This is a genomic window from Delftia sp. WSY_12, from assembly GCF_043104645.1.
Classification (GTDB): Bacteria; Pseudomonadota; Gammaproteobacteria; order Burkholderiales; family Burkholderiaceae_C; genus Comamonas; species Comamonas tsuruhatensis.
Genome location: NZ_JBICKW010000028.1, coordinates 1 through 54292, shown reverse-complemented (window position 1 = coordinate 54292; position 54292 = coordinate 1). Strand labels below are relative to the sequence as shown.

54 protein-coding genes, 2 tRNA genes and 1 pseudogene (1 of these 57 cut by a window edge) are annotated in these 54292 nt (G+C 68.1%); 31 read left to right on the top strand and 26 right to left on the bottom strand.

Annotated features, from left to right (window positions below; genetic code table 11):
* Both ACF8LI_RS17730 and ACF8LI_RS17725 read left to right on the top strand, forming a co-directional pair.
* Positions 1–87 carry the 3' end of a MarR family winged helix-turn-helix transcriptional regulator gene (locus ACF8LI_RS17730; protein WP_071954544.1) on the top strand. Its footprint begins 387 nt before the window's first position, so 87 of the gene's 474 nt are visible here — the last part of the coding sequence; the start codon falls outside the window, past its left edge; the stop codon is at positions 85–87.
* 35 nt (positions 88–122) lie between these two features.
* Positions 123–1406 (top strand): MFS transporter, encoded by a 1284-nt coding sequence (locus ACF8LI_RS17725; protein WP_392413612.1) that lies wholly within the window; start codon positions 123–125, stop codon positions 1404–1406.
* 30 nt (positions 1407–1436) lie between these two features.
* On the opposite strand, the gene ACF8LI_RS17720 is transcribed toward ACF8LI_RS17725, so the two are convergent.
* The gene (locus tag ACF8LI_RS17720) at positions 1437–2096 is read right to left on the bottom strand and encodes a Smr/MutS family protein (RefSeq protein WP_013803859.1); all 660 of its coding nucleotides are present in this window, start codon (positions 2094–2096) and stop codon (positions 1437–1439) included.
* 62 nt (positions 2097–2158) lie between these two features.
* Complete coding sequence (gene radC, locus ACF8LI_RS17715; protein ID WP_016454292.1) at positions 2159–2839, bottom strand: DNA repair protein RadC; 681 nt, start codon at positions 2837–2839, stop codon at positions 2159–2161.
* Positions 2840–2936: 97 nt separating this feature from the next.
* Here radC and ACF8LI_RS17710 point away from each other — a divergent pair, with 97 nt between their 5' ends.
* The gene (locus tag ACF8LI_RS17710; protein WP_016450099.1) at positions 2937–3407 is read left to right on the top strand and encodes a peptidylprolyl isomerase; all 471 of its coding nucleotides are present in this window, start codon (positions 2937–2939) and stop codon (positions 3405–3407) included.
* A gap of 1 nt (position 3408) precedes the next feature.
* On the top strand, positions 3409–4407 hold the full coding sequence (ispH, locus tag ACF8LI_RS17705) for a 4-hydroxy-3-methylbut-2-enyl diphosphate reductase (RefSeq protein ID WP_392413611.1): 999 nt from the start codon (positions 3409–3411) through the stop codon (positions 4405–4407).
* A 76-nt stretch (positions 4408–4483) separates the two neighbouring features.
* Here the strand turns inward: ispH and ACF8LI_RS17700 are convergent, their stop codons facing one another.
* Positions 4484–5182 carry a CBS domain-containing protein gene (locus ACF8LI_RS17700; RefSeq protein WP_096915443.1) on the bottom strand — a complete coding sequence of 233 codons (699 nt, stop codon included), beginning with the start codon at positions 5180–5182 and terminating at the stop codon, positions 4484–4486.
* A gap of 137 nt (positions 5183–5319) precedes the next feature.
* Here ACF8LI_RS17700 and serS point away from each other — a divergent pair, with 137 nt between their 5' ends.
* Together serS and ACF8LI_RS17690 are read left to right on the top strand one after the other, a co-directional pair.
* The gene (serS, locus tag ACF8LI_RS17695) at positions 5320–6636 is read left to right on the top strand and encodes a serine--tRNA ligase (protein WP_016450096.1); all 1317 of its coding nucleotides are present in this window, start codon (positions 5320–5322) and stop codon (positions 6634–6636) included.
* Positions 6637–6669: 33 nt separating this feature from the next.
* A tRNA-Ser gene (locus tag ACF8LI_RS17690) sits at positions 6670–6759 on the top strand.
* A gap of 118 nt (positions 6760–6877) precedes the next feature.
* Here ACF8LI_RS17690 and ACF8LI_RS17685 read toward each other — a convergent pair.
* From ACF8LI_RS17685 to ACF8LI_RS17670, 4 genes are all read right to left on the bottom strand, one after another.
* Entirely contained in the window at positions 6878–7159 is a 282-nt protein-coding gene (locus ACF8LI_RS17685; protein WP_016450095.1) for an H-NS family nucleoid-associated regulatory protein, read from the bottom strand.
* 140 nt (positions 7160–7299) lie between these two features.
* Positions 7300–7659 carry a hypothetical protein gene (locus ACF8LI_RS17680; protein WP_016450094.1) on the bottom strand — a complete coding sequence of 120 codons (360 nt, stop codon included), beginning with the start codon at positions 7657–7659 and terminating at the stop codon, positions 7300–7302.
* A gap of 152 nt (positions 7660–7811) precedes the next feature.
* Complete coding sequence (locus ACF8LI_RS17675; protein ID WP_016450093.1) at positions 7812–8162, bottom strand: four-helix bundle copper-binding protein; 351 nt, start codon at positions 8160–8162, stop codon at positions 7812–7814.
* 119 nt (positions 8163–8281) lie between these two features.
* Entirely contained in the window at positions 8282–8638 is a 357-nt protein-coding gene (locus tag ACF8LI_RS17670) for a PRC-barrel domain-containing protein (RefSeq protein WP_016450092.1), read from the bottom strand.
* Positions 8639–9039: 401 nt separating this feature from the next.
* On the opposite strand from ACF8LI_RS17670, the gene ACF8LI_RS17665 reads away from it, so the two are divergent.
* Positions 9040–9420, top strand: a complete 381-nt coding sequence (locus tag ACF8LI_RS17665; RefSeq protein WP_016450091.1) for a hypothetical protein — start codon at positions 9040–9042, stop codon at positions 9418–9420.
* A 99-nt stretch (positions 9421–9519) separates the two neighbouring features.
* Positions 9520–9870, top strand: a complete 351-nt coding sequence (locus ACF8LI_RS17660; RefSeq protein ID WP_017407778.1) for a DUF1304 domain-containing protein — start codon at positions 9520–9522, stop codon at positions 9868–9870.
* Positions 9871–9967: 97 nt separating this feature from the next.
* On the opposite strand, the gene pdxA is transcribed toward ACF8LI_RS17660, so the two are convergent.
* Entirely contained in the window at positions 9968–11701 is a 1734-nt protein-coding gene (gene pdxA / locus ACF8LI_RS17655; protein WP_392413608.1) for a 4-hydroxythreonine-4-phosphate dehydrogenase PdxA, read from the bottom strand.
* A gap of 138 nt (positions 11702–11839) precedes the next feature.
* On the opposite strand from pdxA, the gene ACF8LI_RS17650 reads away from it, so the two are divergent.
* Positions 11840–12772 carry a LysR family transcriptional regulator gene (locus ACF8LI_RS17650; RefSeq protein ID WP_392413606.1) on the top strand — a complete coding sequence of 311 codons (933 nt, stop codon included), beginning with the start codon at positions 11840–11842 and terminating at the stop codon, positions 12770–12772.
* Positions 12773–12779: 7 nt separating this feature from the next.
* Here ACF8LI_RS17650 and ACF8LI_RS17645 read toward each other — a convergent pair whose 3' ends face one another.
* Positions 12780–13700 carry a LysR family transcriptional regulator gene (locus tag ACF8LI_RS17645; RefSeq protein WP_047219220.1) on the bottom strand — a complete coding sequence of 307 codons (921 nt, stop codon included), beginning with the start codon at positions 13698–13700 and terminating at the stop codon, positions 12780–12782.
* A gap of 142 nt (positions 13701–13842) precedes the next feature.
* On the opposite strand from ACF8LI_RS17645, the gene ACF8LI_RS17640 reads away from it, so the two are divergent.
* The 5 genes from ACF8LI_RS17640 (at position 13843) to ACF8LI_RS17620 (ending at position 18255) form a co-directional block, all read left to right on the top strand.
* A complete protein-coding gene (locus tag ACF8LI_RS17640) occupies positions 13843–14049 on the top strand; it encodes a DUF3311 domain-containing protein (protein WP_046240982.1) in 207 nt (68 codons plus the stop codon).
* Between the two features lie 13 nt (positions 14050–14062).
* Positions 14063–15445, top strand: a complete 1383-nt coding sequence (locus ACF8LI_RS17635) for a sodium:solute symporter (RefSeq protein WP_016450085.1) — start codon at positions 14063–14065, stop codon at positions 15443–15445.
* A 14-nt stretch (positions 15446–15459) separates the two neighbouring features.
* Positions 15460–17124 (top strand): amidohydrolase, encoded by a 1665-nt coding sequence (locus ACF8LI_RS17630; protein ID WP_392413603.1) that lies wholly within the window; start codon positions 15460–15462, stop codon positions 17122–17124.
* Positions 17121–18101: a CobW family GTP-binding protein gene (locus ACF8LI_RS17625; protein WP_392413602.1), complete on the top strand. Its 981-nt coding sequence runs from the start codon at positions 17121–17123 to the stop codon at positions 18099–18101. The genes ACF8LI_RS17630 and ACF8LI_RS17625 overlap by 4 nt, the downstream gene beginning before the upstream one ends.
* A gap of 77 nt (positions 18102–18178) precedes the next feature.
* Positions 18179–18255: transfer RNA gene (locus ACF8LI_RS17620), tRNA-Gln, on the top strand.
* Positions 18256–18319: 64 nt separating this feature from the next.
* On the opposite strand, the pseudogene ACF8LI_RS17615 reads toward ACF8LI_RS17620, so the two are convergent.
* Positions 18320–19289 (bottom strand): annotated as a pseudogene (locus tag ACF8LI_RS17615) (NAD-dependent epimerase/dehydratase family protein).
* Positions 19290–19390: 101 nt separating this feature from the next.
* On the opposite strand from ACF8LI_RS17615, the gene ACF8LI_RS17610 reads away from it, so the two are divergent.
* Complete coding sequence (locus tag ACF8LI_RS17610; protein WP_016450081.1) at positions 19391–20284, top strand: LysR family transcriptional regulator; 894 nt, start codon at positions 19391–19393, stop codon at positions 20282–20284.
* Between the two features lie 27 nt (positions 20285–20311).
* Here ACF8LI_RS17610 and ACF8LI_RS17605 read toward each other — a convergent pair whose 3' ends face one another.
* From ACF8LI_RS17605 to xsc, 4 genes are all read right to left on the bottom strand, one after another.
* A complete protein-coding gene (locus tag ACF8LI_RS17605) occupies positions 20312–20617 on the bottom strand; it encodes a hypothetical protein (RefSeq protein ID WP_016450080.1) in 306 nt (101 codons plus the stop codon).
* A gap of 137 nt (positions 20618–20754) precedes the next feature.
* On the bottom strand, positions 20755–21801 hold the full coding sequence (locus ACF8LI_RS17600; protein WP_016450079.1) for a YeiH family protein: 1047 nt from the start codon (positions 21799–21801) through the stop codon (positions 20755–20757).
* Positions 21798–22772, bottom strand: coding sequence for a bifunctional enoyl-CoA hydratase/phosphate acetyltransferase (locus ACF8LI_RS17595; RefSeq protein ID WP_392413600.1), 975 nt, complete (start codon positions 22770–22772; stop codon positions 21798–21800). Before ACF8LI_RS17595 ends, ACF8LI_RS17600 begins: the two co-directional genes overlap by 4 nt.
* Positions 22773–22984: 212 nt before the next feature.
* Positions 22985–24796 carry a sulfoacetaldehyde acetyltransferase gene (gene xsc, locus ACF8LI_RS17590; protein ID WP_392413598.1) on the bottom strand — a complete coding sequence of 604 codons (1812 nt, stop codon included), beginning with the start codon at positions 24794–24796 and terminating at the stop codon, positions 22985–22987.
* A gap of 131 nt (positions 24797–24927) precedes the next feature.
* Between xsc and ACF8LI_RS17585 the strand changes: the two genes are divergently transcribed.
* From ACF8LI_RS17585 to ACF8LI_RS17575, 3 genes are read left to right on the top strand one after another with little or no spacing between them, the layout of a single operon-like run.
* Positions 24928–25755 carry an IclR family transcriptional regulator gene (locus tag ACF8LI_RS17585; RefSeq protein WP_016450076.1) on the top strand — a complete coding sequence of 276 codons (828 nt, stop codon included), beginning with the start codon at positions 24928–24930 and terminating at the stop codon, positions 25753–25755.
* On the top strand, positions 25748–26725 hold the full coding sequence (locus ACF8LI_RS17580) for an AAA family ATPase (RefSeq protein WP_013803829.1): 978 nt from the start codon (positions 25748–25750) through the stop codon (positions 26723–26725). Before ACF8LI_RS17585 ends, ACF8LI_RS17580 begins: the two co-directional genes overlap by 8 nt.
* The gene (locus ACF8LI_RS17575) at positions 26715–28406 is read left to right on the top strand and encodes a cobalt chelatase (protein WP_392413596.1); all 1692 of its coding nucleotides are present in this window, start codon (positions 26715–26717) and stop codon (positions 28404–28406) included. Before ACF8LI_RS17580 ends, ACF8LI_RS17575 begins: the two co-directional genes overlap by 11 nt.
* Positions 28407–28463: 57 nt before the next feature.
* Here the strand turns inward: ACF8LI_RS17575 and ACF8LI_RS17570 are convergent, their stop codons facing one another.
* On the bottom strand, positions 28464–29228 hold the full coding sequence (locus tag ACF8LI_RS17570) for an alpha/beta fold hydrolase (RefSeq protein ID WP_126312787.1): 765 nt from the start codon (positions 29226–29228) through the stop codon (positions 28464–28466).
* A gap of 108 nt (positions 29229–29336) precedes the next feature.
* Positions 29337–29957, bottom strand: a complete 621-nt coding sequence (locus ACF8LI_RS17565; RefSeq protein WP_026063043.1) for a hypothetical protein — start codon at positions 29955–29957, stop codon at positions 29337–29339.
* Between the two features lie 86 nt (positions 29958–30043).
* On the opposite strand from ACF8LI_RS17565, the gene ACF8LI_RS17560 reads away from it, so the two are divergent.
* The 4 genes from ACF8LI_RS17560 to ACF8LI_RS17545 all read left to right on the top strand — a co-directional run bounded on the left by ACF8LI_RS17560 (position 30044) and on the right by ACF8LI_RS17545 (position 34029).
* Complete coding sequence (locus tag ACF8LI_RS17560) at positions 30044–30781, top strand: helix-turn-helix transcriptional regulator (RefSeq protein ID WP_392413594.1); 738 nt, start codon at positions 30044–30046, stop codon at positions 30779–30781.
* Between the two features lie 25 nt (positions 30782–30806).
* Positions 30807–31175 (top strand): DUF2946 family protein, encoded by a 369-nt coding sequence (locus tag ACF8LI_RS17555; RefSeq protein ID WP_392413593.1) that lies wholly within the window; start codon positions 30807–30809, stop codon positions 31173–31175.
* Between the two features lie 123 nt (positions 31176–31298).
* Positions 31299–31964, top strand: a complete 666-nt coding sequence (locus ACF8LI_RS17550) for an SCO family protein (RefSeq protein ID WP_034367807.1) — start codon at positions 31299–31301, stop codon at positions 31962–31964.
* A gap of 226 nt (positions 31965–32190) precedes the next feature.
* Positions 32191–34029 (top strand): diguanylate cyclase domain-containing protein, encoded by a 1839-nt coding sequence (locus ACF8LI_RS17545; protein WP_047325975.1) that lies wholly within the window; start codon positions 32191–32193, stop codon positions 34027–34029.
* A 181-nt stretch (positions 34030–34210) separates the two neighbouring features.
* Here the strand turns inward: ACF8LI_RS17545 and ACF8LI_RS17540 are convergent, their stop codons facing one another.
* The 4 genes from ACF8LI_RS17540 to ACF8LI_RS17525 all read right to left on the bottom strand — a co-directional run bounded on the left by ACF8LI_RS17540 (position 34211) and on the right by ACF8LI_RS17525 (position 36390).
* Positions 34211–34360, bottom strand: coding sequence for a hypothetical protein (locus tag ACF8LI_RS17540; protein ID WP_392413590.1), 150 nt, complete (start codon positions 34358–34360; stop codon positions 34211–34213).
* A 2-nt stretch (positions 34361–34362) separates the two neighbouring features.
* Complete coding sequence (locus tag ACF8LI_RS17535; protein WP_392413588.1) at positions 34363–34887, bottom strand: hypothetical protein; 525 nt, start codon at positions 34885–34887, stop codon at positions 34363–34365.
* A gap of 248 nt (positions 34888–35135) precedes the next feature.
* Complete coding sequence (locus ACF8LI_RS17530; RefSeq protein ID WP_047468000.1) at positions 35136–35903, bottom strand: hypothetical protein; 768 nt, start codon at positions 35901–35903, stop codon at positions 35136–35138.
* A 22-nt stretch (positions 35904–35925) separates the two neighbouring features.
* Complete coding sequence (locus ACF8LI_RS17525) at positions 35926–36390, bottom strand: low molecular weight protein-tyrosine-phosphatase (protein WP_209803437.1); 465 nt, start codon at positions 36388–36390, stop codon at positions 35926–35928.
* A gap of 73 nt (positions 36391–36463) precedes the next feature.
* Between ACF8LI_RS17525 and ACF8LI_RS17520 the strand changes: the two genes are divergently transcribed.
* A complete protein-coding gene (locus ACF8LI_RS17520; protein ID WP_016450067.1) occupies positions 36464–36724 on the top strand; it encodes a hypothetical protein in 261 nt (86 codons plus the stop codon).
* Between the two features lie 307 nt (positions 36725–37031).
* Positions 37032–37781 carry a hypothetical protein gene (locus ACF8LI_RS17515; protein ID WP_392413584.1) on the top strand — a complete coding sequence of 250 codons (750 nt, stop codon included), beginning with the start codon at positions 37032–37034 and terminating at the stop codon, positions 37779–37781.
* Between the two features lie 41 nt (positions 37782–37822).
* Here ACF8LI_RS17515 and nirD read toward each other — a convergent pair whose 3' ends face one another.
* From nirD to ACF8LI_RS17500, 3 genes are all read right to left on the bottom strand, one after another.
* The gene (gene nirD, locus ACF8LI_RS17510; RefSeq protein WP_126312795.1) at positions 37823–38164 is read right to left on the bottom strand and encodes a nitrite reductase small subunit NirD; all 342 of its coding nucleotides are present in this window, start codon (positions 38162–38164) and stop codon (positions 37823–37825) included.
* A 32-nt stretch (positions 38165–38196) separates the two neighbouring features.
* A complete protein-coding gene (gene nirB / locus ACF8LI_RS17505) occupies positions 38197–40713 on the bottom strand; it encodes a nitrite reductase large subunit NirB (protein ID WP_392413582.1) in 2517 nt (838 codons plus the stop codon).
* Between the two features lie 241 nt (positions 40714–40954).
* Positions 40955–41962 carry an AraC family transcriptional regulator gene (locus tag ACF8LI_RS17500; protein ID WP_063327000.1) on the bottom strand — a complete coding sequence of 336 codons (1008 nt, stop codon included), beginning with the start codon at positions 41960–41962 and terminating at the stop codon, positions 40955–40957.
* Positions 41963–42124: 162 nt separating this feature from the next.
* On the opposite strand from ACF8LI_RS17500, the gene ACF8LI_RS17495 reads away from it, so the two are divergent.
* From ACF8LI_RS17495 to ACF8LI_RS17475, 5 genes are read left to right on the top strand one after another with little or no spacing between them, the layout of a single operon-like run.
* Complete coding sequence (locus tag ACF8LI_RS17495; RefSeq protein WP_392413580.1) at positions 42125–42973, top strand: TauD/TfdA dioxygenase family protein; 849 nt, start codon at positions 42125–42127, stop codon at positions 42971–42973.
* 29 nt (positions 42974–43002) lie between these two features.
* Positions 43003–44061, top strand: coding sequence for a 3-keto-5-aminohexanoate cleavage protein (locus ACF8LI_RS17490; protein WP_034390966.1), 1059 nt, complete (start codon positions 43003–43005; stop codon positions 44059–44061).
* 14 nt (positions 44062–44075) lie between these two features.
* Positions 44076–45044, top strand: a complete 969-nt coding sequence (locus ACF8LI_RS17485; RefSeq protein WP_013803809.1) for a tripartite tricarboxylate transporter substrate binding protein — start codon at positions 44076–44078, stop codon at positions 45042–45044.
* A gap of 39 nt (positions 45045–45083) precedes the next feature.
* Entirely contained in the window at positions 45084–46055 is a 972-nt protein-coding gene (locus ACF8LI_RS17480; RefSeq protein WP_392413577.1) for a quinone oxidoreductase family protein, read from the top strand.
* Positions 46056–46067: 12 nt separating this feature from the next.
* Positions 46068–47150, top strand: a complete 1083-nt coding sequence (locus ACF8LI_RS17475; protein ID WP_392413575.1) for an AraC family transcriptional regulator — start codon at positions 46068–46070, stop codon at positions 47148–47150.
* A 4-nt stretch (positions 47151–47154) separates the two neighbouring features.
* Here the strand turns inward: ACF8LI_RS17475 and ACF8LI_RS17470 are convergent, their stop codons facing one another.
* From ACF8LI_RS17470 to ACF8LI_RS17460, 3 genes are read right to left on the bottom strand one after another with little or no spacing between them, the layout of a single operon-like run.
* Positions 47155–48213 (bottom strand): 3-keto-5-aminohexanoate cleavage protein, encoded by a 1059-nt coding sequence (locus ACF8LI_RS17470; protein WP_192367044.1) that lies wholly within the window; start codon positions 48211–48213, stop codon positions 47155–47157.
* A gap of 57 nt (positions 48214–48270) precedes the next feature.
* On the bottom strand, positions 48271–49116 hold the full coding sequence (locus ACF8LI_RS17465; protein ID WP_099734467.1) for a TauD/TfdA family dioxygenase: 846 nt from the start codon (positions 49114–49116) through the stop codon (positions 48271–48273).
* Between the two features lie 20 nt (positions 49117–49136).
* Entirely contained in the window at positions 49137–50105 is a 969-nt protein-coding gene (locus ACF8LI_RS17460) for a Bug family tripartite tricarboxylate transporter substrate binding protein (protein ID WP_392413573.1), read from the bottom strand.
* A gap of 246 nt (positions 50106–50351) precedes the next feature.
* Here ACF8LI_RS17460 and ACF8LI_RS17455 point away from each other — a divergent pair, with 246 nt between their 5' ends.
* Together ACF8LI_RS17455 and ACF8LI_RS17450 are read left to right on the top strand one after the other, a co-directional pair.
* Positions 50352–51572: a porin gene (locus tag ACF8LI_RS17455; RefSeq protein WP_392413571.1), complete on the top strand. Its 1221-nt coding sequence runs from the start codon at positions 50352–50354 to the stop codon at positions 51570–51572.
* Between the two features lie 62 nt (positions 51573–51634).
* Positions 51635–54169 carry an ABC transporter permease gene (locus ACF8LI_RS17450; protein ID WP_088166315.1) on the top strand — a complete coding sequence of 845 codons (2535 nt, stop codon included), beginning with the start codon at positions 51635–51637 and terminating at the stop codon, positions 54167–54169.
* The last annotated feature ends 123 nt before the right edge of the window (positions 54170–54292 follow it).

Genomic DNA, 54292 nt, shown 5'->3' with positions numbered 1-54292 from the left:
CGCGTGGCGGCCCTGCATGCGCTGATCGACGAATGCCTGGTGCTGCTCGATGGCGATGGCAACGCTGCAGACGGCCCGCAGGCGTAGGCCCTACCGAATTCCCAACCCCCGAAGAGACTCCCATGCTCTCCAACTCCACGGCGCGCTGGCTGCAGCGGCGCGGCATCCACTACGGCTGGCTGGTCGCAGCCATCACTTTCCTCACCATGCTGACCATGTCGGCGGCGCTGGGCCTGCCGGGCGCCATGCTGCAGCCGCTGTCGCGCGAGTTCGGCTGGAGTACGGAGCAGATTTCGAGCAGCCTGGCGCTGCGCTTTGCGCTGTTCGGCCTGCTGGGGCCGTTTGCGGCGGTGATGATGGAGCGCTTCGGCCTGCGTGCGGTGATGTGCATGGGCCTGGCCCTGGTGGGCGGCGCCATGGCGATGGTGACGCAGGCCACGCAGCTGTGGCATCTGTTTTTGCTGTGGAGCCTGCTGCTGGGCATGGGCACGGGCCTGACGGCGCTGGTGCTGGGCGCCGTGGTGGCCAACCGCTGGTTTGCGGCGCGGCGGGGCCTGGTCATCGGCGTGCTCACGGCCAGTGCGGCCACGGGGCAGCTGGCCTTCCTGCCGCTGGCCGCCTGGATGATCGAGCACTGGGGCTGGCGCTCGGCCACGGTGCCGGTGTTCGTGGCCAGCGCCTTGATTGCCGTGCTGGCTTTGCTGTTCGTGCGGGACCGGCCTTCGGACCTGGGCCTGGTGCCCTTTGGCGGCGATGCCTCGGCCCCGCCGCCGCCGGCCATGGCCATGAACTTCGGCACGCCCTTCAAGGTGCTGGCCGAGGCCGCGCGCAACCGCACCTTCTGGCTGCTGGCGGGCACCTTCTTCATCTGCGGCCTGTCCACCAACGGCCTGGTGCAGACGCACTTCATCTCGCTGTGCGGCGACAACGGCATGGGCGCGGTGCCCGCCGCGTCGGTGCTGGCCATGATGGGGGCCTTCGACTTCGTGGGCACCGTGCTGTCGGGCTGGCTGTCGGACCGCTACGACAACCGCAAGCTGCTGTTCTGGTACTACGGGCTGCGCGGCTTGTCGCTGTTCTGGCTGCCGCATTCGGAGTTCACCTTCTACGGCCTGGGCCTGTTCGCCATGTTCTACGGGCTGGACTGGATCGCCACGGTGCCGCCCACGGTCAAGCTCACGGCCCAGCATTTCGGGCCGCAGAAGGTGGGTCTGGTGTTCGGCTGGATCTTCGCGGCCCACCAGCTGGGCGCGGCCGCCGCTGCCTGGGGCGCAGGCCTGACGCGCACCCTGCTGCTGACCTATACGCCCGCGCTGTATGCGGCCGGCCTGGCCTGCCTGGTGGCGGCGGTGATGGCGCTGGTGATAGGTCGGGCGCGCAAGGCGACGGCGGTGGCCGCGGCCTGAGCCCCATCACCGCTCACGCCATCCACGCCCTCAGTACAGCTGGCGCTTGCCCGGCTGCAGCAGGACGACCAGGGCGCCCGCGCCACCTTCGGCCGGGCGGGCCTGCACAAAGGCCAGCACTTCCTTTTTCTGCACCAGCCAGCGCAGCACGCGGCCCTTGAGCACGGGGGTCTTGCCCGGCGAGCCCAGGCCCTTGCCGTGCACCACGCGCACGCAGCGTATGCCGGTGCGGTGGGACAGGCGGATGAACTGGCCCAGCGCCTCGCGCGCCTCGTCCACGCGCAGGCCGTGCAGGTCCAGCTGGCGCTGGATGCTCCACTGCCCGGCGCGCAGCTTGTGGGTCACGTCCAGGCCGATGCCGGGGCGCCGGAAGCTGAGCTGGTCGTCGGTGTCCAGCAGGGTGCTGACGTCGAACTCGTCGCTCATGGCCTCCTGCAGCACGCGCTGCTCGTCCAGCTCCAGCTGCAGGGGCAGCGGCTCGGGGGGCTCGGGGGCATGGAGGTGGCGGGCGTGCGCGGACTTGAGCGCATGCACCGGGCCCACGGTGTTTTCGAACAGCTTTTGCTCGGCCAGGAGGCGGCGCGCCGCCTCGGCGCGCTGCTGCTGGAGCAGGGCCTCTTGGGCGGCGGCTTCGGCCAGTGCGCGGCGCACTGGCGCGAGGTCCTGCAGGCTGGTGGCTTTCAAAGTCATGGTGACGCCGGTTGTACCGCAATTTCGGCACCCCGGCGGCCATGGCGGGCCCAGCCGGGGTCCTACAGCATCCCCTGGCCCGCCATGGACAGCGCGGCGCCCGGCGCGACAATCACATGGTCCAGCACTTGGATGTCCATCAGGCCCAGGGCAGCCTGCAGGCTCTGCGTGACGGCCCTGTCCGCAGCGCTGGCCTGGACATGGCCGCTGGGGTGGTTGTGGGCCAGGATGACGGCACCCGCGTGGTGGTGCAGGGCGCGCAGCACCACTTCCCGGGGGTAGACGCTGGTGCGCGTGAGCGTGCCGCGGAACATCTCCTCCAGCGCGATCAGCCGGTGCTGGCTGTCCAAGAACAGCACGGCGAACACCTCGTGCTGGCGTGCCGCCAGGTGCAGCTGCAGGTAGCGCGCCACGGCCTCGGGCGAGGCCAGGGCAGGGCGCTCGCGCAGTTGCTCGGCCGTGGCGCGGCGCGCCAGTTCGAGCACGGCCAGGAGTTGTGCGCACTTGGAAGGCCCCAGCCCCTTGATGGCCTTCAGGTCGGCGTGCCCGGCCTGCAGCAGCCCGGACAGGCCGGGCCGGCCGGGCAGCTGCAGCAGTTCCTGGGCCAGCTGCAGCACGCCCTTGCCGGCCATGCCGGTGCGCAGCACGATGGCCAGCAGTTCGATGTCGGAAAGCGCCGAGGGGCCGTGTGCCGCGAGCCTTTCGCGCGGCTGGGCCTGGGCGGGCAGGTCTTTGAGAGCCATGGTTCAGCCAGGTGAGGGGCGCCGCAGGGGCACCGTTGCACGGGGCGTGGGGACATGGATGTTTTTCTACAATACGGGCCAGTTTATCGGGACTTCCATGACCTCTAGCGCTTCTTCCCCGGCCCACCCCACGGTCCAGGCCGGCTCGTTCCTCACGCTGCACTACCGCCTGTCCGGGCCTGCAGGCGATGTGATCAACACCTTCAACGACAAGCCCGCCACGCTGTCCCTGGGCGCGGGCGAGCTGTCGCCCGCCGTCGAGCAGCGCCTGCTGGGCCTGGCCGAAGGCACGCGCACCACGTTCGAGATGCCGGCCGGCGAAGCCTTCGGCGAGCGCAACGGCGACATGATGCAGTGGGTGGCGCGCAAGCTGATGAACGAGCTGGGCGACCCGCACGAGCAGTACGCGCCCGGCGATGTGGTGCAGTTCCCCACGCCCGACGGCCTGGGCAGCTACGCGGGTGCCGTGGTGCAGGTGCGCGAGGACGGCGCCGTGCTGTTCGACTTCAACCACCCGCTGGCGGGCCAGCCGGTGACGTTCGAAGTGCAGATCATCGGGGTGCTCTGAGGTGCTGGATTCGACCTCGCCCCAGGAAATCCTGCTGGCCGAGCCCCGGGGCTTCTGTGCCGGCGTGGACCGCGCCATCGAGATCGTGGAGCGTGCGCTGGCCAAGTTCGGCGCGCCCATCTACGTGCGCCACGAGATCGTGCACAACACCTTCGTGGTCAACGATCTCAAGGCCAAGGGAGCGATCTTCATCGAGGAGCTGGACGACGTGCCGCCCGGCGCCACCCTGGTGTTCAGCGCCCACGGCGTGAGCCGGGCGGTGCAGGAAGAGGCGCGGCGGCGCGGTTTCTCCATCTTCGACGCCACCTGTCCGCTGGTGACCAAGGTGCATGTGGAAGTGGCCAAGCTCGCCAAGGAAGGCTACGAGTTCCTGATGATCGGCCACAAGGGGCATCCCGAGGTCGAGGGCACCATGGGCCAGCTGTCCGAGGGCATCCACCTGGTCGAGGACGAGGCCGATGTGGCCCGTGTCGCCCCCCGCCAGACCGAGAAGCTGGCCGTGGTCACGCAGACCACGCTGTCGGTGGACGATGCCGCCGGCATCACGGCGGCCATCCGCGCCCGCTTTCCGCAGGTGCGCGAGCCCAAGCAGCAGGACATCTGCTACGCCACGCAAAACCGCCAGGACGCCGTCAAGGTGCTGGCGCCGCAGGTGGATGTGCTCATCGTCGTGGGCAGCCCTACCAGTTCCAACAGCAACCGGCTGCGCGAGCTGGCCGCGCGCCTGGGAACGCCCGCCTACATGGTGGACAACGCGGGCGAGCTGTGCGAGGAATGGTTTGCCAATGCCGGGCGCGTGGGCCTGACGGCCGGGGCCTCGGCGCCCGAGGTGCTGGTGGACGAGGTCATCCAGCGCCTGCGCCAGCTGGGCGCGCTGTCGGTGCGCAAGATGGATGGCATCGAGGAGACCGTGAAGTTCCCGCTGCCCAAGGGCCTGAAGATCGACGCGGCCACGGGGCTGGAGATCTCCGTGGGCAAGCAGCCCGAGACGGGCGGCTGAACCGCAGGCGCAGCGGGCATTGGCGAAAAAGCAAACGGGCGCCTGGCGCCCGTTTTGCATGGTGGGGCCGAAAGCCTCAGCTCCACAGATCCAGCGGCGGATCGGAGGCCACGGCGCGCAGGATGTCGGTGCGGCTGATGAAGCCGGCCAGCAGGCCCTGCTCATCGGTCACGGGCAGGCCCGGCAGGCCGGTCTCCAGCAGCACGCCGGCCACGCGGCGCAGGTCGGTGGTGGTGGCCACCGTGGGAATGGGGGAGATCATGACCTCGTTCACGGGCCGGCGCGCCAGGGCAATGGCGTCCTTGATCGCACCGGGCTCGGGCAGCAGGTCCAGCGGCGCCATGTCGGCACGCAGCAGCAGCCCGACCACGCGGCCACCGGCATCCAGCACGGGGGCCTGGGCCACGCCATGCTCGGCCAGCACGCGCCAGGCATCGTTGACGCCGGCCTCGGGCGATACCGTCACGGCCTCGTGGCTCATCACGTCGGCCACGGTCTGCAGGGGCTGGCGTGGCTGGCTGGGGCCTTTTTCCGTGGAAAGATAGGCATCGACCGCGCCGCGCAGCCGCGGCGCGGGCTCCGGCGCGCCGGCAGGCTGGCCCGCGAGGTCGGCCAGGATGGCGGGGAACGAGGCGGTGGCGTCGCCCGCCATCACATCGGCCGAGCGTGTGCGCAGGGCCTGCGGGCGTTGTACGCGGCGCACGGGCGCCACCTGGCCCAGCCGCTCGGCGGGACCGCGAAACATCTGTCCGTTGGGACCGAAGACAAAAAACATGGGTGCTCCCGGGTGCGCAAACCGCTGTGGGCGGCATATTGGAAGTATCGGCGCCGGCGCGGGATTTCTGTAGCGGCAAGACCCCCAACGCCCAGGGGCGGGCGCTGCCATGGCGATACCGCCTAAAATTGCCGGCTATGCTCGATATCCTTCTTCTTCGCAAAGACCTTGACTCGGCCGTCGCACGGCTGGAGACCCGCAAAAAGCCCCAGGCCTTCCTGAACGTGGAGGCCTTCCAGTCCCTGGAAGCAGAGCGCAAGTCCCTGCAGACACGGACCGAGGAGCTGCAGTCCAAGCGCAACCAGCTGTCCAAGCAGATCGGCATGCTGATGGGCAAGGGCGAGAAGGACGCTGCCGAGGCCGCCAAGGCCGAAGTCGGCAGCCTCAAGACCGAGCTGGACCAGTCGGCCACGCGCCTGGAGCAGATCCAGGGCGAGCTGCACGCCATGCTGCTGGCCGTGCCCAACCTGCCGCACGAAAGCGTGCCCGTCGGTGCGGACGAAAGCGGCAATGTGGAGGCGCGCCGCTGGGGCACGCCCAAGACCTTTGATTTCGAGGTCAAGGACCATGTGGACGTGGGCCAGCCGCTGGGCCTGGATTTCGACATGGGCGTCAAGCTGTCGGGCTCGCGCTTCACCGTGATGAAGGGCCCCATCGCCCGCCTGCACCGCGCCCTGGCGCAGTTCATGATCGACCTGCAGACCGACTCGCATGGCTACACCGAGTGCTACGTGCCCTACGCCGTCAATGCCGACTCGCTCAAGGGAACGGGCCAGTTGCCCAAGTTCGAGGGCGACCTGTTCGCCGCCAAGAAGGGCGGCCAGGACGGCGAGCCCGTGCCCGACAACGCGGCGCTCTACCTGATTCCCACGGCCGAGGTGCCGCTGACCAACTTCGTGCGCGACGTGGTCGTGGCCGAGGACCAGCTGCCCATCAAGCTCACGGCCCACAGCCCCTGCTTCCGCTCGGAGGCCGGCAGCTATGGCCGCGACACGCGCGGCATGATCCGCCAGCACCAGTTCGACAAGGTCGAGATGGTGCAGATCGTGCATCCGGAAAAGAGCTACGAGGCGCTGGAAGAGATGACCGGCCACGCCGAGGCCGTGCTGCAGAAGCTGGGCCTGCCCTACCGCGTGATGAGCCTGTGCACGGGCGACATGGGCTTTGGCTCGGCCAAGACCTATGACCTGGAAGTCTGGCTGCCTGCGCAGAACACTTACCGCGAGATCAGCTCGGTCTCCAACTGCGAGGCCTTCCAGGCGCGCCGCCTGCAGGCGCGCTTCAAGAATGCCCAGGGCAAGAACGAGCTGGTGCACACCCTCAACGGTTCCGGCCTGGCCGTGGGCCGCACGCTGGTGGCGGTGCTGGAGAACTACCAGAACGCCGACGGCTCGGTGACCATCCCCGAGGCGCTGCGCCCGTACATGGGTGGACAGACTTTGCTGAAGGCCTGAATTTTTAGGCTATAATTTCAGCTTCGACGCTGCGGAGAGGTGGCAGAGTGGTCGATTGTACCTGACTCGAAATCAGGCGTACGTGCGAACGTACCGAGGGTTCGAATCCCTCCCTCTCCGCCAGAAACATGAAACCCAGTGCTATGTGAATAGCACTGGGTTTTTCTGTTTCCGGCATTGCCTGGCGAGAGTCCGGGCGATTGGGGCCGCCATAAAAAATGCCCGCGTTGGCGGGCCATGCTCAGATCTCGAGGGCCTTGCGGTCCTTGCCTTCGATCCAGCGCGGCGGCTTGCCCCGTCCCGTCCAGGTGGCTCCGGTGGCGGGGTCCCGGTATTTCGGCACGCCAATGTTGGCGGACTTGGATTTGCGGGCGCTGAAGATGTCGTCGTGGGTCAATCCGAACTCATGGACGAGTTCTCGGACCTTGGCGATGACTCCGCCTTTCTCCGCCTTCAGCGTTTCGGCAATCCGTGCCTCAAGCTCGCTCTTTTGCTTGAGCAGGGTTTTGTAATCTGCTGTCATATGTTCCTCATGGATAGTGTGCTACACAATGACGCATTTTATGGAGACAGGGTCGATGTCGCATGTGGGACATCGTCGGTGTTTGCACCTAGGTTTTTCAATATTTCGCCATTGTTCGGGATAGAGCGCGAGGCCTTTGTCTACGCCTCGACAAACTCCCGGTGGCTGCTGAAGTGCAGGATTTCGGAATCCTGCGCTCCGCCCTGTCTTTGAATGACGATGGTGCCATTGGCATGCAGATAGATTCGGATGCCCGGCGTGGTCTCCGAATCCCAGTAGCAGGGGCTTTTGTCGAGGTTTTTCCAGCCGTGCTCTGCGCACAGCGTGCGCTGGCGCATGCTGTTGAGCAATTGCCTGCGCGCGCCTGCGCCTTCGCAGATGCGCATCCACAGCAGCAGGAGCATGTCGTGCGCTTCCTGGCGGGATGAGCAGGGAGGCATGTGCTTCAACTGGCCCAGGAGGGTAAGGAACCGCTGTTCTATGCTGATGTTCAGTGCCATGCCCATCTCCTTTGTGCGTGGATATGCATCAAAGTGTAGGCAGCGCCGAAGGCTGCCGATATAGGGCGGATGACGACAGCGCCGGTGGCTTTTTTTCCTGCCGGTTTGCAGGATGGGCGCCTGGCCGGCTGTCGTGACAAAGGCCAGCGGCGTCAATGCGACTGCATGCCCATGAGATTGCAGGACATGGCGCATTGCTGGCAGGCTGCCGCGCAGGTCTGGCAATGGTCGTGGGAATGCTTGCCGCATTCGTCGGCGCAGGCCTGGCAGATCCGGGCGCACAGGCGGCAGATGTCTGAGACATGCGGACTTTGGCGCGCCATTGAGGCCACGGCCAGTTCGCAGACCTGCGCGCATTCAAGATCCTGGGCAATGCAGGCGGCCATCATCTGGACGTCTGTTTCCTTCAGGCAGGCGGCGGCACAGGTATTGCAGGCAATGATGCAGGCTTGGCAGGCATCCATGCAGGCCTTGTAGTCGATGGCCGGTGGGGTGGTATTCATGGGAGTTCTCCTGGAATGAGGGAGTGAAGTCGCGCAGGGCGTTCTTCCTTGGCCAGCTATCCGCACCAAAGAAAACGCCCCGCGAACGGGGCTGTGTCAAAGACCGCAAGGGTCGGGATTTACAGGTAGGGCACGCCGTAGTAATCGTTCACGCGGCGTCCATATTCATCGGTGTAGGCCGGTGCCGTGTCGCGCTCATAGCGGGGCGCGTTGTCCAGCTGCTCGCGCGTGAGCGACACCACGTAGCCGTTCATGTCGGGCTCGTACTTGAGGGATTCCCAGGGCAGCGGATAGCGGTCCGTGCCGATGCCCAGGAAGCCGCCGAATTCCATCACGGCGTAGCGCACCTTGCCGGACAGCTTGTCGATCATCAGCGTGTCTATGCTGCCCAGCTTGTCGCCTGCGGGGTTGTAGACATTGGTGCCGCTGACGGTTTCGGAAGAAATGACGCTCGATACGGTGTTGGGTGTGACCATGAGGCTCTCCATTGAGTGGGTTGGTGCTGGCACGCCGACGCTGTGCATCTGGCGGCTGGGCGATGCGGCATGGGAAAAGGCGCGGGAGGCGGCCCCTTCAAAGCCCGTGCATCGCCTGGCGAAGTCGAAGCCTGTGTGCTTCTGGGTTCCAGCTTAGGACCGCAATGAAGTGCTCCGGGTAGTCGGTGCGCCGCGACCGGCGTAGGAGGGTCCTTGGGCGCCGGAGGCCAGGTCCTACGAGCCCTTGTAGTCAAGGTCTGCGCAGCTGCGGCCCTTTGCTGACGCGGCAGCGCAGCCTGGGCCGGCGTCGGCCTGGCGGGCACAGGCGTACAACGAAAACTGCAAGAGGGATGCAGCGGATGCAGTCCCGCGTCCACGGTCCATCCCCGAAGGAGATTCCCATGAATGCAAGCAACAAGCCATCCATCCCGCCGGTGTCTGCAGATGCGGTGGAGGACGAAGACCTGGCCGAACAGGCACGACCGGGCCACGGCGTACCTTCCCAGGACCCCGAGGCAGCTGCCCAGTACCAGCTGTCGCCGCAGGATGCGCAGCGCGAGTCACGCTCGGTGTTCATCGGCGGCGGCGTACTGGCCGGAGCCGCTGCCGGCGCTGCCGCCGGTGCGGTCATTGCAGGCCCGGTGGGTGTGGTGGTGGGCGGCACGGTAGGCAGCGTGGCCGGTGCGCTGGGCGGTGCGGCCGCAGGTGCCGTGGCGCCGGCAGAGAGTGCGCAAAAGCCAGTGGAAAAGCCCGTGCCACCCGGCAGCAAGTCTTCCGGGTGACACGGGCAGGCCGTTGCAGGCCATGTGTGGCGCGGCGGGCATGGACGGCGGCGGATGCATCCCGTATACAGGGGCCTGTCCACTTTCCTATCCACCCAGATGGCCAACGTTCTCATAGGCATCGTCGCCGCAATCCATGTCTACATTCTCGTGCTGGAGATGTTTCTCTGGGACCGGCCGGCTGGCAGGAAGGCCTTTGGGCTGACGCCGGAATTTGCGCAGCAGACCAGGACGCTGGCCGCCAACCAGGGGCTTTACAACGGCTTTCTCGCCGCAGGGCTGATCTGGGGGCTGGCGCAGGGCGCCGACGGCCTGGCGTTCAAGTACTTTTTTCTCCTGTGCGTGCTGGTGGCAGGCCTGTATGGCGCCGCCACCGCCAGCCGCAAGATCCTCTGGGTGCAGGCCGTGCCGGCCGCCGTTTCGCTGCTGGCCCTGTACCTGGGGCTGTGAGAACGCCCGGGCACCGGTGGGCGAAACCGCTGCAGCTGCTGCTGGACCGTGACCCCGGCGTGCGAGGCGCGGGCCGGCATAGCCGGCATGGCCGGCGTCAGTCCACCAGCGCCTGTATGGCCTGCAATTGCGCCGCCAGCCCAGGCCGCGCGGCCGGAAAAGTCTCCTCGAAGGCGGCAGTGCCTATCGTGAAGCCCGCTGCGCCGCCGGCCAGCACGGCCGCGATGCGTTCACTGCGATCAATGGAGCCGGCCACGACCACGGGTTTGTCCACCGCATCGCAGACGGCCTTGATCAGGGCCGGCACATCGCCGTGGAAGCGGTAGGCCAGCAGGTCCAGGCCATGCACGCCGTCCAGCCCCGCCATGCGGCGGGCGCTGGCCACGATGTCCTGTACCGGGCCTGAAAGCACGCTCGGATGCCCGCTCACCTTGCCGGGAAATGGGTAGTACGCAATGCCGCTGCCGCGCAGCACGGGCAGCACCGCCTCGGGCCGTGTGCCACCCATGAGCACGTCCACCCCGATGTCGACCGCCGCGCGGGCGGAGGCCACTTCGCTGGCCTCGTCGAGGCTGACAACCTCCAGATAGACCCTGGCGCCGCCCGCACGGATGTCCCGGGCCAGGGCATGCAGCTCGGGCAGGGGCAGGCCGATGTCCTTGAAGCCCACATGGCGAACGCCCTGGGCCAGCACCTCGCGCAGCCGCTCGCGCGCATCGGCAATGGTCCTGTCCTGCTGCGTGAGCATGAAGATGAAGTCCGGGCGTTGCATTCGTGCGCTGGCACCGGTACGGGTGGCCTGCACCATGGCTGCCGCCTGGCGCAGCGCACAGGCCAGGCTGGCGTGGTCGGCGCGGCCCGTGCCCGCGATGTCGAAGGCCGTGCCATGGTCCACCGAGGTGCGCACAAAGGGCAGGCCCACGGTGATGTTCACGCCTTGCTCCACACCCAGGTATTTCACGGGAATCAGCCCCTGGTCATGGAACTGGGCGACCACCACGTCGAACTCGCCCCGGCGCGCCCGCATGAAGACCGTGTCGCCGGGCCAGGGGCCGCTGGCGTCGATGCCTTCGGCGCGCGCGGCGGCAATGGCGGGGATGATCACCGAGCGGTCCTCGTCCCCGAACAGACCGTTTTCACCGGCATGCGGATTGAGCCCTGCCACGGCCACCCGGGGCCGGGGGATGCCGAACGCGCGGCAGGCCTGGTGCGCGAGGCGAATGGCGCGCAGCTCGTTGTCCATGGTCACGGAGGCGATGGCCTGCTGCAGCGGCACATGGATGGAGACCAGCAGCACCCGCAGCTCATCATTGGCGAGCATCATGGCGAAGTCGCGTGTGCCGGAACGCTCGGCCAGCATCTCTGTATGGCCCGGATGCGGGCAGCCTGCCGCGCGCAGCGCTTCCTTGTGGATGGGGGCGGTCACCAGGCCCGAGACGTCGCCAGCCAGGGCCAGGTCGATGCCGCGCTGGATATAGGCATGGCAGGCCGCGCCGGCGCGTGCATCGACGCAGCCCCAGGGCAGGTCCGGCGGCAGGTCCTCGCCGGTCTGCAGCACGAAGAGCGTGGCGGGCGGCACCAGGGCAGGGACCTGGGCCGGTGTCTCGATGGCCCGGATCTGCGGATGGACGCCCAGCCCATCGGCCGCCCGCTGCAGCCGGGCGATGTCGCCGATGACGAGAAACGGCGTGCAGGGCCGCGCAGGGTCCATTGCCAGCTTGACGATGATCTCGGGCCCGATGCCCAATGGATCGCCCATGGTGATGGCCAGGGGCGCGCTGGTCGGGGTGCTGGCCGAGGGGTTGGCGGAGTTGGGGCTGGAGTGCTTCATGGTTCTTGCTGAAACCTCAATCGATGGGCTTACTTTGCATGAAGATGCTCCAGTAATAAATCGATATAGACTCATCATTCAATTGAGCAATGTTCAACTGAAAGTCCGCTGTTCCACCTGTCTAGAGCCGCCACTGCCATGCCCGCACCCGTCCACATGCCGCCGCTGTCTGCCCTGCGCGCCTTCGAGGCCACGGTGCGCCATGGCAGTGTCTCCAAGGCCGCGCGCGAGCTGCACCTGACCGATGGCGCCGTGAGCCGTGCCGTGCGCGACATGGAGGAGGCGCTGGGCTTTGCGCTGTTCCAGCGCAGCAACCGCAGCATCATTGCCACGCCCACGGCCCGCGTGCTGGCCGAGGAGGTGGCCCTGGCGCTGGAGCGCCTGCGCGGCGCGCTGGGCCGCGCGCGGCAGGCGGCAGGGCCGGACCGGCCGCTGGTGCTGTCGTGCGAGCCCACGTTTTTGATGCGCTGGCTGATTCCGCGTCTGGGTGGTTTGCAGGAAGCGATCGGCACGCAGCGCGAGCTGCGCCTGGTATCGGCCGGCGGCTCCGTGCCCTTTGCGCGCGAGGGCATTGATCTGGCCATACGCCGCGCGGATTTCGACATGGGCGCCGATGTGGTGGCCGAGCCCTTTCTGCAAGAGCGCGTGGGGCCCGTCTGCAAGCCCGCGCTTGCCAAGGCGCTGGCACGCTCAGGGCCGCTGGGCGGGGTGCTGCTGCATACGCAGTCGCGGCCGGACGCATGGGGGCATTGGAGCGAACTGACCGGCGTGCCGCTGCGGGCCGGTCGCGAGGTGCGCTTCGAGCATTTCTACCTGAGCCTGCAGGCCGCCGTGGCCGGGGCCGGCGTCGCCATCGGCCCGCTGGCACTGGTGGCCGATGACCTGGCCAGCGGCACGCTGTGCGCGCCGCGCGGCTTCGTGGCCGATGGCTCGCACTACGTGCTTATGTCGCCCCGGCCGGTGCAGGACGAGGCCAGCTTCGCCCTGGTGCTGGACTGGCTGCGCGCGCAGACCTTGCCGCTGGGCCTGGCGCATGCACAGGCACATGCACAGGCCCCGGCGGCCGGCTGAGCGTCGATCAACCGGGCTCCTGATCGTGCTCCGACAGCTCGCGCCAGTGCGTGCGTGTGAAGGCGTAGGCCGTGTCCAGCGCCGGTGACAGGGTGCGCGCGGCCATGCGCGCCATGCCGTAGCGGCCGCATCGGCGGGGATCGGCGGGCAGGGGCACTTCGGCCATGGCGCCGCTGGCGCGCTCCTTGCGGGTGATGGACAGCACGCCGAACAGCAAGGTGTCCGTGGCCAGGGTCACGCCGCGCAGCAGGTCCAGGTCGTTGCAGTGCAGGGTGAACAGCTTGTCGGGCTCGGCGCCTTCGCCCCACAGCTCGGCCAGCTGCCGCGCCATGGCCGTGCTCAACGTGGTGGTGGCCAGCGGGTAGCGGCGGATCTCGTCCATGCCGGGGTTTTGCAGCACGGGGTGGCCCGCGCGGCAGACCAGGCCGGCTGGCAGCTCGCCCAGCAGTTCCATCTCCACGTCATCGGCGGCGCGCAGCACGTAGGCGTCGCCGACGATGGCATCGATGGATTCGTTGCGCAGCAGCTGCAGCAATGCGCTGGTGGCACCCATTTCGGCGCGCACCTTCACGCGCGGATGCGCCTGCGCCATGTGGATCAGAAAGGGCTTGAGCAGCAGTGCCGCGGGCGCGGGCGCCACGCCAATGGCGAGCGCGCCTTCCTGGCCGCCGCGCAGCAACTCCAGGTCACGCCGCAACTGGGTTTCCTCCAGCCGCATGCGGCGTGCACGCTCGGCCACGAGCTCGCCAAACACTGTCAGCCGGGCGCGCCGCGCGCCCCGGTCGAACAGCTGCGCCCTGAGTTCATCTTCCAGCGCGCGGATGCTGCGGCTGAGCGCCGGCTGGGTGAGATGCACGGCGCGCGCTGCGTCGGAAAAGGTGCCGTGCTCGACGATGGCCAGCAGGTGCCGCAGCTTCTGTGTATCCATGCGGAGTCCTCATGGTTTGTTGGCAAATTTTTCATTTGAATTATAGGTAGGCGCTTCCTAAGATCGCATCCAGGGACATTGAAATGTTCTATAGAGCGGCCACAACCGCCAACTCTTTCATCGGAGCAAAAGGAGACAAACCATGCTCAAGCTGTTCATCGGCATAGGCATCCCGTACATCGCGGTGATCGGCCTGCTTCCCTGGGTCGCGTCCGTCGATCGCTTCGTGTTGGGCGTGCCCTTCATCTACCTGTGGATCTTCATGTGGTTCGTGCTGACGTCGCTGTGCATGCTCGTGTGCTGGCTGATGTTCGACCGCCACGAAGCCGACGACGCGCAGTCCGCCTGAAGGGAGCACCGCCATGACCACCGCAGTCTTTCTGGGCTTCATCGCGCTGTCCCTGTACCTGGCCATCCGCTCGCGCACGGGCAAGGGTGCGCAAAGCGTGCATGACTTCTTCGTCGCCTCCCGCCAGTTCGGCGCCTACCTGGTGTTCTTCCTGGCCGCCGGCGAGATCTACAGCATCGGCACCATGGTCGGCTTTCCGGGCGGCATCTACGCCAAGGGGCCGACATATGGCGTCTGGTTCCTGGGCTACATCCTGCTGGCCTATCCGCTGGGCTACTTCCTCGGCCCCATGATCTGGAAGGCGGGGCTGCGGCACAACGCCATCACGCTGCCGGACCTGTTCAAGGGCCACTTCGGCAGCCGTGCGCTGGAGCTGATCGTGGCCGGCTCGGCCATCCTGTTCCTGCTGCCCTGGGGCCAGCTGCAGTTCACGGGGCTGGTGGCCGCGCTCAAGGGCCTGGGATGGAATTTCCAGCCGCTGCACCTGCTGCTGATCTCTGCGGGCCTGGCCTTCACCTACATCGCCATCTCGGGGGTGCGCGCCTCGGCCTATATCGCCATCCTCAAGGACATCCTCATGGTGGTGGCCATCATCGCCACGGGCGTGGCCGTGGGCTGGCATGCGGGCGTGGGCGATGTGTTCACCGCCGCCAGCGCCAAGGTCAGCAACCACATGACCGATACGCAGCTGCGCTTTTCCATGAGCACCATGCTGTTCCAGGCGCTGGGCTTCTACATGATGCCGTTCGCGGTTCAGAACTTCTTCACGGCCAAGAGTTCGCACACCATCCGCCGCACGCAGATCGCCATGCCGCTGTACATGCTGATGTACCCGTTCCTGGTGCTGGCCTCGTACTACGCCATCAGCCAGAACCTGCAGCTGGCATCGCCCAACGAGGCCTTCTTCGCGGCTGCCGTGCGACTGCTGCCCGACTGGCTGCTGGGCCTGGTGGCCGCAGGCGCCGCGCTGTCGGGCCTGCTGGTGCTGGCGGGCATCTGCCTGGCCATCGGCCCCATCGTGGCCCGCAACCTGCTGCCCGGCCTGCCCGAGGCCAAGCAAAAGCAGGGCGCCAAGGTGGTGATCGTCATCTACCTGGTGCTGTCCATCGTGATGACGCTGCTCACGCCCAACCTGATGCTGACGCTGATCAACACCACCTACTACGGCGTGACGCAGTTCTTCCCCGGAATGATGGCCATCCTCTTCGGCTGGCGCATCCGGCCCATGGCCGTTGCCCTGGGCATTGCCTGCGGCCAGGCGCTGGCCATTGCGCTGTACATCCAGCAGCCGGATTTCGGCGGCATCAACCTGGGCTTCATCAGCCTGGCGCTGAACCTGCTGGTCACGGCCATCGTCCACTATCTGCCGGGTGCCGCGCGCGTCAAGGCCGCCTGAAAAAGACCACCACCATGAACCACGACGAGAACGCGCGCACGCAGGTCTTTGTGGCGCGCACCATCCTCACCATGAACCCGGCCCAGCCGCAGGCCACCCATGTGGCCGTGCAGGGCGGCCGCATCTTGGCCGTTGGCCAGGAGGCCGACATGGCTGCCTGGCCCGAGGCCGAACGCATCGACCACCTGCACGACAAGGTCCTCATGCCCGGCCTGATCGAGGCGCACAGCCACCTGATGGAAGGCGCCATGTGGGAGGCCGTGTACCTGGGCTACTTCGATCGGCGCGATCCCGAGGGCCGCCTGTGGCCCGGCCTGCGCACGCTGGATGCCGTGCTGGCGCGCCTGGCCGAGGCCGAGCGTGCCCTGCCCGATGCGCAGGCCACGCTGCTGGCCTGGGGCTTCGATCCCATCCTCTTCGGCAGCAGCCGGCTGTCGGTGCGCGAGCTGGACCGTGTCTCCGCCACGCGGCCCATCGTCATCCTGCATGCCAGCGTGCACCTGATGAATGTGAACTCGGCCATGCTGGCGCTGGCCGGCATCGACGAGGACACCGACATCGACGGCATCCACAAAGATGCCGAGGGCCAGCCCACCGGCGAGCTGCAGGAGTTCGCCGCCATGTATCCGGTGCAGAAGGTGATCGGCAGCGCGCTGTCGCTGGCCGCCGCCGAGCAGCGCGAGGCGATCTGGAAGTTCGGCCGCGTGGCCCAGCTCGCGGGCGTGACCACGGCCACCGACCTGGTCAGCGATCTCTCGCCCCAGGGCCTGTCCGCGCTGCGCGAAGTCACGGGCGACGCGGCCTATCCGCTGCGCATCGTCCCGGCCTTCGCGCCGCAGCGCAACCCGGAAGGCGGTGCTGCGCGCGTGCATGCTGCAGCGGCGTCCTCGGCCAGCGACAAGCTGCAGTTCGGCCCCGTCAAGTTCATCGTGGACGGCTCCATCCAGGGCTTCACGGCGCGCCTGCGCGCTCCCGGCTATGCGGGCGGGCAGCCCAACGGCCTGTGGCTGATTCCGCCGTCGCAGCTGCCCGCGCTGTTCGAGCCCTTCCACCTGGCCGGTCTGCAACTGCACATCCACACCAACGGAGACGAGGCCACCGAGGTGGTGCTGGATGTGATCGAGGACCTGCTGGCCAGGCACCCGCGCGCCGACCATCGCCACACCCTGCAGCACTGCCAGCTGGCCAGCAGCGCCCAGCTGCAGCGCGCCGCGCGCCTGGGAATGTGCGTCAACTTCTTCTCCAACCATCTTTATTACTGGGGCGATGCCCACGCCGAGCAGACCGTGGGCATGCAGTGGGCCTCGCGCATGAATGCAGCGGGCACGGCGCGGCGCCTGGGCATGGATTTCGCCATGCATTCCGATGCGCCCATCACCCCCATCCACCCCCTGTTCACCGCCTGGTGCGCCGTGCAACGCGAAACCGCTTCAGGCCGCGTGCTGGGCGAGGCCGAGCGCCTGTCGGTGGACGATGCCCTGCATGCCATCACCATGGGCGCGGCCCGTACCCTGAAACTGGAGCGGCGCGTGGGCAGCATCGAGCCCGGCAAGCTGGCGGACTTCGCCGTGCTGGAGGACGATCCCCGCGCGGTGGCGCCAGCGGCCCTCAAGGACGTGAAGGTCTGGGGCACCGTGCTGGGCGGCCGCATCTTCCCCGCGCCCGGGTCAGCGCCATGAGCACGCCGGCCGCCGCGGCGCAGCGGGTGCCCATTTCCATGGTCGTCGTGGGCGGCTACCTGGGCGCGGGCAAGACCACCTTGCTCAACCGGCTGCTGGAGCGCGCCGATGGCCTGCGCGTGGCCGTGCTGGTCAACGACTTCGGCGAGATCAACATCGACGCCGCCCTGATCCGCACACGCAGCAGCGACGTGCTGCAGCTGGAAAACGGCTGCATCTGCTGCTCCATCGGCGGCCGGCTGGCCGAGGCCCTGGCCGCCGTGGGTGCGCGGCCCGACCGGCCGGACCTGCTGGTCATCGAGGCCAGCGGCGTCTCCGACCCCGTGCGCATCGCCCAGGTCGGCATGCTCGACCCCGCACTGCAGCTCAACGCCATCCTGGTGGCGGTGGATGTCCAGGACGTCGATGAACAACTGTGCGACCCGCTGGTCGGCGACATGGTCCGCCGCCAGATCTCGGGCGCGACGGTGCTGGTGCTGACCAAGGCCGATCTGGCCGGCGCATGTGCCACCGAAAAGGTGGCCGCGCGCGTGGCCGGCATGGCGCCCGGTGCCGTGGTGCTGGCGGCCCGCCATGGCGAGATACCGCTGGCCGTGTTCATTGATGCGGCTGCCTCGCCACGCCGCCCGCAAGGCCTGCTGCAAGCGGGCGGCTCCTGGAAAAGCCAGACCGGGAACATGGCCGGCATGGCCGATGTGGGCAGCTTTTCCTACGCAACGCGCCGCTGCTTTGACCGGCAGCGGTTGCGGCAGGCGCTGCGTACGCTGCCTGTCCCCCTGTTGCGGGCCAAGGGCATCGTGCGGCTGGGCGGGCAGGACAGCGTCCAGGAAGTCCACGTGGTGGGTGGGCGCTTGCGCATTGCCAGCCTGCATGGGGCCAGGGTCTCGGAGTCCGTGTTTGTCTTCATTGGCTGTTTCACGGCGATGGGGCGGGAGGCGATACTCCGCTGTCTTGAGGGAGCCCTGGCCGCGCCATGAAGACAACTTTGGCGGTGTCGAAATTTTTGGAATTTTGGATTTCGGGCCAAAAAAACGTATTAGAATTTAGGTCTTCTAGGGGAGTCGCCAAGTTGGTAAAGGCACCGGATTTTGATTCCGGCATGCGAGGGTTCGAGTCCTTCCTCCCCTGCCAGATAGACAAAAGCCCTGACAGTTTTGCTGTCAGGGCTTTTTTGTTTTCGGGCTGCAGGCCAGGCTCAGGCCGCAGCCAAGTGTGAGTCGGCACTTGCCATGGCGGCGTTGAGCGTTGCGCGTATGCCCTGCGCATAGGGCGTCTTGGCGATGGGGCCCAGCAGGGCGTGCAGGGCGGAGTCCTCCATGATCAGCGGATCGGTCAGCAGGTAGTGCATCTCGGCCAGCTCGCGCATGAAGGGGTTGAACAGGCCGGCCAGGCGCAGCGCGGTCTTGCCTGCAACGCGCAGTTTCAACGGCCTGCCGCTCAGGCGTTCGATCTCGGAGACGATGTCGCGCTGCGTGGTCACACCCGCGCCAGCCAGGTGCCAGACCCTGCCGAATGCCTGCGGCGTGTCGATGAGGCGCGCCACGACGGGGCCCACATCAGGCACATAGACAAACTCGTGCGGACGGTCCAGCGGGCCGATCATGTCGGCCCGGCCGCCACGGGCCGCCGCCTCGAAGGCTCCGTGCAGCAGGCTGTTGTGCACGCCCGGGCCGTAGAAGTCGGGCAGGCGCAGTACGGCGGCCTCGATGCGGCCCTGTGCGTGGGCCTGCAGCAGCAGGTCTTCCTGCGCCTTGCGCATGCGGCCCTTGAAGGTATGCGGGTTGCGTGGATGGTCTTCCTTCACGGCATGGGCCTGCGCCTTTCCATAGGGATAGACGGTGCCGATCAGCACGATGCGGCGCACGCCCGCGGCAATGGCGCCTTCCAGCGTCTTGCGCATCAGCTCGGGATGCAATTGAAACTGCCAGTAGTTCACGCCCACCAGGTAGACCAGCGTGTCCACGCCGTGGGCGGCAGCCTCGACGGAGCCGGTGCTGTCCGGGTTCCAGGGGGACGATCTCGGCCAGCGGGTCGGCGCCGAAGGTCTGGCGCAGGCTGGCTGCGTTGCGGCCGACCACGCGGTAGGTGCGGCCCTGTTGTCTGAGCGCGGCGGCCAGACTCTGGCCGATGGCGCCTGCGGCGCCGAAGAGTGCAATGGATGGCATGGGCTGGGTCCTGTGGTGACAGCCTCAGTGTCAGCAACCCGCTGCAAAAAGAAAATTGCCTAGAATTCTCTGGTGTCCATGCATAAATGAATGGATGAGTGATGTCGGAACCCCACTGGGAGTGGTATCGCAGTTTTTTGCAGGTGCTGGAGTCCGGGTCGCTGTCAGCGGCGGGCCGGGCCATGGGTGTGGCGCAGCCGACCGTGGGCCGCCACATCGACGGGCTGGAGTCGGCGCTGGGCCTGCAACTGTTCACCCGCTCATCCGATGGCTTCGCGCCCACGGAGGCGGCCTACGAGCTTCAGCCCTATGCAGCCAGCATGGCCGCGACGGCGGCCGCGCTGCGCCGCGTGGCGGCCAGCCATGGCTCGGGCGTGCGCGGCACGGTGCGGCTGACGGCCAGCGAGGTGGTGGGCGTGGAGGTGCTGCCGCCTGTGCTTGCGCAATTGCGCGCGGCACACCCTGAACTGGGCATCGAGCTGGTGCTGTCCAACGCGGTGGATGACCTGCTGCGCCGCGAGGCCGACGTGGCCGTGCGCATGTTCCGGCCTCAGCAGGAGGCGCTGGTGGCACGCCATATCGGCGCCATCGAGCTGGGGCTGCATGCCCATGAAAGCTATCTGTCCGCACGCGGCGTGCCGGAATCGCTGGAGGACCTGGCCGGGCATTCGCTCATCGGCTTCGACCATGAAAGCGCCCTGATCCGAAAGATGCAGCAGCAGTTTCCCATGCTCACGCGCGAAGGCATGGCGCTGCGCTCGGACAGCGACCTGGCCCAGCTGGGCGCCATCCGCGCGGGCTTTGGCATTGGCGTGTGCCAGTCGGCATTGGCGGCCCGGGAGCCGGGCCTGGTGCGGGTGCTGCCCCAGGCGTTTTCATGGAAGCTCGATACCTGGGTGGCCATGCACGAGGACCTGCGCAAGAGCGAGCGCTGCGCCGTGGTCTTCAAGGCCGTGGCCCAGGCGCTGACGGCCTATGCCAGAGGCGGTGCCTGACGCCCGGCACCCAGGGGCACTTGTGCTTCAGCCGGCGTGCAGCAGGCAGGAGCGCGCGAGATGGCGCAGCGTGGACTTTCTGCGCTGGGTGGCGACAAAGGACTGGCAGTTGTGGGCGATGTAGGCGGCCATGACCACGGTCAGGCTGGCGATGGCCCACAGCGGAATGGGCAGCAGGGAATCGAGCAGCACCGCGCACACGGCCAGCATCGACAGGCAGGGCAGCAGCCGCAGCAGGGCGGCTTGCCGGGGTTGCTGATTGCGCAGCAGGGTGAGGACTTGGGTGGCGGTCAGCCTGCGGAATCTGCCGGCTTGCTTGCGAAAAACGTTCACGGCGCGGTAGGGCGTTGATGTGGATCAAAAATTTGTGTGCAAATGTATCATCTTGGTGCATGCCCATCAAGCGATGTGTGGCGCCATGACAAAGGCCCGCGCAGGGCGGGCCTCTTGCGGCAATGCCTGTGCAGGCGTCAGCGCATCTCGATCTCGATGGCGATCAGCACGAAGGCCGCCATCCACAGCGTCTCCACCACCAGCAGTGCAAAAGGCCGCCAGCCGGCCTGGGCCAGTTGCTGGAACGAGGTCTTCAGGCCCAGTGCCGCAATGGCCAGCACCAGGCAGTTGCGCGACAGGTCGCTCAACTGGTGCTGCAGGCCCGGCGGCACCCAGCCCAGCGAGTTGATGGCCACCAGCGCCACGAACACCCACAGGAACCAGGGCACCAGGCCCGGCTTCTTGCCGTGGTGCTGCTCGGCCGCCGCCTCGCGCTGGCGCTTGAACAGGGCCGAGACCATGACCACCACCACGGCCAGCATGGACACGCGGAACAGCTTGACGATGGTGGCGTAGTCGCCCGTGGCCTGGTCGATGGTGTAGCCCGCGCCCACCACCTGGGCCACGTCGTGGATGGTGCCGCCGATGAACAGGCCCGCCAGCTCGGGCGGCAGATGCAGGGCGCGCGCCACCAGCGGGTACAGCACCATGGCGGCCGTGGACAGCACGGTGACCGTGACCACCACGGTCAGCGTGAAGCGGTCGCTGTCCTTGTCGCGCGGCAGCACCGACGAGATGGCCAGCGCCGCCGAGGCGCCGCAGATGGCCACCGCGCCGCCCGACAGCACGCCCTGCGGGCGCGTCAGGCCCAGGCGCCGGCCCAGCAGCGTGCCGCACAGCAGCGTGGTGACCACGGCCGCGATGACGATCAGCGCCGTGGTCCAGCCCAGGCCCGCGATCTGCGTGGCCGTGATGCGCGCGCCCAGCAGGCCCACGCCCAGGCGCAGCACGCCGCGCGCACAGAACTCGATGCCCGGCTTGGCGCGCGCGTCCTGGCTCAGGAAGTGGAAGGCCACGCCGAAGAACAGCGCGAACAGCAGCTGCGGCCCGCCATGCAGCGTGGAGACGAAGGTCGCCGCCAGCGCGATCACGCCCGACAGGCCCGTGCCGGGCAGGAGCCTGAGCCACTGCAGCATGCGAGGCACGGGCGCCTGCGCAGCCACCTGTGCTTGGACCTGGCTCATGACTGCTCCTTGCCGCCCGCCGCGCTGGCCAGCACGGCCAGCGCGCAGGACGCAATGCGGCTGGCCACCGAGTCCGAACGGCTGGTCAGCACGATGGGCACGCGCATGCCCAGCACCAGGCCCGCGCATTCGGCGTCGGCCATGTAGACCAGCTGCTTGTAGATCATGTTGCCGGCCTCCAGGCTGGGCACCAGCAGCACGTCGGGCTGGCCGGCCACATCGGAGACGATGCCCTTGTGATGCGCCGAGCGCAGCGAGATGGCGTTGTCGTAGGCCAGCGGCCCGTCGAGGATGGCGCCGCTGATCTGCCCCCGGTCGGCCATCTTGCACAGCGCGGCCGCGTCGATGGTGCCGGGAATGGCGGGGTTGACCGTCTCCACCGCCGAGAGCACGGCCACGCGCGGCCGGGCAATGCCGATGGCACGGGCCAGGTCGATGGCGTTCTGCGCAATATCGCGCTTGTCCATCAGCGTGGGGAAGATGTTGACCACGCAATCGGTCATCAGCAGCGGGCGCTCGAAGCCCGGCAGGTCCATCACGAACACATGGCTGGCGCGGCGGCTGCCGCGCAGGCTGGCCTCGCGCGCCACGGCGGCGCCCAGCAACTCGTCGCTGTGCAGGCTGCCCTTCATCAGCGCGCGGGCCTGGCCGCTGCCGCACAGCGCCGCCGCCTGGGCAGCCGCCGCGCGTGGATCGTCGGCGGTGGAGTGGATGGACGCGCCCGCCAGGTCCAGCCCGGCCGCCTGGGCCGCCGCTCGGATGCGTGCCTCGGGGCCGACCAGCAGCGGCGTGATCAGGCCCGCCTGCGTGGCCTGCATGGCGGCCTGCAGCGAGCCCGCATCACAGGGATAGGCCACGGCCACGGGAATGGGGCCTTGCGCCTTGGCTTGGTCGAGCAAGTGCTGGAGATGGGGACGGGGCGTGGCGGGCGCATCATCGGCGGCCACGGCAAGTGAAAGTGGGGGGACCATGAAAGCTCCTGCGGGAAAGTACAGGGCCCGGCGCGAGCAACGCAGGGAATCTGGGAATCGGCTTTCGAGGGCCTTGCGCTTCACCCAGGCGCATGAAACCGGCGCGGCCCATCCCAGGGACACCGAGGAAGGGCCGCCCCGCACCGAGGGTGTCGTCCCCCTCCCCCGCGCAGCGGGTAGAGAGGGGGAAGGCGCGTCAGCGCCTCAGGGGGTTAGACAAAGTCCTTGTACTTTTCGAGGAAGCGCACGGGCTTGGAGAGCGCATCGCGGCGGAACGGGTCACCCAGTTCGCGCGTGCACATCACCTCGATCACGCAGGTCTTGCCGTGGTTCATCTGCAGGTCGATGGCCTTCTTCAGCGCCGGGCCCACGTCCTCGATCTGGTCGACCACGATGCTCTCGGCGCCCATGGCGCTGGCAATGGCTGCGAAGCTCTCGCTTTCCAGCTCGCCGGCCACGAAGCGGCGGTTGTAGAAGTCCACCTGGTTCTTCTTCTCGGCGCCCCACTGGCGGTTGTGGAAGACCACGGCCGTGACGGGAATGTCATGGCGCACGGCGGTCATGATCTCCACCATGCTCATGCCCCAGGCGCCGTCGCCGGCGTAGGCGATGGCCGGGCGGTCGGGCGCCGCGCACTTGGCACCGATGATGGTGGGCAGGGCATAGCCGCAGTTGCCGAAGCTCATGGGCGCGAAGAAGCTGCGCGGCTCGTCGAAGCGCAGGTAGCTGTTGGCCACGGAGTTGATGTTGCCGATGTCGGTGGAGACCATCACGCGCGGCGGCATGGCCTTTTCCAGCTCGCGCAGCACCTGGCGCGGATGCAGGTACTGGCCGCCCGTGGGCGTGCGCTCGCCCTTGGCCTCTTCGATCATGTCCAGGCTGTAGGGGTCGCGCTCATGCGTCCACTCGTCCAGCTCCTTCTCCCAGGCCGCCTTCTCGGTGGCGATGGTGTCGGCGCGCGCGGCCTTGGTGGCGTCGCAGGCCAGGGTCTGGCCCTGCAGGCGGCGGCCCAGCTCGCGTGCCACGGCCTTGGCGTCGCCGTGGATGCCCACCGAGATCTTCTTGACCAGGCCCAGGTTGGTGTGGTCGGCTTCGACCTGGATGATCTTGGCGTTCTTGGGCCAGTAGTCCATGCCGTGCTGGGGCAGGGTGCCGAAGGGGCCCATGCGCGAGCCCAGCGCGATCACCACGTCGGCCTGGGCGATGAGCTTCATCGCGGCCTTGGAGCCCTGGTAGCCCAGCGGGCCGGCCCACAGCGGGTGCTTGGCGGGGAAGGCGTCATTGCGCAGATAGCCCGTGACCACGGGGGCGCCCAGGCGCTCGGCCAGCTGCCTGCACTCCTCGACCGCATCGCCCATGACCACGCCGCCGCCGGCCAGGATCACGGGGAACTTGGCCGTGGCCAGCAGTTCCGTGGCGGCCCGCAGGCTGTTTTCGCCGCCCGAGCCGCGTTCCACGCGCATGGGCTTGGGGATTTCGCACTGCACTTCGCCATAGAAGTAGTCGCGCGGAATGTTCAGCTGGGTGGGGCCCATCTCGGAGATGGCGCGGTCAAAGCAGCGGGCCGTGAACTCGGCCATGCGCTTGGGGTTGCAGACATGGCCCTGGTACTTGGTGAACTCCTGGAACATGGGCAGCTGGTTGGCTTCCTGGAAGCCCCCCAGGCCCATGCCCATGGTGCCGGTCTCGGGCGTGATCATGACCACGGGGCTGTGGGCCCAGTAGGCGGCAGCAATGGCGGTCACGCAGTTGCTGATGCCGGGGCCGTTCTGGCCGATCACCACGCCGTGGCGGCCCGAGACGCGCGCATAGCCGTCGGCCATGTGGGCCGCGCCCTGCTCGTGCACCACGGGGATCAGGCGGATGCCGGCGGGCGCGAAGATGTCCATGGCATCCATGAAGGCCGAGCCCATGATGCCGAACATCTCCGTGACGCCGTTGGCCACGCAGGTCTCCACAAAGGCTTCGGAAGGGGTCATCTTCTGGACGCCTTCGACCACCGTACGATTGTTGGCTGCAGTCATGTTGTCTCCTTGAAAATGGAACTTTAAGTTCCGAAAAAAGAAATTACGGCGCAAGTCTAGGTGTGATTTCGCCTGGATGTCAAACAAATTTCTTTTTTCGGAACAAATTGACTCGAAAAATTGAAAACCATATGATGGCCAACACCATGAACACCCGAGACCCTGTCCCTGCCCGTATCGATGGCGATACCCCCAACCTGCGGCTGTTCGCGCTGCTGGAGGCCATTGCGCAGAAGAACGAGCCCTTCACGCTGCAGACCATGGTCGAGGAGACAGGCCTGCCCAAGCCCACCATGCACCGCATGCTCCAGCAGCTCGAAGGCGCGGGCATCCTGCAGCGCGAGGGCAATGGCCGGCACTACGGCACGGGCCGGCGCCTGATGCGGCTCGCTGAGAGCGTGCTGCTCAACAACACCACGCACGGCGCACGCCACGCGGTGCTGGCGCAACTGGTGCGCGACATCGGCGAGAGCTGCAACATCACCGCCTTCTCGGGCAGCGAGGTGCTGTACCTGGACCGCGTGGAGACGCCCGCGCCGCTGCGCTTTTATCTGCACCCGGGCTCGCGCGTGCCGGCCCATTGCTCGGCCACGGGCAAGCTGTTCCTGAGCCAGATGGCGCCCGCGCAGCGCAGGCGGCTGCTGTCGGCCGTGCCGCTGGAAGGCTTCACGGCCAACACGCTGACGGCCTTCGACGCGCTGGACGCCGAGCTGGACCAGGTGCGCGCCCAGGGCCATGCCTTCGACAACGAGGAATTCCTTCCCGGCCTGCTGTGTCTGGGCGTACTCGTGCCCTCCATCCAGGGCGGCCCCTCGAACATGGGGCTGGCCGTGCAGGCGCCCATCATGCGTTTCCCGCGCGAGCGGGCGCTGTCCTTTCTTCCCCAACTGCGCGCGGCGGCCGAGGCGATTGCGCGCATCAACGACGAAGTCCCCCCGGGAGCCCCTGACGATGACTGAGCTGACCCTGATGCATCCCACGCGCACGCTTGGCGTGCGCGAGACCTTCGGCCTGGACACCGACATGCAGGTACCGGCCTTTGCCGAACGCAGCGAGCATGTGCCGGCCGTGGACCCGGCCTACCGCTTCAACCCGCAGGCCACGCTGGCCATCCTGGCGGGCTTTGCGCACAACCGGCGCGTGGTCATCCAGGGGCTGCACGGCACGGGCAAGTCCACCCATATCGAGCAGGTGGCGGCGCGGCTGAACTGGCCCTGCGTGCGCGTCAACCTCGACGGCCACATCAGCCGGCTGGACCTGGTGGGCAAGGACGCCATCGTGCTGCAGGAGGGCCGCCAGGTCACGCAGTTCCAGGAAGGCATCCTGCCCTGGGCGCTGCAGCGGCCCGTGGCCCTGGTCTTCGATGAATACGACGCGGGCCGGCCCGACGTGATGTTCGTCATCCAGCGCGTGCTCGAACGCGAGGGCAGCTTCACCCTGCTGGACCAAAAGCGCGTGCTCCAGCCGCATGCGCAGTTCCGCCTCTTCGCCACCATGAACACCTTGGGCCAGGGCAACCTCAGCGGCCTGTACCACGGCACGCAGATGCTCAACCACGCCCAGCTCGACCGCTGGAACCTGGTCACCAGCCTGGACTACCTGGCACCGGCCGAGGAAGCCGCCATCGTGCTGGCGCGCGTGCCGCAGTTGGCCACGCCGCAGGGGCGCGAGCAGGTGGCCGCCATGGTGGCGCTGGCCGCGCTCACGCGCAAGGGCTTTGCGGTGGGCGACCTGTCGCTGCTGATGTCGCCGCGCACCGTCATCACCTGGGCCGAGAACGCGCAGATCTTCCATGACCTGCGGCTGGCCTTCGAGCTGTCCTTCCTCAACAAGTGCGAGCCGGCCGAGCGGGCCATCGTGGCCGAGTACTTCCAGCGCTGCTTCGGCCAGGAACTGGCGCTGCGCGACGAGCCCGCCCATGCCTGCTGAGGCATCCCCCTCGCTGGCGCGCATGGAGGCCTGGGGCGGCGCGCTGCTGCGCGCCATGGCGGGCGATGCCTCGCTGCAATGGAGCGGGCAGACGCTGTACCGGGGCACGGCGCCCGTGGTGCTGGCAGCGGCCCACCAGGCCGATGTGCCGGCCCGATTGGCCGACCAGCGCGGCCTGCTCGACGGCGCCAGCCTGCGCCTGCGCCTGAGCGATGCCGCGCTGCACGCGCGCCACCTGCCCGGCGACCCGGTGGAGCGGCTGGTGTTCGAACTGCTGGAGCAGTTGCGCGTGGAAAGCCTGGCGCCCGAGGAATGGCCCGGCGCGCGCGCCAACCTGCATGCGCGCTTTGTGCACTGGAGCCAGGCCTTTGCCGATTCGGGCCTGACCGAAAGCAGCCTGGGCATCCTGCTGTTCACCGTGGCGCTGACCGCCTGGAGCCGCCTGAGCGGCCATGAGCCGCCCGATGCCCTGGCCGACCTGGCCGAGGCCACGCGCGCCGGCCTGTCGGCGCAACTGGGCGCGCAGTGGGCCCTGCTGCGCCGCCACCGGCAGGACCAGCAGGCCTTCATTGCGCCGGCCCTGGCCATCAGCCGCTGGGTGGGCCAGGCCGTGCGGTCAGCCCAGGAGGAGGCGCCGCGCGGCGCTGGCGGGCCGCGCCGGCGGGGCAGCTTCGCGCTGCCGCTGCACTTTGAATCGCAAAGCCTGGATGCGCCGCCCGTGGCGCTCAGCGGCGACAGCCGCGCCTGGGCCGGCTCGGCCCACAGCTACCGCGTGTTCACGCGCGCCTATGACCGCGAGGCGCAGGCCACCGAGCTGATCCGCGCCGCGCAACTGGCCGAGTTCCGCGAGCAGATGGACGAAGAGTTGGCACGCAGCGGCTTGCACGCAGGCCGGCTGGCCCGCCACCTGCAGCAGCGCCTGGCCGTGCCGCGCCACGACGGCTGGCAGTTCGGCCTGGAGGATGGGCACCTGGATGCAAGCCGGCTGGCGCAACTGGTCAGCGATCCGCAGCAGCGCGCCATCTTCAGGAACGAGCTGCCGCGCTTCGTCAGCGATGCGGCCGTGGCCATCCTGCTGGACTGCTCGGGCTCGATGAAGGCGCATGCGCGCCCGCTGTCCCTGCTGGTGGACCTGCTGGGCCGCGCGCTGTCCATGGCCGGCGTGCCGGTGGACGTGCTGGGCTTTTCCACCCAGGCCTGGAACGGCGGCCGCGCCCGCCGCGACTGGCAGCGCGCGGGCCAGCCCTACATCCCGGGCCGGCTCAACGAGCGGCTGCACATCGTCTTCAAGGATGCCGCCAAACCCTGGCGCCACGCCCGCCACGGCGTTGCCGCGCTGCGCAGGCCCGACCTCTTTCGCGAGGGCGTGGACGGCGAGGCCGTGGAATGGGCCTGCGAGCGGCTGCTGGCGCGGCCCGCGCAGCGCCGCATCCTGCTCGTCATCTCGGACGGCTGCCCCATGGACACGGCCACGCACCAGGCCAACGACGAGCACTACCTGGACCAGCACCTGCGCCAGGTCATCGCCCGGCACGAGCGCGCGGGCGATGTTCAGATCCGCGCGCTGGGCGTGGGCCTGGACCTGGGCGTGTTCTACCGGCGCAGGCTGGCCGTGGACCTGCGCGAGCAGATCGATGAGGCCTTGCTGATGGACGTGGCGGAGTTGATCTGCCGGCCGTGATGCCGGCCTGCTAGCGGCGTCGCTCAGCGACCATTTCGTCCGGGCAGGACGGCAGATCTAGCGGATCTGCGCGACAAAGTCGCTCACCAACTGCGCAAATTCCACCGGCATTTCCACGGCACTCAAATGCGCGGCGGGCAACGACACCAGCTGCGCGCCCGGAATCTGCGCCTGCATGTCTTCGGACAGGGAAGGGGGCGTGGCCTCGTCGCGGCTGCCTGCAATGACCAGCGCGGGGCAGGCGATGCGCCGGTTGCTCTCGCGCAGATCGATGCCGCCCACGGCCGCACAGGCCGCCGCATAGGGCGCGGCCGCCGTGGCCTCCAGCCCGGCGCGCAAGGCTGCCACTCGGGCGGCCTGCCCGGCGCGGAATTCGGGCGTGAACCAGCGCTGCATGGCGCCATCGGCAATCGCGGCCACGCCCTGGGCGCGCACCGTGGCAATGCGCGCTTGCCAGCCTGCGCGCGCGGCCTCGTCGTAGTAGCTGGCCGAATTGGCGATGGTGATGCTGCGCACCAGCGCCGGATGGCGCGCGGCCAGGGCCTGGGCCGTCATGCCGCCCATGGACAGGCCCACGAAGTGCACCGGCCCCTGGCCCAGCGCCTCGATCACGCCAGCGGCGTCGTCTGCCAGGTCGTTCATGTCGAAGGCCTCGCCGATGGCGGGCGAGCGGCCATGGCCCCGGTGGTCGTAGCGCACCACGGTGAAGCGGTCTTGCAGGGCCTGGGCCACGCCGTCCCACATCTGGAGGTCACAACCGAGCGCGTGGCTCAGAACGAGGGCCGGGCCTTGGCCCTGCTGCACAACATGGAGTTTCGACATGGCGGTCACTGCTTGGGGAAAAGGCGATTATGGGATGGCCGGTGCAGGCTGGCGGATACGGATACCACGCATATCCGGCATCCGGCCAAGGCGCGGCGATGGCAGCGCTCAGGCCACCCTGTCCCAGAACTGCAGCTGTGCCGACCCCGGCGCGATCAGTTCCAGATAGTCCTGGCAGGCCGGATCGAACGGCCCCTGGCCCCACTTGCTGCACAGCTGGTGGGCGCGGCCGGCGCTATCGGCCAGCACCACGTCGGCATACAGGCCGGGGTCGTGGGCGCTGCGCATCACGCCATGGGCCGTGAAGCCGGGCTCATTCCGGTACAGGCCATCGGCCATGCGGTGCGCGGCGGCGGCCAAGGCATGGGAATCGGCGCCGGGGCGCAGCCGGAACAACGAGAACTCCATGCCCTGCGGCAGTCCATGTTCCCCGCCGTGGCTGAACACGCTGGCGCCCAGCAAGGGAGGATGCTCCACGCGCATCAGCCCGAAGTAGGCCGCGCAGGCAGCCGACCGGCCGGCCTGCGCCAGGGCGGCACGGGCAGCCTCCTGTGATTGCCAGGTGACGACATCCGCATAGCGCCCCTGGCCCAGCTGGACCAGATGGCGTGACAGGCATCCGCCCTGCACATCCAGGAACTGGTGCTGCATGGCGCTGGCGGCTTGCAGCAGGGTGTTTTCCGTCACACCGGGCAGCAGGCTGAACGCTGCCCATTCGATGACTTGCATGGCATTTCTCCGTGGATTGAACATGCCGCCCATGGTCCCTGCATCGCTGCCATTCAATGGCTGTCAATTGCGCCATGATGCCGGCCATGAAACCGCGCACGCTGCCCGCCCGTCTGTCCCGGCTTGACGCCCTTTCCCAGCGCCTGTCCGATGGCGCCGTGCACGGCGTGGCGGCGCTGTCCGAGGAACTGGGCGTCAGCCAGCGCACGCTGGCGCGCGACCTGTCGTTGCTCAGGCAGCAGGGCTGGGAGCTGGACAGCTCCTCGGGCAGGGGCGGCGGTGTCCGCGTGGTCCATCGCTGGCCCTCCGGCCGCGTGACCCTGCGGGGTGACGACGCACTGGAGCTGCTGATGTCCCTGGCGCTGTCGGAAGCCCTGGGCCTGTCGCTGGCGGGGCGTCATGGCGAACTGCGCCGCCAGTTCGCGCGCTGCTTTGCGCCGGCCGATCGCGCAGATATCGCGCAACTGCGCCAGCGCATCCGCGTGGCCTCGCCGGTGTCCGTCGAAGTCCAGGCTTCGCGGCGCGAGCGTGCGCAGGGCGTGGAGGCGCGCGCCAGCGTCTACCAGGCATTTGCACAGCAATGGATGCTGGCCTTGACCTACCTGGACGGACGCCAGCGCCGCAGCGAGCGCGTGGTGGAGCCGCAATGTCTGCTGCTGGCCTGGCCGTTCTGGTACCTGCTGGCCTGGGACTGCGAGCGCGAGGGCGTGCGCACCTTCCGGCTGGACCGCATCGTGCAGGCGCGTCGCGGCGGACAGCGCTTTCAGGTGCGCGACCCGGCCGGGTTTTGGGCCGCCTGCGACGAGGTCGGCGTGGCCCTGTGACGGCCTGCCCCCATAATCCCCAGCCATGCAAGCCCTGCGCGACTCCGTCCCACTGGCCCGCCTGGTCATGGCGTGGTTCGCGCTGACGCTGGGCCTGGCCATTGCATCGCCCCTGGTGCACCCCCAGGCCATGGAGCTGGTCTGCACGGCTGGCGGCAGCGTCAGGCTGGTCGTGGTCAACGGTGAAGAAGGACAGGCGGTGTCTGCCCAGCATTCGCTGGACTGCCCTCTGTGCCTGGCGGTGACGCCGCCGCCGGCGCATGTCCCTCCCTCCTGGGCGCAACTGCAGCCGATGGGCCGCGCGCTGCAGCCCATCGTCTCTGCCCGCATTGCCTCCCTGGTCGGCGCGCCGCTGCCGCCGCGCGGGCCTCCCTTGTTGCTGTTGATCGCCTGAGCCCTTGGCTGCTTGCAGCGCTGTCCCGCGCTGTCTGGCCGCTGGCCTGTCTCAGAACATTGCCGCACCTGCCGGGCGCAGCCTTGGCGGTGCGGCTTCGCCAAGATTCCACGCAGGGATGCCATGTTCCGTTTCGATTGCCATGCGGCGCCGCAGCGCGCCGCCGATTTTTCTTCGACCCTCCCATCCGTTGCTTCCGTCGCCCTGTCTCGCCGTGCCTGCCTTGGCGGCGGCCTGGCCGCACTGGCGCTGCTGGCCGGCTGCAAGCCCGCCGCCGTACCGTTCAAGGGCATAGACCTGACCGGCGCCCAGTACGGCCGGGACTTCCGCCTGCGCGATGCCGATGGCCGCGAGCGCACGCTGGCCGACTTCAAGGGCCAGGCCCTGATGGTCTTTTTCGGCTTCACCCAATGCCCCGATGTCTGCCCCACGGCGCTGACGCGCGCCCTGGAAATACGCCAGCTGCTGGGACCCGATGGCCAGCGCCTGGCCGTGGCCTTCATCACTATCGACCCCGAGCGCGATACGCCCGAGGTGCTCAAGGCCTATGTGGGCGCCTTCGATCCCGGCTTTGTCGCGCTGCGCGGTGACGAGGCGCAGACGGCCGAGGTCGCCAGGGAATTCAAGGTCTTCTACAAGAAGGTGCCCACGGGTGCGTCCTACACCATGGACCACTCGGCCATCACCTATGTCTTCGATCCCGAGGGCCGGCTGCGCGTGGCGTTCCGCCATGAGCAGGACGCGCAGGACTGCGCGGCCGACCTGCGGCAGATCCTGCAGGCTGCATGACGGCTCTGCACTTTCTCAGGTGGCCGGCGCAACAGGCCTTTGCGCAGCGGCCCCCGCCCTGGCCCAGGCAGCGACCATTCTTGCGGAGGTGAAGGTACGCCAGCGGCGCGAGCGCCGTTGCCATCGGTCAAAACCTTGTCTGGATCGTCCCGTCCTTGTGCTAAAAATGTGCGGCTCCATCCACCCGGACGCTCATCCAGCCAGACGGAAAGGGACACCCGGCGCCATGAAGACGCTTCTTTCTGACAAGGTGCTGCGGCGCCTGGTGCTTGGCAACCTGCTGGTCGCCGGCCTGCTGGGCCTGGCCACCTGGCTGAGCCTGCGCGCCAACCACCAGGCCGACCTGGACCTGGGCGTGGCTGTCACCCAGAACCAGGCCCGCAGCCTGAGCCTGGAGCTGACGGCCGAGATGCGGCTGGTGGACAACGCCCTGGCCACCGTGGCAGGCCGCTACCGCAGCCGGGGCCTGGACGGCGACGATGTGGCGGCCCTCGCCCTCTATGAAATCCTGCAGGAGCAGCGTGCCCTGCTGCCCTTTGTCACCGCGCTGCGCGTGACCGACGCCAAGGGCCAGGTGCTGCTGACGGCCAACGAGGAAGAGCCACCGTTTTCCGTGGCCGACCGCAGCTACTTCGAGCGCGCGCGCCACTCCGACCGCATGGTGATCTCCGATCCGCTGGTCAGCCATTCCTTCAACAAATGGGCCATCGTGATGGCACGCCGGCTGCAGTCCGGGGACGGGGATTTCAAGGGCATCGTCTATGCCGTGGTCTCGGCCACGCATTTCCAGTCGCTGTTTCGTCGCCAGGCCTTCGGGCCCGACAGCGCCATTGCGCTGCGCTCGGACAAGGACCTGCTGGTGGCCCGCTACTCGGCGGCCGATCCGTGGTCGGTGGCCGGCATTGGCGGCTCTGCGGTCTCCAGCGAGTACCACCATGCCCTGGCCGGCAACCGGGACAGCGGCTGGTACATCACGCCCACGGTGATGGACGACGTGGAGCGCATCACGGCCTACCAGCGGCTGGCCGGCTATCCCCTGACCGTCTTCACGGGCCTGGGCACACAAAGCTACCTGGCCGCATGGCGTGCTTCGGCCTGGCGCGCCTGGGCACTCACGGGTCTCAGCATGGCACTGATCGCGCTGGGTTCGGTCAGCCTCTACCTGCTGCAGCAGCGCGAGCGCGTGGCGCGCATCCGGCTTGCCGAGCTGCTGCGCCAGCAGGAACTGTTCATGGACAACGACCTCATCGGCATCGCCCGCCTGCGCGAGCGCCGGCTGCTGTGGACCAACCAGGCCCTGCAGCGCATGCTCAAGCGCCCGGCCGGCGAGCTGCAGGGCACCTCGGCGCGCATCCTCTACCCGGATGAGGAAACCTATGAACGCTCCGGCGAGCTGGCCTATGGCGCACTGCGCTCCAGCGGCAAATGCCATGCCCAGATGCAGCTGAAGACCAGCGATGGCAGCCTGCTCTGGGTCGATGTCAGCGGCGCAGGCCTGGCCGACGGCGAATCGATCTGGGTCTTCGTGGACATAGACGCGCTCAAGCGTGACGAGCAAGCCGCGCAGCACCAGGCGCTGCACGACGTGCTGACCGGACTGGCCAACCGCCGCGCACTGCAGGCCCGGCTGCAGCGCCAACTGGCCCAGGCCTGCGGACCGGGGCAACTGGCCGTCTGCTTCATGGATCTGGACGGCTTCAAGCAGATCAACGATACCGAAGGCCACGATGCCGGCGACGAAGTGCTGCGCATCGTCGCCCGCCGCCTCACCACCCAGGCCCGCGAAACCGACTGCGTGGCCCGCATGGGTGGAGACGAATTCGTGCTGCTGCTGGGCGAACTGGCCTCGGCCAACGACGCCCTTCAGGCCATGCAGCGCTGCCTGGCCTCCATCTGCCAGCCCATCCGCCTGGAAAACGGTGCCACCGTCCAGGTCGGCGCCAGCATCGGTATCGCCCTCAATGCCGCCCGGGAAAACACCACCCAGCTGCTGCAGCGCGCCGACGAGGCCATGTATGCGGCCAAGCGCGCGGGCAAGGGGAGGGTGGTGGTGGCGGGCGGGTAGGGACTTGGGGGCTATGCCGCCGTTGTGATTGCGGCAGTTGTCTGGGCGGAGGAGGCCGTGGGCTCAACAAGGCAAGGCCTTGAATGCCGAACCCAAAGTCATCGCCGGGGCGGTCACCAAAGGCCGGGCGGCAGACCCGGCCTTTTCTTTTCTTGCTTTCGCTTTTCAGCGCTCGGCCTCTTCAATCCATATCCGGATCCTCGTCGCAGCCCGAGCCATTGACGGAGCACATGGAGCCTATCTTGATTTTCCGCATGGGCTGCTTGGCCAGCCTTTCACAGCGCGACATTTGCTCGGCATACATATCGTCCATGTGCGTGCCATCAATCATGATCACCCCATTGCGAATGATGGGCTTTGCCTGACCATCGGCAAGGGCGAAGGCCATTTTTCTGAGATGAAAACTGGCAAGGGCCCAGGGCCCAGGGCCATGGCAATCCTGGTCATTTCAGGATCTGGAACGCGGCTTTTGGCCTGCGTCAGGCTGTCCATCTTTTCCATGAAAGCCCCGTCGTTCTGCGCGATCTGCCCCACCAGCTTGGTCATGCCCGCCTGATTGCGCTTTTTCACAAGATCCGCGATCTGGTCCTCCAGGCGTCTTGCCGCAGCGGCATCACCGAATGCAGCCAGAGAGGCAGATAGTGCATCGTTCTCGGCCGCCGATGCTCCGTTCGGCACACACAGTACAGCGCTCGCAGCCAGCAAGGCGGCCATGATCCGGCGAGTCCGGATTGGGCCTTGCGGTCGCAGGCGTCCTCCCAATGCAATGGTGTTCATGTTCTTTGAAGATGGATTGAAATGAAAAATCTCCATTGCACAGGTGCAGTGGAGAAGAATGGCTTGGGCGGGAATGGCCAAGCCGCCGAACTCTATCTCAATATGCGAATGGATAGCCAGGCATCAGCCAGTCAATTGCTTTGTCGCACCACCAGCTCATGACCCAGATCCAGGCTTGGCGATTCCCCGGCCTCTGCGCGCATCCATTGCAGCAGCATGCGCGCACCTTCGGTGCCCACGCGGCCAAGCGTGCGGGCAAGGGGCGGATTGTGGTGGCGGGTGGGGAGGGCTATGGAGGCCGTGGTGCCGGGGCAAGTGGGGCCGTGGGCTCAACAAGGCAAGACCTCGAATGCCGAGCCAAAAGACGACGCAAGGCCGTTGATGGCCCGTGTGCACACGCGTGCCCGGTTGAATGCGATGTCGCACAGCAGCGCGATGGCAAAGGCCAGATAGGCCATGTAGGCCAGGCCGATGTAGCTGCCAAACACAATGGTGTGCAGCCAGTCCTGTGCGAACAGATACAGCATGGCAGTCACCGCTGAGGCGGTCACCAGCACGATGGCGGGCAGTGCCAGCTGCAGCCCCGCCCGCCTGCGTCGCGCCGTCACGCCGGTCAGGGCCAGAAACACCAGCGCATTGGACGCAGTGAAGATCCTGAACTCCCGCAGCAGGCTGGCCGTGGTCTGGTGGTAGGCCGACTCGATGAATTCCACCAGCCGGGCGCGCATCTGGATCAGCGATGCCAGCTGGGTGGCTTGGCGCTGCTGCATGTAGACGGCATTGCGCTTGCGGCATTCGCAGTCAGCACGGCGCATGTCGGTCATGACCGAGGCCACCTTGTCGGGAATGCCTGCCTCGATCTCGCGCCGCACTGCGGCGATCTCGCTATCTGTCCTGCCAAGCGCTTTCTGGGCCAGGTCCGCCATGCGCGAGCCTGTCAGCGTGTCCAGCTGGGTGCCCAGCCTGTGCTCGATCTCGATGCGGATGATCTCCTTGCCCAGGTTCTCGACCAGCAATGGCGAGGAAAACGAGAGCACGAAGGCCGATCCGAACAGAACCGTGCCCACGATGCCGAAAACCAGGATGAGAGCCCGCATATCGTCGCAGTGCAGTGGCTTGTCAGCGCTTTTGCGGCGCCATGCCCAGCGTGGCCAGCAGCCCCCTGCAGCCGTCCTCCACCAGGTCCAGCACGTCCTCGAAACCCCGGTCGCCGCCGTAGTAGGGGTCGGGCACTTCGCGTGCGGAGTGCTCGGTGCAGAAGTCCGTCAGCCGCTGTACGCGGTGCCATTCGGACTCGGGGCAGATCCTGCGCGCGGCAGATTCGTTGGCGCCATCCATCACCAGCACCTGGTCGAATGCCATGAAGTCCTCGGCCCGCAGTTGCCGCGCGCGCTGCTGCGAGAGGTCATAGCCGCGCCGCGCGGCATGGGCCTGGGAGCGGCGGTCGGGTGCCTCGCCCACGTGGTAGCCGTGCGTGCCTGCAGAGTCCACTTCGATGCGGCCCGCCAGGCCCGCGTCGGCCACCATTTTCTCGAGCACGCCGTGGGCCGTGGGGCTGCGGCAGATGTTCCCTGTGCAGACCATGAGGATTCTTTTCCTCTTGGTGGCTGGCCTGCGGTCAGCTGACTGTTCCCGAATCTGTTCCATAAATCTCCCTGTGGGTAACGGGCTTCACGACATCTGGATGGCCTGCGATGCCCAGGCGCTCGCCGGCATTTTCCACGCCCCGCACCTGATCTTCCGGGCCGCCTATGCTGCGCCCATGGTGGAACTGCTTTGTTTCTGGATGGCCCGGGTGGGTGCGGCCCTGCTGGAGTTGCGGTTGCTGCGCAGCAGCGACGGCGGCTTCAGGGTGATGCTCATCACGGCGGCCATCGTGGTCATCGTGTGCCTGGCGTTGCTGTCCTTTCACGCCTGAGCCCGCAGTCCCGGGTACCGTCGTGCCGGTTGTCAGGGGTCCGCGCCATGGGCAGCTGCCGAACCCAATGCAGCGCCACCTCGCATTCCAGTGCGGATGCTTCGATCACGGCGCAGGCGAGGCATCAAACATGGGCGGCCGCTTTCCCGGCTCGGCACCCCCGAATGTCTCGGGCACGCAAAAGTGAACGACACGCTCCAGACATAAACGCTCGCCAGTCATTAATTGGCTGTGGATTTTTATTGATTAAATCAATCGAGATCCCTGAAATTTCCAGGATATATTTTTGACGTGTCTTCCAGAGACAATGGATTGGAATAGTTGCTTCATTGATTCTGTTTTTATCTTCATTCAGCCACTGAAGGAAAGATTGATGAGAATAAGACCTTTAGTTGCCAGCGTATGCCTTTCCTTCTCAGGCCTTGGATCTGCATGGGCAGATACCCAGTACACCTATGCGGGCGTCAACTACAACAACGCCCATGCGCCTTACACCACCGCCATGAGCATCAGCGGCTCAATGGTCCTGCCTGCGACCCTGCCGGCCAGCCAGACGGACATCGTCATCGGTCCGGGAACGTCCTACCCGATCAGCAGTTGGTCGTTCAGCGACGGCGTGAATACCTATACGCAGGCCAATGCGCAGATCCTGGCTGGTATTTCGATCGGTGATCCGCCGCGCTTCAAGGTTTCTACCGATGGCAGCGGCAATATCACTGCCTGGGACCTGGCGATGGTTTCACCTGCTGCGCCCCATGTCCCAGGCCAGCCGGTGGACGCTTTCAATATCGCCTCAGGCTCGGGGGACATTGCTGGTGACCATTCGGACACCACATGCGTCTTGTTGAATGGCAATGTGTGCAGCCAGGTGCTTGATGGTGGTACAGGATTCACTTTTTCGCCTGCCCAAGGCAGCTGGAGCATGCAACCCTACATTCCCCCGCAGCCCGGCCCGGTGGCGGTGCCGCTGCTGGGGTGGCCTGCGCTGCTGGCGCTGATGGGCGGCGTGGCCGGTCTTGCAGCGTGGCAACGGCGCAGGGATGGTGTGGGAAGCTAGGCACGCAGGACCTTCCTGCGCGGCTGTGCTCCGCACGAATCTCAATGCAGCGCCACCATCAACTGCCCGTTCTCGCTGCGCACCGCATGGGCGCGCACGGAATGCTCGGGCGCTTCCAGGCATTCGCCGGTGGACAGGTCGAAGTGGTGCTTGTAGATGGGCGAGGCGACGACGACGCGCTCGCCCAGGCTGCCGACCAGGCCGCGCGCGAGCACGCTGGCGCCGCAGCGCGGGTCCACGTTGTCTATGGCGTAGAAGCGGTCGTCGCCGATGCGAAAGACCGCCACATGGCGGCCCTGGATGAGGGCGCAGACGCCGGTGTCGGGGACGATGTCCTGGGTGGCGCAAACGGGCAGCCAGTGTTCTTGGGAGGCATGTGCCATGGCGGGTCCTTGTCGCGGGTCTCTAGGGGGTGTCAGGCCGTGGCCTCGCTGCGCTCCTCGGCGCGCGCCGGGCGGATCTGGCCGCGCTCCTGCACGAAGACGATGTGCTCGTCGGGCTGGTCGCTGTTGATGAAGCTGCGAAAGCGCTGGCGCACTTCGGGCGTGGTGATGGCGGTCTTCCACTCGCACTGGTAGGTGTCCACCACATGCTGCATCTGGGCCTCCAGTTCGGCGCCCAGGCCCAGGCTGTCGTTGACCACCACGTCCTTGAGGTAGTCCAGGCCGCCTTCCAGGTTTTCGCGCCAGGTGCTGGTGCGCTGCAGGCGGTCGGCCGTGCGCACGTAGAACATCAGGAAGCGGTCGATGAGCTGCAGCAGCCTGTCCTTGGACAGGTCGGAGGCGATCAGCTCGGCATGGCGCGGCTTCATGCCGCCGTTGCCGCAGACGTAGAGGTTCCAGCCCTTGTCGGTGGCGATCACGCCCACGTCCTTGCCCTGGGCCTCGGCGCATTCGCGCGTGCAGCCCGAGACGCCGAACTTGATCTTGTGCGGGGCGCGCAGGCCCTTGTAGCGGTTTTCCAGCTGCACGGCCAGGCCCACGCTGTCGTCCACGCCGTAGCGGCACCAGGTGGAGCCCACGCAGCTTTTGACGGTGCGCAGCGACTTGCCGTAGGCATGGCCGGACTCGAAGCCGGCCGCGATCAGCTCCTCCCAGATCAGCGGCAGCTGCTCCACGCGCGCGCCGAACAGGTCCACGCGGGCGCCGCCCGTGAGCTTGGTGTACAGGCCGTATTTCTTGGCCACCTGGCCGACGGCGATCAGGCCGTCCGGCGTGACCTCGCCGCCGGGCATGCGCGGCACCACGGAGTAGCTGCCGTCCTTCTGGATATTGCCCAGGTAGTAGTCGTTGCTGTCCTGCAGGCTGGCCAGCTGCGGCTGCAGCACGAACTCGTTCCAGCACGAGGCCAGGATGCTGGCTGCCAGCGGCTTGCAGACATCGCAGCCCAGGCCCTTGCCATGGCGGTGCAGCAGTTCGTCGAAGGTCTTGATGCCGCCCACGCGCACCAGGTGGTACAGCTCCTGGCGCGAGTGCGGGAAATGCTCGCAGACATGGTTGTTGACGGCCATGCCGCGCCGGGCCATCTCGGCCTTCATGACCTGGGTGGCCAGGGGCACGCAGCCGCCGCAGGTGGCGCCGGCCTGGGTGCAGGACTTGAGCTCGGCCATGGTGCAGGCGCCTTCGCCCACGGCCGCGCAGATCTGCGCCTTGGTGACGTTGTTGCACGAGCAGATCTGTGCCGTGTCGGGCAGGGCGTCCACGCCCAGGCCGGGCTTGGCCTTGCCGTCGCTGGAGGGCAGGATGAGGAACTCGGGCTCCTCGGGCAGGGCGATGCTGTTGAGCGTCATCTGCAGCAGCGTGCCGTACTCATCGGCATTGCCCACCAGCACGGCGCCCAGCAGCTGGCGGCCGTCCTCGCTGACCACGATCTTCTTGTAGACCTGCTTGCGCTCGTCGATGAACTGGTAGTTGCGGCTGCGCGGCGTCTTGCCCTGGGCGTCGCCGATGCTGGCCACATCCACGCCCATGAGCTTGAGCTTGGTGCTGAGATCGGCCCCGCCGAAGGCGGCCTCGGCCTCGCCTGCAATGTGGCGGGCCGCCACGCGCGCCATGTCGTAGCCGGGTGCCACCAGGCCGAAGGTCTGCTCGCGCCAGGAGGCGCATTCGCCAATGGCGTAGACGTTGCGGTCGCTGGTGCGGCAATGGTCGTCCACGGCCACGCCGCCGCGCGGGCCTATGGCCAGGGCGCATTGGCGCGCGATCTCGTCGCGCGGGCGGATGCCGGCGGAGAAGACGATCATGTCCGTCTCCAGGTGCGTGCCGTCGGCAAACACCATGCGGTGGCGTGCCGTGGCGCCGTCGGTGATCTCCAGCGTATTGCGGCCCGTGTGCACCTGCACGCCCAGGTCCTCGATCTTGCTGCGCAGCACGCGGCCGCCGCCGTCGTCCACCTGCACGGCCATCAGGCGCGGGGCGAACTCGACCACATGGGTCTCCAGGCCCAGGTCGCGCAGGGCCTTGGCGCATTCCAGGCCCAGCAGGCCGCCGCCCACCACCACGCCGGTTCTGGAGCGCGCGGCCGATGCCTGCATGGCCTCCAGGTCCTCGATGGTGCGGTAGACAAAGCAGTGCGGCCGGTCGCGCCCCGGCACGGGCGGCACGAAGGGCGCCGAGCCTGTGGCCAGCACCAGCTTGTCGTAGGGGATGATTTCGCCATCGGCCGTGGTCACGGTGCGCTCGCGCCGCTCCACGGCTGCCGCCCTGGCCGCCAGGCGCAGCGTGAAGCCGCTGGCCTCGAAGAAGCCGGGCGCCACCAGGCTCAGGTCCTCGGCGCTCTTGCCGGAGAAGAATTCCGACAGGTGAACACGGTCGTAGGCGGCGCGCGGCTCCTCGCACAGCACGGTGACGTTCGCGTCTGCCACGCCCAGGGCATGCAGCTGCTCGAGAAATTTGTGGCCTACCATGCCGTGGCCGATCACAACGATGTTCATCTGGCGTCCTGCGTTGCGCATCCAGTGTTTTGCGGGCCGCAGGCCAGGGCCAGCGGGTCAGGGCAGCCAATGCAAGTGCCGTGCCAGCACTGCGGCGCGGTGCCTGCCCGTGGTGCACGCTGTCTGGTGCGCAGACAGCGTGCACCGCAATGCGCCCGCCGCACCGTGCAGGGGCGGGGTGCGCCGTGGTGGTGCGTCAAGTGCGCCAAGTGCGCCAAGTGCGCCAGGAACGCCGGGTGCGTCAGGCGCGAGGCAGTCCCTGCGCGCGGCTGCGCCAGGCCTCGGGCGCGCAACCGAATTGCGCAGCGAACCAGCGCGTGAAGGCGCTGTGGCTGGCATAGCCGAGCATGGAAGCGATCTGGCCCACGCTGTAGTGGGGGTGGTCCAGGTAGCGCAGGGCCAGTTCGTGGCGCACTTCGGTCAGCAGCTCGCTGAAGCTCAGGCCTTCGCGGTCCAGTTCGCGCTGCAGCGTGCGCAGGCTGCGCCCCATGCCCTGGGCCACGCCTGCGCAGGTGGCGTTGCCCGAGGGCAGCAGCAGGTAGATGACCCGGCGCGCCTGGTGGCCCACGGAGGCGGCACGGTGGGCCGGCATGGCCTCCACCAGCCGCAGCGCATAGCGCGCCAGCGCGGGGTCGGCCAGCGGGTTGGGCTCGTCCAGGTCGGCGGCGCGGCAGGCGATGCCGTTGAACTCGGCGCCGAACGTGATGCGGCAGCGGAACATGCGGCGGTGCTCGGACAGGTCGGCCGGTGGCGCGTGGCTGAAGCTGACGCCCTGCGGCCGCCAGCGCTCGCGCAGCAATGCCTCGCACATGCGCCACAGCACGCCCATGGCCAGTTCCACGGACTGGCGCATGGCGCCGTGCAGGACGAAGTCCTCGCGCAGGATGACGATGCCCCCTGCATCCTCCAGGTGGATCAGCAGCGATTCGTTGACCAGGTGCATGTGCGCGACCAGCGTGTCCAGCGCATGGCGCAGCGTGGGCTGGTGCAGCAGCAGCAGGCTCACGGCGCCGAAGCTCGACAGCTGGCGGTGCCGGGCCATGCGCAGGCCCAGGGACTCGCAGCCCGTGGACTGGGCCGCGTCTTCCAGCAGGCGCGCGACGATGGCCACGTCGATCAGCTGGTCCTGCTCGCGCAGCAGCGCGGGCCGCAGGCCGGCCTGGCGCAGTGCCTTGTCGGGGTCGCCGCCCAGTTCGCGCATGACGTCCGAAAAATGGGTCAAGGCCGCCGCGCGCACCATGGTGACCATGCTTGCCCTCCTGTCAGTCCGTGGCCTGGTGGCACGAAATGCAAAGAGGATGGCATGGCTTGCATAGTCCGCGGAACCGGGTTTTCCTACATTGCAGAGACCGGCCCCACGCCGGGCGGACCGTGCCGCCACGGGCCTTCACAACAATGACAGGAGACAGGCATGCGCATAGAGCCCATGACATGCGCCATCGGCGCCGAATTGCTCGGCGTGCGGCTGGCCGACGCGGTGCGCGACGACGCGCTTTTCTCGGAGATCCGGGCGGCGCTGCTGCGCCACAAGGTGCTGTTCCTGCGCGACCAGGGCCTGGCGCGCGCCGAGCACGTGGCCTTTGCGCGGCGCTTCGGCGAGCTGGAGGACCATCCGGTGGCCGGCAGCGACCCCGAGCATCCGGGCCTGGTGCGCATCTACAGGACGCCCGAGCAGCCCAACGACCGCTACGAGAATTCCTGGCACTGCGACGCCACCTGGCGCGAGGCGCCGCCCATGGGCTGCGTGCTGCACTGCGTGGAATGCCCGCCCGTGGGCGGCGACACCCTGTGGGCCAACATGGCGCTGGCCTACGAACGCCTGCCGGACGCCGTCAAGGCGCTGATCGCGCCGCTGCGCGCGCGCCACAGCATCGAATGCAAGTTCGGTGCGGCCATGCCCATCGAAAGGCGGCTGGCGCTCAAGGCCCAGTACCCCGATGCCGAGCATCCCGTGGTCCGCACCCATCCCGAGACCGGCGAGAAGGTGCTGTTCGTGAACGGCTTCACCACGCATTTCACCAATTTCCATACGCCCGCCAATGTGCGCGTGGGCCAGGACTTCACGCAGGGCGCCTCCGGCCTGCTGCAGTACCTGATCGGCCAGGCTGCCATCCCCGAGTACCAGGTGCGCTGGCGCTGGCGGGCGGGCAGCGTGGCGATCTGGGACAACCGCGCCACCCAGCACTACGCGGCCATGGACTACCCGCCCAGCCACCGGAAGATGGAGCGCGCGGGCATCGTCGGCACGCCGACCTTCTGAACCACGATCACGACACAAGGAGACATGCCATGAATTTTCTCGACGGCCACCTGTTCCCCGAAAACCAGCAGCCCCTGATCATCACGGCCGCGCCCTATGCGCCCTCGTGGCTGCCCTCGGACTTTCCCGGCGAGATCGCCGTGACCATGGACGAGCAGATCCAGAAGGCCGTGGACTGCTACAACGCCGGCGCCACCGTGCTGCACCTGCATGTGCGCGAGCTGGATGGCAAAGGCAGCAAGCGTTTGTCGAAGTTCAACGAGCTGATCGCCGGCGTGCGTGCGCGTGTGCCCGAGATGATCATCCAGGTGGGCGGCTCGATCAGCTTTGCTCCCGAGACGGACGGCGCGGCCGCCAAGTGGCTGTCCGACGACACGCGCCACATGCTGGCCGAGCTGGAGCCCGTGCCCGACCAGGTCACGGTGACCATCAATACCTCGCAGATGAATTTCCTGGAGCAGTTCGATGCGCGCGACATACGCGGCACCTCCATGGAGGACCCGGCCGTCTTCAATGCCTACAGGGAGATGACCGTGCCCGCCCAGCCCGGCTGGGCCGAGGAGCACATCCGGCGCCTGTCGGCCGCCGGCATCCAGAGCGCCTTCCAGTGCTACAACATCAACAGCTTCGAGTCGGTGGAGCGGCTCATGCGCCGGGGCATCTACAAGGGCCCGCTGGTGATGAACTGGGTGGCGATTGGCGGCGGCATGGATGCGCCCAGCATCTACAGCCTGGCCAATTTCGTGCGTGCCGTGCCCGACGGCGCCGTGCTCACCGTGGAAAGCTCGGTGCTCAACGTGCTGCCCGTGAACATGATGGGCATTGCCATGGGCCTGCACGTGCGCTGCGGCACCGAGGACAACCTCTGGAACCAGCGCCGCACGGCCAAGATGGGCACGGTGGCGCAGATCGAGCAGCTGGTGCGCATCGCAGGCGAGTTCGGCCGCCCCATCGCCACGGCGCAGCAGGCGCGGGAGATCTGCCGGATCGGCCAGTTCTACGGCACCGTGGAAGAGACGCTGGCGGCCAACGGCTTCGCGCCCAACCGCAACGGCGCCCAGCAGGGATTTCTGCGCAAGGCCGCCTGAACCGGGAGCCCACGATGCAACGCATGCCCCCCTGGACTGCCATCGCCCTGGCCGCCTCGCTGCTGGCCGGTGGCGCCCACGCCTTCGGCGACAAGCCGGTCCGGCTCATCGTGCCGGCGCCGCCCGGCGGCACCATCGATGTGTTCGCGCGCATCATCAGCGACCAGCTGGCGCAGGAGATACGCCAGCCCGTCATCGTCGAGAACCGGCCCGGTGCCGGTGGCGCCATCGCCGTCAAGCACATGCTGTCCCAGCCGGCCGACGGCAGCACGCTGCTGGTGACGGTGACCAACATCCTCACCGAGGTGCCCCATGTGCTCAAGGTCGGCTTCGACCCCATGAAGGACGTGCGGCCCGTGGCGCAGATGGCGCGCTCGGTGATGCTGTTCATCGCCTCGCCGCAGTTTCCCGCGCGCGACGGGGCCGAGGCCATCGCCTACGTGAAGGCCCACCCGGGCACGCTGTCGTTCGCCTCGTACAGCCAGGGCACGGCCTCGCAGTACGCGGGTGCCATCCTCAACAGAAGGGCCCACCTGGACATGGAGCATGTGGCCTTCCCGGGCTCGGCGCCCGCGCTGGCCCAGGTCATGGGCAACCAGATCCCGCTGATGTTCGACGGATCGGTCACCTCCAAGCCGCTGATCGCTGGCGGCAAGGTCAGGCTGCTGGCCGTGGCCTACAAGAGCCGGCTGCCCGACTACCCGCAGGTGCCCACGCTGGCCGAGCTGGGCTATCCCGAGGTGGATTTCAGCAACTGGAGCGGCGTGTTCGCCTCGGCGCAGACGCCGCGCCCGCTGCTGGAGAAGATCCACGGCGCGCTGGCCCGGGTCAACGCCCGCAAGGCCGTGCGCGAACGCTATGCGGGCACGGGCTTCGAGCCCGTCGAAGGCGATCGCTCGCTGGAGCAGATGTCCACCGACCTGCGCACCGAGTTCGACCGCAATGCCGAGATCGTCCGGAACTTCGACATCCGGCTCAACTGATGCAGGGCGCCCCACCCAGGCGCTACACAAGGAGACTCCATGGCAAAGGCCATACGCTTTCATACCACCGGCGGCCCCGAGGTGCTCAGGCTGGAGCATGCCGAGGCCGGCGCGCCGGGACCCGGCCAGGCGCGCGTGCGCCACAGCTTCGTCGCCGTCAACTTCATCGACATCTATTTCCGCACGGGCCGCTATCCGCTGGCCCTGCCCAACGGCCTGGGCTCGGACGCCGTGGGCGTGGTCGAGGCCGTGGGGGAGGGCGTGACCGAAGTGCGGCCCGGCGACCGCGTGGGCTACCTGATGGGCCCGCAGGGCGCCTACAGCGATGTGCGCGTGATGCCGGCCGAGGTGCTGATCCCGCTGCCCGACGGCATCAGCGACCGCACGGCGGCCACGCTGATGATGAAGGGCATGACGGCGCAGTACCTGTTCCGCCAGGTCCATCCGCTGCAGGGGGGCGAGACCATCCTCTACCACGCGGCGGCCGGCGGCGTGGGGCTGATCGCCTGCCAGTGGGCGCGTGCCCTGGGCGTGACCATGATCGGCACGGTGAGCACCGACGAGAAGGCCGCCGCCGCGCGCGCCAACGGCTGCGCCCACGTCATCGTGACCTCGCGCGAGAACACCGTCGCTCGCGTGATGGAGATCACGGGCGGCAAGGGCGTGCCCGTGGTCTATGACTCGGTGGGCAAGGACACGCTCATGGATTCGCTGGACTGCCTGCAGCCGCGCGGCCGGCTGGTCAGCAACGGCACCTCGTCGGGCTCGGTGGTGGTGGACTCCCAGCTGCTGGCCTCCAAGGGATCGATCTGGATGACGCGGCCCGCGATGGTGCACTACATCCAGCCGCGCGCCCACATGCTGGAGATGGCGCGCGAGCTGTTCGACCATGTGCTGGCCGGGCGAATCGCCAGCGAGCCCCAGCAAAGCTTTGCGCTGGCCGATGCGGCCCAGGCGCACCAGGCGCTGGAGTCGCGCCGCACCACGGGCGCGACGGTGCTGATTCCCTGAAATGGACCTGTCATGCAGACCCCTGCGCTCCATGCCATCGGCACCGCGGCCGCAGGCCGCAGGCCCGTCACCTGCGGCCTTATCCGCAGTGCCAGCCTGCATGGCTACGCCGACCTGGTGAAAAGCCTGGGCCATGATCCCGCCGTCCTTGTGCGCGCGGCGGGACTGTCGGCGCGCCTGCTCGACGACCCGGAAACGCTGATTCCCATCCATGCCGTGCGCGAGCTGCTGGAGGTGGCCGCGCGCACCACGGGAACGCAGGATTTCGCGCTGCGCCTGGCGGCGCGGCGCAGCCTGTCCCACCTGGGCCCCATCAGCCTTGTGCTGCAGCAAGAGCCCACGCCGCGCCAGGCGCTGGACACGCTGTGCCGCTACCTCAAGCTGCTGAGTGCGGGCATGTTCGTACGCATCGAGGACGCGGGCTCCGGGGTGCTGGTGCGCCAGGACCTGGTGCCCATCGCGGGCATGGCCATGCGCCAGTCCATGGAGCTGGCGGTGGGCGTGATGTTTCGCGTGCTGCGCGAGCTGATCGGTGCCCAGTGGCGCCCGCAGCAGGTCAGCTTCGTACACCGCGCACCGGCCGATGCATCGGCCCACCGTGCCTTCTTCGGCGTAACCCCTTTGTTTGACCAGCCTTTCAACGGCATGGTCTGCCGCCTGGCGGATCTGCAACTGCTGCGCGAATGCGGCCAGGCGCAGGGCTCGGGCGTTGCGCGCTTTGCGCGAAGCCATCTGGAGCAGGCGCTGCGCAGCCGGGGCGAAGGCATGCAGGCGGCCTGCAGGGAGCTGATCATTGCACTGCTGCCGGGCGGCCGCTGTACGGCCCAGCAGGTGGCACGCCAGCTGGGAATGGACCGCCGCACGCTGCACCGCCGCCTGCTTGCGGAGGGGCAGACTTTCTTGTCGCTGCTCGACACCATCCGCAGGGAACTGGTGCTGCGCCATCTGCAAGACGGTGGCCAGCCCCTGGGCGAGGTGGCGGGCCTGCTGGGGTTTGCCGCGCCCAGCGGCTTTTGCCACTGGTTCCGGGCCGCTTTCGGCGCCAGCGTCTCGGACTGGCGCAGGCGGGGGCAGGGACGGGTTGGCGAGGCCTAGTGCGTCAGGCGGTCTTGCGCAGAAATCCCTGGTTGCCGCCGTTGCGGTTGGGCGCGAAGCCGTTGGCCGCCAATGTCTCTTCGGCGGTGTCGTAGAACACGCCAATCTTGCTGATGGCGCGCGCCTGTTGCGCCGTGGCGATGGGGCGGCCGAACTCGCGCGCGATGCGCACCAGTTGCTCGATCTGGGAGACCGTGCTGGCCTTGGCGCTGCGCGACTGGTTCCACAGGCAGTCCTCGGTGCCGCAGCGCACGTGCAGGCCCATGGCGATGCCCATCATGTTCACGGGCAGCACGTTGCGCACATTGCTTTCCACGGTGAGCACGGCGCCGTCGGGCACGGCGCGCACGAAGTGGGCCAGGCTGTAGATGCTGGGCGCGTCCATGCCGCCGCCGATCGCCACCCAGTTCATCACCAGCGGGCCCTTGTAGATGCCGCGGCGCATGAGCCGCTCCACGGACTCGAAGCTGTTGATGTTGTAGCACTGGAAGGCGCTCTGGATGCCGGCGGCCGACAGGCGCCGGATGTGCTCCTCGGCCCAGCCGGGCTGGGCGGGCACGGTCATCTCCTTGTAGGCGTCGAAGATGGCGGGCTTCTCGCGCGAGGTGCCCCTGAAGTCCGCGTCCTCGGCCTGCTCCGTCACGTTCATCTGCGAGGTATTGACGGTCACCGTGACCTGGTCGGGCACGGGCTCCAGCTCGGCCAGCATGTGGCGCGTGTCATCGGACAGCCACTTGGCGGCCGCGCCGTCCGTCTCGGGAGCAAAGCTGATCGATCCGCCCACCTGGATGATCATCTCGGGCACGCGCGCACGCACGCCGGCGATCAGCTCGTTGAACTTGGACAGGCGCTTGCTGCCTTTGCCATCCAGCTCGCGCACATGCAGGTGCAGCACGGTGGCGCCGGCGTTGTAGCAGTCCACGGCCTTCTGGATCTGCTCTTGCATGGTCACGGGAATGTCTTCGGGGAAATCGCCGGGCAGCCAGCCCGGCGCATAGGGGGCTGCCGTGATGATCAGGGGCTGCTGGTTTTCGGGGAACAGGTGGCCATCGAGAAAATTCATGGGACGCTCCGGTGGTTGGGGGTGAGGGGGGGGGTGTGAAAGAGTCTGTGCAGGGCCTCAGCGCGGGATGTCGCCGACGATGCCCGCGCGCTCCATGCGGCGGGGCGCCGGGTAGTAGTCGTTGAGCGCGTAGTGCTGGGTGCTGCGGTTGTCCCAGACGGCCACGTCGCCGGGCTTCCAGGACCAGCGCACCTGGTATTCGGGAATCGTGGCGCGGCTGATCAGGTAGTTCATCAGCAGCGCGGCGCCGGGCGCCTTGTCTATGCCGTGGCGCACGTTCTCGGGCGTGCTGTAGTTGACGAAGTGGGTGCTGAAGCCCGCGCCCACGAACAGCAGCTTCTCGCCGGTCTCGGGGTGGGTGCGCACCACGGGATGCTCCACGGGCGGGTGCTCGCTGGCCAGCCGCGCGCGCGCCTCGGGCGCCATCACGGCGCCGAAGGTGTGCTCTATGCCCGCCTTGGCGCGCAGGCCGTCGATGCTGCGCTTGATGCTCTCGGGCAGCTCCTCGTAGGCCTTGACCATGTTGACCCAGATGGTGTCGCCGCCGATCGGCGGGCACTCTATGCAGCGCAGCACCGCGCCCATGGCCGGGTTGGGGCGCCACAGGCCATCGCAGTGCCAGGTGTTTTCGTAGCTGTGCGGATCGTCGCTGCGGTAGATGCGCACCAGGCCAGGGTGCTCGGGATCGCTGCCTGCCACGGGATGGTCCTCCAGTGGGCCGAAGCGGCTGGCAAAGGCCACATGTTCGGCGCGCGTGATGTCTTGGTCCCGGAAGAACAGCACGCGATGGGTCAGCAGCGCGGCGCGGATGTCCGCGAACAGCGCGGCGTCGCGTGCGGCATCGCCGAGATGGACGCCGGAGATTTCGGCGCCGATGGCGGGGGTGATCTGTCGGATCTGCATGGTCGGTGTTTCCCTGGAAGTCAGTTCGCGGTGATCTGGTATTTCTTTACGATGCCGGCGTTGCGCTCGGACATCAGGCGTGTCTCGCGCTGCAGCGCGGCGGTGTCGGTGAGCACCTCGGGCTCCAGCCCCACGTCGGAGAGCTTTTGCTGCACGGCCGGCGCGCTGGCGGCTTTCCCGATGGCGGCGCGCAGGCGTTCCATGGTTTCGGAGGGCAGGCGGGCGGGCGCGATCAGGCCCACCCAGCCGCGAAACTGCAGCTCGGGGTAGCCGAGTTCGGCGGTGGTCGGCACCTGGGGCAGATGGCGCGAACGCCGTGGGCCGGAAAACGCGTAGGCACGCAGCTTGCCGGCCCTGATCAGGGGAACCGAGGTCAGCATGCCGTCGAACATGACGTCCACCTGGCCGCCCAGCAGGGCCTGCACGGCCGGGGGCGAGCCCGCGTAGCCCACGTGCTGCAGGTCCAGGCCCGCCTTGTCGCTGAGGATCAGGCCGGCGTAGTGCGACACGGTGCCGGGGCTGTAGCTGGCAAAGCTGGTCTGGCCTTTGCGTGCCTTGAGCTGCGCGAGCAGCTCCTGCAAGTCCTGGGCGGGCTGGCTGGCCGAGGCCACCAGCACCACGCCCGAGCGGGCCAGCGAGGCCAGGGGCACCAGGTCCTTGAGCGGATCGAAGGGCATCTTGATCACATGGGGGATCTCGGCCAGCAGATTGCTTGCGCCCACCAGCAGCGTCTGCCCATCGGCGGGCGCCTGCAGCAGGGTCTGCATGCCCAGCAGGCCGCCTGCGCCCGGGCGGTTGTCTATCACCACGGCCTGGCCTGTTTCAGACGCGAGCTGCTGGCCCACGACGCGCGCCACGATGTCCATGGTGCCGCCCGGCGGTGCGGGCACGATGAGCCTGAGCGGCTGGCGGCTCCAGGCCGTACCGGCGATGGCGATGGTGATGGCGCAGCCCGCGAGCAGCGTGGCGATGGCGTGGGGCAGTCTCATATCCATGTCTCCTTGTTCCGTGTTCTGGCATCCAGTATCGAAAGCCCGCTTTCCCGGGACTTGCCATTGGGGGACAGGCATTTGCCTTGTTGGGACAAATCCATGGCAACCCTGACCAGGGCAACCCGCGCATGTCGTGAATTGCAAAGCCGTTGGCATGAACTGCCAAGAAGCGGCGCGATGGCTTTCCTAGAGTCGATTCGTGGCGCAGGACCGCGCCAGCCCCACGACGAACAGGAGACCCCCATGCCCCGACTTCACCCCCATCCCTGCGGCCTGCACGCGCTGGGCCTGCTGTGTCTGGCAGGCGCGGCCGCCGCCCAGGCGCCCACCTCGGTCACGCTGTTCGGCGTGATGGACGCCGGCATCAGCCGCTACAGCGTGCGCAGCGATTCCTGGGACGCGGGCCCCGCGCGCTCGGCGCGGCAAAGCACCTGGGCGCTATCGCCCTCGGGCAACCTGGCCAGCCGCATCGGCATACGCGCCAGCGAAGACCTGGGCGGCGGCCTCATGGCCGGCCTGTGGCTGGAGGCGCCGGTGGCCAATGACACGGGCGGCGGCGCGCTCAACTTCGGGCGGCGCGCCACCATCAGCCTGTCCGGGCGCCTGGGCGAGCTGCGCATGGGGCGCGACCACACGCCTTCGTTTCTGAACGACTGGGCCTTCGACCCCTTCACCGTCAACGGCGTGGGCACCAACCTGATCGCCGTGGTCAACAGCAACCTGGCCATCGCCCGCGCGCTGGCCACGGGCGGCCTGCTGGGCGGCGGGCTGTCGGCGGGCACGGACACCTATCTGCGCGCAGGCAACTCCATCGGCTATTTCCTGCCGCCGGGCCTGGGCGGTGTCTATGGGCAGGCCATGTACGCCTTTCCCGAGAACAGCTCGAAGCGGGGGCGCTACGCGGGTGCCCGCATCGGCTGGGCCATGGGGGCGGCCGATGTGGCGCTGGGCTATGGCGAGAACACTCTGGGCACCTCGGGCGCCGGCGCGGAAAAGATCCGCTCGCTGAACCTGGGCGGCTCCTATGACTTCGGCCCGGTCAAGCTGTTTGGCGAATGGTCCGGCGTGCGCAACGAGCGGCGCGACGCCGGCACGCTGGCCGCCATCAACGACCGCTACCTGGGCGTGCTGGCCGGCGTGAACATCCCCGTGGGCCAGGGGGCGCTGCGCGCCTCCTATGCACGTGTGCAGTTCAGGAACGGCCAGGGTCTGGCCGACGGCGATTCCTCGGTGAACAAGCTCGCCCTGGGCTATGTGCACCCGCTGTCCAAACGCACGGCGCTGTACGCCACGGTGTCGCGCATCAGCGTGGGCAACGGGCGCAACAACCCGGGCGTAATGGGTGTGACGCCGCTGGTGGTCAGCAACCCGGCCATCCTGCCCCAGCCCGGCTACCTGACCACGGGCGGCATGCAGCCGGCCGGCGCGGTCGGGCTGGACCTGGGCCTGCGGCTGATGTTCTGAACGGCCGCGCCAATAGCCGTGGCGCCCGGGTGCCCATCTTCGCCTGCGCTAATCTGCGCGGCATGAATGGATCTTCTGCATGGACCCTGGGTTGGCGCACCCTGTGGCGCGACCTGCGCGCGGGCGAGTTGCGCCTGTTGATCGTCGCCGTGATGCTGGCCGTGGCCGCACTCAGCTCGGTGGGCTTTTTTGCCGACCGGCTGCAGGCGGGGCTGCAGCGCGATGCGCGCCAGCTGCTGGGCGGCGACGTGGTCGTGGTCGGCGACAACCCCACGGCGCCGGCCTTTGCCGAGCGCGCACGCGCCGAAGGGCTGCAGGCCCTGGAGACATCCAGCTTCCCGACCATGGCGCGCGCCAGCGATGCGCAAGGCGGCATGAGCCGCCTGGTGGCGCTCAAGAGCGTGCCCGAAGGTTATCCGCTGCGCGGCAGCCTGCGCGTGGCCGATGCCCCCGGCGCGGCCGACCGGGCCACGCGCGAGATACCGGCGCGGGGCGAGGCCTGGGTCGATGCGCCGCTGCTGGAGTCGCTGGGCATAGGCGTGGGGGACATGCTGCTGCTGGGCGACGCCCAACTGCGCGTGGCGCGCATCATCTCCATCGAGCCCGACCGGGGCGCAGGCTTCATGAACTTTGCGCCGCGCGTGATGATCACCTCCGCCGACCTTGCCGCCACAGGCCTGGTGCAGCCGGCCAGCCGCATCACCTACCGCCTGGCCGTGGCCGGCGCGGGTGATGGCTCCGAGCCGGCCGTGCAGCGCTACCGCGTCTGGGCCGAGCAGCAGGCCAAGGCGCCCGGCGTGCATGGCGTGCGCGTGGAGTCGCTGGACAGCGGCCGCCCCGAGATGCGCCAGACGCTGGACCGCGCCGAGAAATTCCTGAGCCTGGTCGCCCTGCTGGCGGCCCTGCTGTCGGCCGTGGCCGTGGCCCTGGCTGCGCGCGGCTTTGCCAACAGCCACCTCGACGCCTCGGCCATGCTGCGCGTGCTGGGCCAGAGCCAGCGGCGCATTGCAGGGGCCTATACGGTGGAGTTCGTGCTGGTCGGCCTGGCCTCCAGCGCCGCGGGCGTGCTGCTGGGCTGGGCCATCCACCATGTGTTCGTGCTGCTGCTGGCCGGGCTGGTGGAAACCGCCTTGCCCGCACCAGGCCTGTGGCCTGCGGCCTTCGGCGTGGGCATGGGGCTGACCCTGCTGCTGGCCTTTGGCCTGCCGCCCGTGCTGCAACTGGCGCGCGTGCCGCCGCTGCGCGTCATGCGCCGCGACCTGGGCGCGCTCAAGCCTGCCTCGGTGGTGGTGCTGGCCGTGGGCGTGGCCGGTTTTGCGGCCTTGCTGCTGGCGGCCAGCCGCGACATCAAGCTGGGCCTGATCGCCGTGGGCGGCTTTGCCGTGGCCGTGCTGCTGTTCGCGGCCCTGGGCTGGCTGGCCGTGCAGGTGCTGCGCCGCCTGGTGCACGAGAGCACGGCGCCGCGCTGGCTGGTTCTGGCCACGCGCCAGATCGCCGCGCGCCCCGCCTATGCCGTGGTGCAGATCAGCAGCCTGGCCGTGGGGCTGCTGGCGCTCATGCTGCTGGTGCTGCTGCGCACCGACCTCATCGGCAGCTGGCGCCAGGCCACTCCGGCCAATGCGCCCAACCGCTTCGTCATCAACGTGCAGCCCGAGCAGGCCGACGGTTTCCGCGCGGCGCTGGACAAGGCTGGCGTCACCTCCTATGACTGGTTCCCCATGATCCGGGGGCGTCTGGTCACCGTCAACGGCAAGCCGGTCAGCCCCGACGACTTCAGCGAAGACCGCGCCAAGCGCCTGGTGGACCGGGAGTTCAACCTCTCCACCACGGCGCAGGCGCCCGCACACAACCTGATCACGGCGGGCACCTGGACGCCTGGCGCCAAGGGCGAGATCAGCGTGGAGGACGGCATTGCCGAGACCCTGGGCCTCAAGCTGGGCGACACGCTGGGCTTCGACGTGGGCGGCGTGCCCAGCGAGGCGCGCATCACCAGCCTGCGCAAGGTGGACTGGGGATCGATGCGGGCCAACTTCTTCGTCATCTATCCCGTGGACCACCTGGACGACGTGGCCGTCAGCTACCTGGCCGCCTACCGCGCGCCCGACGTGGCGGGCTTCGACAACGCCCTGGTGCGCGAGTTTCCCAACATCACCAACGTGGACCTGAGCACCACGCTGGCCCAGGTGCAGCGCGTGCTGGACCAGGTGATACGCGCGGTGGAATTCCTCTTCGGCTTCACCCTGGCCGCCGGCCTGGTCGTGCTCTTCGCCGCCGTCACCGCCACGCGCGAGGAGCGTGCGCGCGAGTACGCCATCATGCGCGCCGTCGGTGCCCAGGCCCGGCTGCTGGCGCAGGTGCAGCGCGCCGAGCTGGCCGGCGTGGGCCTGCTGGCGGGTTTCCTGGCCAGCTGCGCGGCCGGTGCCGTGGGCTGGGCCCTGGCGCGCTGGGTGTTCGAGTTCAACTGGACCGTGCCTTGGTGGGCTCCGCTGGCGGGGGCTGTTGCCGGGGCCTTGCTGGCCTGGATGGCGGGGTGGTGGGCGTTGCGGGAGGTGTTGAGGAGGCCTGTGATGGATACGTTGAGGCAGGTGGCTGAGTAGTTTTGGGCCAGGTCCGGGCCTGGTTTTTGACCCTGCCGGGTGGTTGTTTTTCGAGGCCGGGTTTCGGCCCGGCGGCCGACTCCCTTTCTTATCGCGCGATAAGAAAGGAAGCAAAGAAGCGCG

Excerpts from the sequence above, each read along its gene's own strand:
- ACF8LI_RS17475 (WP_392413575.1), top strand. The coding sequence starts at position 46,068 with ATGCAGACCCCTGCGCTCCATGCCATCGGCACCGCGGCCGCAGGCCGC.
- ACF8LI_RS17670 (WP_016450092.1), bottom strand. The coding sequence starts at position 8,638 with ATGGTCACACCCAACACCGTATCGAGCGTCATTTCTTCCGAAACCGTC.
- ACF8LI_RS17675 (WP_016450093.1), bottom strand. The coding sequence starts at position 8,162 with ATGAATACCACCCCACCGGCCATCGACTACAAGGCCTGCATGGATGCC.
- ACF8LI_RS17725 (WP_392413612.1), top strand. The coding sequence starts at position 123 with ATGCTCTCCAACTCCACGGCGCGCTGGCTGCAGCGGCGCGGCATCCAC.
- ACF8LI_RS17555 (WP_392413593.1), top strand. The coding sequence starts at position 30,807 with ATGCAAGCCCTGCGCGACTCCGTCCCACTGGCCCGCCTGGTCATGGCG.
- ACF8LI_RS17645 (WP_047219220.1), bottom strand. The coding sequence starts at position 13,700 with ATGGATACACAGAAGCTGCGGCACCTGCTGGCCATCGTCGAGCACGGC.
- nirB (WP_392413582.1), bottom strand. The coding sequence starts at position 40,713 with ATGAACATCGTTGTGATCGGCCACGGCATGGTAGGCCACAAATTTCTC.
- ACF8LI_RS17565 (WP_026063043.1), bottom strand. The coding sequence starts at position 29,957 with ATGCAAGTCATCGAATGGGCAGCGTTCAGCCTGCTGCCCGGTGTGACG.
- ACF8LI_RS17515 (WP_392413584.1), top strand. The coding sequence starts at position 37,032 with ATGGATTGGAATAGTTGCTTCATTGATTCTGTTTTTATCTTCATTCAG.
- ACF8LI_RS17600 (WP_016450079.1), bottom strand. The coding sequence starts at position 21,801 with ATGAGCCAGGTCCAAGCACAGGTGGCTGCGCAGGCGCCCGTGCCTCGC.
- ACF8LI_RS17585 (WP_016450076.1), top strand. The coding sequence starts at position 24,928 with ATGATGGCCAACACCATGAACACCCGAGACCCTGTCCCTGCCCGTATC.
- ACF8LI_RS17580 (WP_013803829.1), top strand. The coding sequence starts at position 25,748 with ATGACTGAGCTGACCCTGATGCATCCCACGCGCACGCTTGGCGTGCGC.
- ACF8LI_RS17490 (WP_034390966.1), top strand. The coding sequence starts at position 43,003 with ATGAATTTTCTCGACGGCCACCTGTTCCCCGAAAACCAGCAGCCCCTG.
- ACF8LI_RS17550 (WP_034367807.1), top strand. The coding sequence starts at position 31,299 with ATGTTCCGTTTCGATTGCCATGCGGCGCCGCAGCGCGCCGCCGATTTT.
- ACF8LI_RS17495 (WP_392413580.1), top strand. The coding sequence starts at position 42,125 with ATGCGCATAGAGCCCATGACATGCGCCATCGGCGCCGAATTGCTCGGC.
- ACF8LI_RS17610 (WP_016450081.1), top strand. The coding sequence starts at position 19,391 with ATGTCGGAACCCCACTGGGAGTGGTATCGCAGTTTTTTGCAGGTGCTG.
- ACF8LI_RS17480 (WP_392413577.1), top strand. The coding sequence starts at position 45,084 with ATGGCAAAGGCCATACGCTTTCATACCACCGGCGGCCCCGAGGTGCTC.
- ACF8LI_RS17595 (WP_392413600.1), bottom strand. The coding sequence starts at position 22,772 with ATGGTCCCCCCACTTTCACTTGCCGTGGCCGCCGATGATGCGCCCGCC.
- ACF8LI_RS17625 (WP_392413602.1), top strand. The coding sequence starts at position 17,121 with ATGAGCACGCCGGCCGCCGCGGCGCAGCGGGTGCCCATTTCCATGGTC.
- ACF8LI_RS17560 (WP_392413594.1), top strand. The coding sequence starts at position 30,044 with ATGAAACCGCGCACGCTGCCCGCCCGTCTGTCCCGGCTTGACGCCCTT.
- ACF8LI_RS17650 (WP_392413606.1), top strand. The coding sequence starts at position 11,840 with ATGCCCGCACCCGTCCACATGCCGCCGCTGTCTGCCCTGCGCGCCTTC.
- ACF8LI_RS17470 (WP_192367044.1), bottom strand. The coding sequence starts at position 48,213 with ATGAATTTTCTCGATGGCCACCTGTTCCCCGAAAACCAGCAGCCCCTG.
- ACF8LI_RS17720 (WP_013803859.1), bottom strand. The coding sequence starts at position 2,096 with ATGACTTTGAAAGCCACCAGCCTGCAGGACCTCGCGCCAGTGCGCCGC.
- ACF8LI_RS17640 (WP_046240982.1), top strand. The coding sequence starts at position 13,843 with ATGCTCAAGCTGTTCATCGGCATAGGCATCCCGTACATCGCGGTGATC.
- ACF8LI_RS17575 (WP_392413596.1), top strand. The coding sequence starts at position 26,715 with ATGCCTGCTGAGGCATCCCCCTCGCTGGCGCGCATGGAGGCCTGGGGC.
- ACF8LI_RS17635 (WP_016450085.1), top strand. The coding sequence starts at position 14,063 with ATGACCACCGCAGTCTTTCTGGGCTTCATCGCGCTGTCCCTGTACCTG.
- ACF8LI_RS17450 (WP_088166315.1), top strand. The coding sequence starts at position 51,635 with ATGAATGGATCTTCTGCATGGACCCTGGGTTGGCGCACCCTGTGGCGC.
- ACF8LI_RS17485 (WP_013803809.1), top strand. The coding sequence starts at position 44,076 with ATGCAACGCATGCCCCCCTGGACTGCCATCGCCCTGGCCGCCTCGCTG.
- nirD (WP_126312795.1), bottom strand. The coding sequence starts at position 38,164 with ATGGCACATGCCTCCCAAGAACACTGGCTGCCCGTTTGCGCCACCCAG.
- ACF8LI_RS17455 (WP_392413571.1), top strand. The coding sequence starts at position 50,352 with ATGCCCCGACTTCACCCCCATCCCTGCGGCCTGCACGCGCTGGGCCTG.
- ACF8LI_RS17530 (WP_047468000.1), bottom strand. The coding sequence starts at position 35,903 with ATGCGGGCTCTCATCCTGGTTTTCGGCATCGTGGGCACGGTTCTGTTC.
- ACF8LI_RS17700 (WP_096915443.1), bottom strand. The coding sequence starts at position 5,182 with ATGTTTTTTGTCTTCGGTCCCAACGGACAGATGTTTCGCGGTCCCGCC.
- pdxA (WP_392413608.1), bottom strand. The coding sequence starts at position 11,701 with ATGAAGCACTCCAGCCCCAACTCCGCCAACCCCTCGGCCAGCACCCCG.
- ACF8LI_RS17570 (WP_126312787.1), bottom strand. The coding sequence starts at position 29,228 with ATGTCGAAACTCCATGTTGTGCAGCAGGGCCAAGGCCCGGCCCTCGTT.
- ACF8LI_RS17545 (WP_047325975.1), top strand. The coding sequence starts at position 32,191 with ATGAAGACGCTTCTTTCTGACAAGGTGCTGCGGCGCCTGGTGCTTGGC.
- ACF8LI_RS17465 (WP_099734467.1), bottom strand. The coding sequence starts at position 49,116 with ATGCAGATCCGACAGATCACCCCCGCCATCGGCGCCGAAATCTCCGGC.
- ACF8LI_RS17540 (WP_392413590.1), bottom strand. The coding sequence starts at position 34,360 with ATGATTGATGGCACGCACATGGACGATATGTATGCCGAGCAAATGTCG.
- ACF8LI_RS17500 (WP_063327000.1), bottom strand. The coding sequence starts at position 41,962 with ATGGTCACCATGGTGCGCGCGGCGGCCTTGACCCATTTTTCGGACGTC.
- ACF8LI_RS17665 (WP_016450091.1), top strand. The coding sequence starts at position 9,040 with ATGAATGCAAGCAACAAGCCATCCATCCCGCCGGTGTCTGCAGATGCG.
- ACF8LI_RS17525 (WP_209803437.1), bottom strand. The coding sequence starts at position 36,390 with ATGGTCTGCACAGGGAACATCTGCCGCAGCCCCACGGCCCACGGCGTG.
- serS (WP_016450096.1), top strand. The coding sequence starts at position 5,320 with ATGCTCGATATCCTTCTTCTTCGCAAAGACCTTGACTCGGCCGTCGCA.
- radC (WP_016454292.1), bottom strand. The coding sequence starts at position 2,839 with ATGGCTCTCAAAGACCTGCCCGCCCAGGCCCAGCCGCGCGAAAGGCTC.
- ACF8LI_RS17685 (WP_016450095.1), bottom strand. The coding sequence starts at position 7,159 with ATGACAGCAGATTACAAAACCCTGCTCAAGCAAAAGAGCGAGCTTGAG.
- ACF8LI_RS17680 (WP_016450094.1), bottom strand. The coding sequence starts at position 7,659 with ATGGCACTGAACATCAGCATAGAACAGCGGTTCCTTACCCTCCTGGGC.
- ACF8LI_RS17660 (WP_017407778.1), top strand. The coding sequence starts at position 9,520 with ATGGCCAACGTTCTCATAGGCATCGTCGCCGCAATCCATGTCTACATT.
- ACF8LI_RS17460 (WP_392413573.1), bottom strand. The coding sequence starts at position 50,105 with ATGAGACTGCCCCACGCCATCGCCACGCTGCTCGCGGGCTGCGCCATC.
- ACF8LI_RS17710 (WP_016450099.1), top strand. The coding sequence starts at position 2,937 with ATGACCTCTAGCGCTTCTTCCCCGGCCCACCCCACGGTCCAGGCCGGC.
- xsc (WP_392413598.1), bottom strand. The coding sequence starts at position 24,796 with ATGACTGCAGCCAACAATCGTACGGTGGTCGAAGGCGTCCAGAAGATG.
- ACF8LI_RS17630 (WP_392413603.1), top strand. The coding sequence starts at position 15,460 with ATGAACCACGACGAGAACGCGCGCACGCAGGTCTTTGTGGCGCGCACC.